The 54,530-nt window shown below is 30.4% G+C and carries 54 protein-coding genes and 1 pseudogene; 42 read left to right on the plus strand and 13 right to left on the minus strand.

Features of this window, described 5'->3' with window-relative positions; genetic code table 11:
• The first annotated feature begins 106 nt into the window (after positions 1 to 106).
• Complete coding sequence (locus CLCHR_RS13920; RefSeq protein WP_079440440.1) at positions 107 to 643, plus strand: glutathione peroxidase; 537 nt, start codon at positions 107 to 109, stop codon at positions 641 to 643.
• A gap of 269 nt (positions 644 to 912) precedes the next feature.
• Here CLCHR_RS13920 and CLCHR_RS13925 read toward each other — a convergent pair whose 3' ends face one another.
• Positions 913 to 1,767: an AraC family transcriptional regulator gene (locus CLCHR_RS13925; protein ID WP_079440441.1), complete on the minus strand. Its 855-nt coding sequence runs from the start codon at positions 1,765 to 1,767 to the stop codon at positions 913 to 915.
• A gap of 352 nt (positions 1,768 to 2,119) precedes the next feature.
• On the opposite strand from CLCHR_RS13925, the gene CLCHR_RS13930 reads away from it, so the two are divergent.
• The 22 genes from CLCHR_RS13930 (at position 2,120) to CLCHR_RS14035 (ending at position 23,052) form a co-directional block, all read left to right on the plus strand.
• Complete coding sequence (locus tag CLCHR_RS13930; RefSeq protein WP_079440442.1) at positions 2,120 to 2,887, plus strand: IclR family transcriptional regulator; 768 nt, start codon at positions 2,120 to 2,122, stop codon at positions 2,885 to 2,887.
• Positions 2,888 to 2,976: 89 nt separating this feature from the next.
• Positions 2,977 to 3,861, plus strand: a complete 885-nt coding sequence (locus CLCHR_RS13935; protein ID WP_079440443.1) for a dihydrodipicolinate synthase family protein — start codon at positions 2,977 to 2,979, stop codon at positions 3,859 to 3,861.
• 60 nt (positions 3,862 to 3,921) lie between these two features.
• A complete protein-coding gene (gene ilvD / locus CLCHR_RS13940) occupies positions 3,922 to 5,658 on the plus strand; it encodes a dihydroxy-acid dehydratase (RefSeq protein WP_079440444.1) in 1,737 nt (578 codons plus the stop codon).
• 209 nt (positions 5,659 to 5,867) lie between these two features.
• Positions 5,868 to 7,520 (plus strand): glycoside hydrolase family 43 protein, encoded by a 1,653-nt coding sequence (locus CLCHR_RS13945; RefSeq protein ID WP_079440445.1) that lies wholly within the window; start codon positions 5,868 to 5,870, stop codon positions 7,518 to 7,520.
• Positions 7,521 to 7,799: 279 nt separating this feature from the next.
• The gene (locus CLCHR_RS13950; protein ID WP_079440446.1) at positions 7,800 to 9,173 is read left to right on the plus strand and encodes a glycoside-pentoside-hexuronide (GPH):cation symporter; all 1,374 of its coding nucleotides are present in this window, start codon (positions 7,800 to 7,802) and stop codon (positions 9,171 to 9,173) included.
• Between the two features lie 348 nt (positions 9,174 to 9,521).
• The gene (locus CLCHR_RS13955) at positions 9,522 to 9,740 is read left to right on the plus strand and encodes a hypothetical protein (protein WP_079440447.1); all 219 of its coding nucleotides are present in this window, start codon (positions 9,522 to 9,524) and stop codon (positions 9,738 to 9,740) included.
• Positions 9,741 to 9,743: 3 nt separating this feature from the next.
• On the plus strand, positions 9,744 to 10,406 hold the full coding sequence (hypB, locus tag CLCHR_RS13960; protein WP_079440448.1) for a hydrogenase nickel incorporation protein HypB: 663 nt from the start codon (positions 9,744 to 9,746) through the stop codon (positions 10,404 to 10,406).
• A 17-nt stretch (positions 10,407 to 10,423) separates the two neighbouring features.
• Entirely contained in the window at positions 10,424 to 10,615 is a 192-nt protein-coding gene (gene tatA, locus CLCHR_RS13965; protein ID WP_079440449.1) for a twin-arginine translocase TatA/TatE family subunit, read from the plus strand.
• A 17-nt stretch (positions 10,616 to 10,632) separates the two neighbouring features.
• Positions 10,633 to 11,373: a twin-arginine translocase subunit TatC gene (gene tatC, locus CLCHR_RS13970; protein ID WP_079440450.1), complete on the plus strand. Its 741-nt coding sequence runs from the start codon at positions 10,633 to 10,635 to the stop codon at positions 11,371 to 11,373.
• 16 nt (positions 11,374 to 11,389) lie between these two features.
• Positions 11,390 to 12,124, plus strand: coding sequence for a twin-arginine translocase subunit TatC (tatC, locus tag CLCHR_RS13975; RefSeq protein ID WP_169896799.1), 735 nt, complete (start codon positions 11,390 to 11,392; stop codon positions 12,122 to 12,124).
• Positions 12,125 to 12,135: 11 nt separating this feature from the next.
• Entirely contained in the window at positions 12,136 to 12,360 is a 225-nt protein-coding gene (locus CLCHR_RS13980) for a HypC/HybG/HupF family hydrogenase formation chaperone (RefSeq protein WP_079440452.1), read from the plus strand.
• A complete protein-coding gene (gene hypD, locus CLCHR_RS13985; RefSeq protein WP_079440453.1) occupies positions 12,347 to 13,432 on the plus strand; it encodes a hydrogenase formation protein HypD in 1,086 nt (361 codons plus the stop codon). Before CLCHR_RS13980 ends, hypD begins: the two co-directional genes overlap by 14 nt.
• A 46-nt stretch (positions 13,433 to 13,478) precedes the next feature.
• Positions 13,479 to 14,489 carry a hydrogenase expression/formation protein HypE gene (hypE, locus tag CLCHR_RS13990; protein ID WP_079440454.1) on the plus strand — a complete coding sequence of 337 codons (1,011 nt, stop codon included), beginning with the start codon at positions 13,479 to 13,481 and terminating at the stop codon, positions 14,487 to 14,489.
• 44 nt (positions 14,490 to 14,533) lie between these two features.
• The gene (locus tag CLCHR_RS13995) at positions 14,534 to 15,589 is read left to right on the plus strand and encodes an energy-coupling factor ABC transporter permease (RefSeq protein WP_079440455.1); all 1,056 of its coding nucleotides are present in this window, start codon (positions 14,534 to 14,536) and stop codon (positions 15,587 to 15,589) included.
• Between the two features lie 45 nt (positions 15,590 to 15,634).
• Positions 15,635 to 16,447 carry a cobalt ECF transporter T component CbiQ gene (cbiQ, locus tag CLCHR_RS14000; protein ID WP_079440456.1) on the plus strand — a complete coding sequence of 271 codons (813 nt, stop codon included), beginning with the start codon at positions 15,635 to 15,637 and terminating at the stop codon, positions 16,445 to 16,447.
• Positions 16,444 to 17,175: an energy-coupling factor ABC transporter ATP-binding protein gene (locus CLCHR_RS14005; RefSeq protein WP_079440457.1), complete on the plus strand. Its 732-nt coding sequence runs from the start codon at positions 16,444 to 16,446 to the stop codon at positions 17,173 to 17,175. Before cbiQ ends, CLCHR_RS14005 begins: the two co-directional genes overlap by 4 nt.
• A gap of 182 nt (positions 17,176 to 17,357) precedes the next feature.
• The gene (locus CLCHR_RS14010) at positions 17,358 to 17,711 is read left to right on the plus strand and encodes a hydrogenase maturation nickel metallochaperone HypA/HybF (RefSeq protein WP_079440458.1); all 354 of its coding nucleotides are present in this window, start codon (positions 17,358 to 17,360) and stop codon (positions 17,709 to 17,711) included.
• Between the two features lie 138 nt (positions 17,712 to 17,849).
• Positions 17,850 to 18,026 (plus strand): twin-arginine translocase TatA/TatE family subunit, encoded by a 177-nt coding sequence (tatA, locus tag CLCHR_RS14015; protein WP_079440459.1) that lies wholly within the window; start codon positions 17,850 to 17,852, stop codon positions 18,024 to 18,026.
• Between the two features lie 202 nt (positions 18,027 to 18,228).
• Positions 18,229 to 19,770 (plus strand): immunoglobulin-like domain-containing protein, encoded by a 1,542-nt coding sequence (locus CLCHR_RS14020; protein ID WP_079440460.1) that lies wholly within the window; start codon positions 18,229 to 18,231, stop codon positions 19,768 to 19,770.
• A gap of 236 nt (positions 19,771 to 20,006) precedes the next feature.
• Entirely contained in the window at positions 20,007 to 20,999 is a 993-nt protein-coding gene (locus CLCHR_RS14025) for an NADH-quinone oxidoreductase subunit B family protein (RefSeq protein WP_079440461.1), read from the plus strand.
• Positions 21,000 to 21,076: 77 nt separating this feature from the next.
• Positions 21,077 to 22,588: a nickel-dependent hydrogenase large subunit gene (locus CLCHR_RS14030; protein ID WP_079440462.1), complete on the plus strand. Its 1,512-nt coding sequence runs from the start codon at positions 21,077 to 21,079 to the stop codon at positions 22,586 to 22,588.
• Positions 22,588 to 23,052, plus strand: coding sequence for a hydrogenase maturation protease (locus CLCHR_RS14035; RefSeq protein WP_079440463.1), 465 nt, complete (start codon positions 22,588 to 22,590; stop codon positions 23,050 to 23,052). The genes CLCHR_RS14030 and CLCHR_RS14035 overlap by 1 nt, the downstream gene beginning before the upstream one ends.
• An 81-nt stretch (positions 23,053 to 23,133) precedes the next feature.
• On the opposite strand, the gene hypF is transcribed toward CLCHR_RS14035, so the two are convergent.
• Entirely contained in the window at positions 23,134 to 25,473 is a 2,340-nt protein-coding gene (hypF, locus tag CLCHR_RS14040; RefSeq protein WP_139376240.1) for a carbamoyltransferase HypF, read from the minus strand.
• A gap of 198 nt (positions 25,474 to 25,671) precedes the next feature.
• A complete protein-coding gene (locus CLCHR_RS14045) occupies positions 25,672 to 26,568 on the minus strand; it encodes an AraC family transcriptional regulator (protein ID WP_079440464.1) in 897 nt (298 codons plus the stop codon).
• Between the two features lie 140 nt (positions 26,569 to 26,708).
• Between CLCHR_RS14045 and CLCHR_RS14050 the strand changes: the two genes are divergently transcribed.
• Complete coding sequence (locus CLCHR_RS14050) at positions 26,709 to 28,985, plus strand: glycoside hydrolase family 127 protein (RefSeq protein ID WP_079440465.1); 2,277 nt, start codon at positions 26,709 to 26,711, stop codon at positions 28,983 to 28,985.
• A 173-nt stretch (positions 28,986 to 29,158) separates the two neighbouring features.
• Here CLCHR_RS14050 and CLCHR_RS14055 read toward each other — a convergent pair whose 3' ends face one another.
• Positions 29,159 to 30,508, minus strand: coding sequence for an aminotransferase-like domain-containing protein (locus tag CLCHR_RS14055; protein WP_079440466.1), 1,350 nt, complete (start codon positions 30,506 to 30,508; stop codon positions 29,159 to 29,161).
• Between the two features lie 111 nt (positions 30,509 to 30,619).
• Here CLCHR_RS14055 and CLCHR_RS14060 point away from each other — a divergent pair, with 111 nt between their 5' ends.
• On the plus strand, positions 30,620 to 30,907 hold the full coding sequence (locus tag CLCHR_RS14060) for a YciI family protein (protein WP_079440467.1): 288 nt from the start codon (positions 30,620 to 30,622) through the stop codon (positions 30,905 to 30,907).
• 33 nt (positions 30,908 to 30,940) lie between these two features.
• Positions 30,941 to 31,873, plus strand: coding sequence for a GNAT family N-acetyltransferase (locus CLCHR_RS14065; protein WP_079440468.1), 933 nt, complete (start codon positions 30,941 to 30,943; stop codon positions 31,871 to 31,873).
• Between the two features lie 114 nt (positions 31,874 to 31,987).
• Here the strand turns inward: CLCHR_RS14065 and CLCHR_RS14070 are convergent, their stop codons facing one another.
• From CLCHR_RS14070 to CLCHR_RS14085, 4 genes are read right to left on the minus strand one after another with little or no spacing between them, the layout of a single operon-like run.
• Positions 31,988 to 32,281, minus strand: coding sequence for a spore coat protein (locus tag CLCHR_RS14070; protein ID WP_079440469.1), 294 nt, complete (start codon positions 32,279 to 32,281; stop codon positions 31,988 to 31,990).
• 18 nt (positions 32,282 to 32,299) lie between these two features.
• Entirely contained in the window at positions 32,300 to 32,524 is a 225-nt protein-coding gene (locus CLCHR_RS14075; protein WP_079440470.1) for a hypothetical protein, read from the minus strand.
• A gap of 51 nt (positions 32,525 to 32,575) precedes the next feature.
• Positions 32,576 to 32,872 (minus strand): spore coat protein, encoded by a 297-nt coding sequence (locus tag CLCHR_RS14080; RefSeq protein ID WP_079440471.1) that lies wholly within the window; start codon positions 32,870 to 32,872, stop codon positions 32,576 to 32,578.
• Between the two features lie 31 nt (positions 32,873 to 32,903).
• Positions 32,904 to 33,092 (minus strand): hypothetical protein, encoded by a 189-nt coding sequence (locus tag CLCHR_RS14085; protein WP_079440472.1) that lies wholly within the window; start codon positions 33,090 to 33,092, stop codon positions 32,904 to 32,906.
• Positions 33,093 to 33,395: 303 nt separating this feature from the next.
• Between CLCHR_RS14085 and tlp the strand changes: the two genes are divergently transcribed.
• From tlp to CLCHR_RS14115, 6 genes are all read left to right on the plus strand, one after another.
• Entirely contained in the window at positions 33,396 to 33,623 is a 228-nt protein-coding gene (gene tlp / locus CLCHR_RS14090; RefSeq protein ID WP_079440473.1) for a small acid-soluble spore protein Tlp, read from the plus strand.
• 454 nt (positions 33,624 to 34,077) lie between these two features.
• A complete protein-coding gene (buk, locus tag CLCHR_RS14095; protein ID WP_079440474.1) occupies positions 34,078 to 35,148 on the plus strand; it encodes a butyrate kinase in 1,071 nt (356 codons plus the stop codon).
• Positions 35,149 to 35,637: 489 nt separating this feature from the next.
• A complete protein-coding gene (locus tag CLCHR_RS14100) occupies positions 35,638 to 37,512 on the plus strand; it encodes a flagellar hook-length control protein FliK (protein WP_079440475.1) in 1,875 nt (624 codons plus the stop codon).
• Positions 37,513 to 37,667: 155 nt separating this feature from the next.
• Positions 37,668 to 37,925 carry an EscU/YscU/HrcU family type III secretion system export apparatus switch protein gene (locus tag CLCHR_RS14105; protein ID WP_079440476.1) on the plus strand — a complete coding sequence of 86 codons (258 nt, stop codon included), beginning with the start codon at positions 37,668 to 37,670 and terminating at the stop codon, positions 37,923 to 37,925.
• Positions 37,926 to 37,958: 33 nt separating this feature from the next.
• Entirely contained in the window at positions 37,959 to 38,648 is a 690-nt protein-coding gene (locus tag CLCHR_RS14110; protein WP_079440477.1) for a metallophosphoesterase, read from the plus strand.
• A gap of 41 nt (positions 38,649 to 38,689) precedes the next feature.
• A complete protein-coding gene (locus CLCHR_RS14115; protein ID WP_079440478.1) occupies positions 38,690 to 39,568 on the plus strand; it encodes an aldose 1-epimerase family protein in 879 nt (292 codons plus the stop codon).
• A 123-nt stretch (positions 39,569 to 39,691) separates the two neighbouring features.
• Here the strand turns inward: CLCHR_RS14115 and CLCHR_RS14120 are convergent, their stop codons facing one another.
• On the minus strand, positions 39,692 to 40,636 hold the full coding sequence (locus CLCHR_RS14120) for a methyl-accepting chemotaxis protein (protein ID WP_079440479.1): 945 nt from the start codon (positions 40,634 to 40,636) through the stop codon (positions 39,692 to 39,694).
• A gap of 35 nt (positions 40,637 to 40,671) precedes the next feature.
• Complete coding sequence (locus CLCHR_RS14125; RefSeq protein ID WP_079440480.1) at positions 40,672 to 41,352, minus strand: DUF2225 domain-containing protein; 681 nt, start codon at positions 41,350 to 41,352, stop codon at positions 40,672 to 40,674.
• 204 nt (positions 41,353 to 41,556) lie between these two features.
• Between CLCHR_RS14125 and yjbM the strand changes: the two genes are divergently transcribed.
• From yjbM to CLCHR_RS14150, 5 genes are all read left to right on the plus strand, one after another.
• Positions 41,557 to 42,348 carry a GTP diphosphokinase gene (gene yjbM / locus CLCHR_RS14130; protein WP_079440481.1) on the plus strand — a complete coding sequence of 264 codons (792 nt, stop codon included), beginning with the start codon at positions 41,557 to 41,559 and terminating at the stop codon, positions 42,346 to 42,348.
• 172 nt (positions 42,349 to 42,520) lie between these two features.
• On the plus strand, positions 42,521 to 43,300 hold the full coding sequence (locus CLCHR_RS14135; RefSeq protein ID WP_079440482.1) for a hypothetical protein: 780 nt from the start codon (positions 42,521 to 42,523) through the stop codon (positions 43,298 to 43,300).
• 17 nt (positions 43,301 to 43,317) lie between these two features.
• On the plus strand, positions 43,318 to 44,406 hold the full coding sequence (locus CLCHR_RS14140) for an AAA family ATPase (RefSeq protein WP_079440483.1): 1,089 nt from the start codon (positions 43,318 to 43,320) through the stop codon (positions 44,404 to 44,406).
• 198 nt (positions 44,407 to 44,604) lie between these two features.
• Complete coding sequence (locus tag CLCHR_RS14145; RefSeq protein WP_079440484.1) at positions 44,605 to 45,933, plus strand: vWA domain-containing protein; 1,329 nt, start codon at positions 44,605 to 44,607, stop codon at positions 45,931 to 45,933.
• Positions 45,934 to 46,106: 173 nt separating this feature from the next.
• A complete protein-coding gene (locus CLCHR_RS14150) occupies positions 46,107 to 46,778 on the plus strand; it encodes a hypothetical protein (protein WP_079440485.1) in 672 nt (223 codons plus the stop codon).
• A 112-nt stretch (positions 46,779 to 46,890) separates the two neighbouring features.
• On the opposite strand, the gene CLCHR_RS14155 is transcribed toward CLCHR_RS14150, so the two are convergent.
• Positions 46,891 to 47,220, minus strand: a complete 330-nt coding sequence (locus CLCHR_RS14155) for a HesB-like protein (protein ID WP_079440486.1) — start codon at positions 47,218 to 47,220, stop codon at positions 46,891 to 46,893.
• Positions 47,221 to 47,480: 260 nt separating this feature from the next.
• On the opposite strand from CLCHR_RS14155, the gene CLCHR_RS14160 reads away from it, so the two are divergent.
• Positions 47,481 to 48,224, plus strand: coding sequence for a polyamine aminopropyltransferase (locus CLCHR_RS14160; RefSeq protein WP_079440487.1), 744 nt, complete (start codon positions 47,481 to 47,483; stop codon positions 48,222 to 48,224).
• A 125-nt stretch (positions 48,225 to 48,349) separates the two neighbouring features.
• Positions 48,350 to 48,871 carry a dCTP deaminase gene (dcd, locus tag CLCHR_RS14165; protein WP_079440488.1) on the plus strand — a complete coding sequence of 174 codons (522 nt, stop codon included), beginning with the start codon at positions 48,350 to 48,352 and terminating at the stop codon, positions 48,869 to 48,871.
• Positions 48,872 to 49,556: 685 nt separating this feature from the next.
• Here the strand turns inward: dcd and CLCHR_RS14170 are convergent.
• Together CLCHR_RS14170 and CLCHR_RS14175 are read right to left on the minus strand one after the other, a co-directional pair.
• Complete coding sequence (locus CLCHR_RS14170; protein WP_079440489.1) at positions 49,557 to 51,035, minus strand: sensor histidine kinase; 1,479 nt, start codon at positions 51,033 to 51,035, stop codon at positions 49,557 to 49,559.
• 65 nt (positions 51,036 to 51,100) lie between these two features.
• On the minus strand, positions 51,101 to 51,793 hold the full coding sequence (locus CLCHR_RS14175; RefSeq protein WP_079440490.1) for a response regulator transcription factor: 693 nt from the start codon (positions 51,791 to 51,793) through the stop codon (positions 51,101 to 51,103).
• 198 nt (positions 51,794 to 51,991) lie between these two features.
• Between CLCHR_RS14175 and CLCHR_RS14180 the strand changes: the two genes are divergently transcribed.
• From CLCHR_RS14180 to CLCHR_RS14190, 3 genes and pseudogenes are all read left to right on the plus strand, one after another.
• Positions 51,992 to 52,921 (plus strand): hypothetical protein, encoded by a 930-nt coding sequence (locus CLCHR_RS14180; RefSeq protein WP_207652320.1) that lies wholly within the window; start codon positions 51,992 to 51,994, stop codon positions 52,919 to 52,921.
• Positions 52,922 to 53,069: 148 nt separating this feature from the next.
• A complete protein-coding gene (locus CLCHR_RS14185) occupies positions 53,070 to 53,495 on the plus strand; it encodes a FlxA-like family protein (RefSeq protein ID WP_079440491.1) in 426 nt (141 codons plus the stop codon).
• A 707-nt stretch (positions 53,496 to 54,202) separates the two neighbouring features.
• A pseudogene (locus CLCHR_RS14190) lies at positions 54,203 to 54,530 on the plus strand (hydroxyacid dehydrogenase); the annotation flags it as partial.

Genomic DNA, 54,530 nt, shown 5'->3' on the forward strand with positions numbered 1-54,530 from the left:
GTATAAATAACTACAAAAAATTAAACTTGTAATCTATAGAATGAATTAAAAAATTAAGTAAATATACAAAGTACAAGAAATTTATAATATAAGAGGAGAAATGAAAATGATGTATGATTTTAAGGCAAAAGAAGTAAACGGTACTGAAGTGTCAATGGAAAATTACAAAGGAAAAGTATTATTAATAGTTAATACTGCAACTGGATGCGGTTATACACCACAATATGAAGGATTGCAAAAAATATATGAAAAATACAAAGATAAAGGATTCGAAATATTAGATTTTCCATGCAATCAGTTTTTTGAACAGGCACCAGGAAGTGATGAAGAAATAGTAAGTTTCTGTCAGTTAAAGTATAATACTACATTTAAGACATTTTCAAAAATTGATGTAAATGGAGAGAGCGCTAGCGAACTATATAAATATTTAAGAAAACAAGCACCAAAGGCTGCAGAAGATGAAGCATCAGAAGGTCTTTATAATCTACTTAAAGGACATGGATTTACTACAGATGGTGATGAAATTAAATGGAACTTTACTAAATTTCTTATAGATAAAGAAGGTAACGTTGTTGAAAGATTTGCCCCAACATATGAACCAGAAAGAATAGGAGAAAAAATTGAAGAACTACTTGAAGAATAGCATTCAAAGAAAAGGATCTAATTAATGCACGAGTAGTATTTTCGATAGGTGAACTTTATATAATTTGAGTCTTATTATTATTTATGAACTAATGATTAAGTTAGAGGCTAAAAGCAGATATATCTAGCTTTTGGCCTTTAACCATTAGAAATATAATATATTGAAAAGTATAACGAACTTTATGATGAATTCCCTTTTTATAGCATAAAGTTATCATGATAAAACTGATACTAATTTAAAGGTAATTTTAATCTATTTGTTGAAATACTTTAGTTTTTTATATTAAATCCCAATAACCGCCTGCGCATTTCACTTGGTGTACATCCATAAGTATCCTTAAATAACTTCATAAACATTTTATAATTAGTAAAGCCATTTTTTTCAATAAGTTCAGTGACACTATAATCAGTGTTCACTAAATCAGTATAAAAGTGCTCCAATCGAATACTATTTAAATACTTTAAAAAGGTTGTGCCCATATATTTTTTGAAAAACCTTGAAAAATATTCTGGGTTTAATCTGACTTGGGCAGATATATCATCTAAGCTTATACACTCAGTATAATGCTTTTTAACATATTTTGTTATTAATTCTAATCTATTTAAATAACGAACTGTTTTTTTTATATGTAATTTTGTTAAAGATGTGCTAAAGTTATTTACTAAAATAAATAATAAATCATAAATTAAACTATTAACTTTAAGTTTATAACCAAGGGATTTAGTTTTATAAATTTCTGCAAAAGATTTTAATAATGTTTTTATATCGTTTTGATAAGAAATCTTTTGTATATCTTTCGTATAAGGGTTGCATTCAAAGTAAATATTTTGAACATCCTCTATATTGTCTTCCAAAAGTTCATAGGGGATCTGTAACAAGATTGATGTATTGAAGTTTTTATTAGCTGTTGAGTGAATATCTCTTGGATTAATGACTATTAACTGGTCTTTTCCTATTAGATACTCAGAATTATTTATAGCTACTTCAAGATAACCATCTAAAATATAAATAATCTCCAGATGACTATGCCAATGCTTGGGAACAATTCTAGTGTCATCAGTTATATTAGCAAACATAACGCTAATGTCTACATTTAGTTTAACTAATTCATGTTTAAATTTCATAAAAGCACCTACAATTTTTTTTATTTGAATGTTTATCTTATAACATACTGATAAATTCCATTAATTTCAGGATGAAAGTCAATTGCTTATTTAATTTATTATAGGTTGTGGGTAAACAAAGTTTTTAAAAAATAAATAAGACATTCTTTTGTGATATAATAATTTCGCTAAAAACATAAACACATCACATAAGGAATGACTCAAATATGATTATATCACCAAAGATTAAAAACGAAAATAATAATTATATATTTATTCAAATTATATAATTGACAAAATAAAAAGTGAGATATATAATAGGTACAAATATTGAAACGGCATTCCATATGTGGAATAATAAGGAGGAGATTGCTTGAATACAGCAATTTTAAGAGGAATAGAAATTCTAAAGTTTGTTGGACAAAGTGAGGAACCTGTAACAATAGCTGAAATAAGCAAATATCTTGATATACCTAAAACAAGTGTATTTAATATAGTTAATGCATTAGTAAGTGAAAAGTTTTTGTCAATAAGTAACATGAAATTAAAGAACTACGAATTAGGAGTAGGAGCTTTTGAGCTCGGAAGTTTATATTTAAATAAAATGGAATTAACTAAGATAGCTAGTACTACATTAGAACAATTATCTGATCAGGTAGGAGAAACAGTGTTTCTAGCAGTTGTAAACGATGATGAACTTGTATATTTGGATAAACGAGAGTCAAAAGGCACTTTAAGAACAACTGGTAATTTAGGATCTAGGACATCAATGTATTCAACAAGTTTAGGCAAGGCTATTTTAGCAACATATAATAATGTGCAGTTAAACAAATATTTTGATCAAGTTACATTTGTTCCTAAAACTAAAAATACAATAATAGATAAAGAATGTTTGATAAAAAATTTAGATTTGATTAGAGAAAGAGGATATTCTATTTCTAATGAGGAAAATGAAGAAGGGTTATTTTGTATAGCTGTACCTATATATAATAGAGTTGGACATGCAATAGCAGCTGTATCTATTTCAACATTAAAGATAAAAATTAATGATGAACGAATTCGTATGTATGAGGAGTATATAACTAAGGCTGCTTTAGATATTTCTAAAAAATTAGGTTACGTAAAAGAGAGTCTGTTTTAATTTTTAAGATGATTTTATAGATCATCTTAAAAAAATGATTCAAATATAGAACGCTGTTTCAAATATGGAATGAATAAAGGAGGATTTTTATGTTTAAAGGAATTTATACACCATTAGTTACCATTTTTGATGAAAATGGAGGTATTGATAAAGAAAATTCAAAGGTATTAATTGAAAAATTAATCAATAATGGAGTTGATGGAATTGTTGTGCTTGGATCTGTTGGAGAATTTTTTAATTTTTCTTTAGAAGAAAAGAAAGATTATATTAAATTTGTGTCTGAAGTTATGAATGGAAGAACAAAATTAATAATCGGTACAGGAAGCAATAATATAGAAGAAGTTATAGAATTAAATAAATGTTCTAAAGAAGTAAATGCTAATGGTGTTTTGATTATAACTCCATACTTCTTTGGTCTAGATGAGAATTATATATATGAATACTATTCAACAGTAGCTAAAAATACGGAATTACCTATTATAATTTATAATTTTCCAGCTAGAACATCTATAAACGTATCGTATGAATTAGTACTTAGGTTAGCTAGTGAATTTAAAAATATTGTTGGTATAAAGGACACAACAGATTCTATAAGCAATGTTAGAAAATTTGTTCAAAAAATAAAGAAAGTTCACAAAGAGTTCTGTGTAATTTCCGGATTTGATGAATACTTAGTACCTAACTTATTATCAGGTGGTGACGGTATTATAGGTGGGTTAACAAATATAGATGCAAAGCTATTTATAGATACATATAAAGCTTTTTTAGATAAAGATTTTGAAAAATTATTAATTCTTCAAGATAAAATAAATAAATTAACTGAATTATATGACTTAACTAATCCATTTATAGTAGGACTTAAAGAAGCCGTTAAGATATCTTTAAAATTAGATATAAACACATCCCTTAGAAATTATGGCATCAAAGTTAATGAAGAGAGTAAAGAAAAAATAAAAGAACTTGTGCAAGGTTAAATAAATAATCACGAATAGATTTTAATTTTGAAATAATAACTATTTGAAAGGAGTTTTATAATGTTAGACGATTTTATGACACCTAAAAGTGCTTCTGAACGTAAGTTGTGGTCACAATTTGATTCCCTTCAAATGGGAATGGATTGGGATGAAGAAGACATAAAAAAACCTCAAATACTTATTGATGATGTATTTGGTGATAGTCACCCAGGAAGTTCTCATCTTATGGGATTAACACATCAAGTAAGTATTGGTGTGTATGAAAAAGGAGGGCGTCCAGGAGAATTTCATGTTACAGATGTTTGTGATGGATGCGCTCAAGGGCATAATGGAATGAATTTTGTATTAGCTTCAAGGGAAGTTATTGCAGATATGGTAGAAATTCATGGATCATTTGTTTCATGGGATGGAATGGTATTGATTTCTTCATGCGATAAATCAATTCCAGCTCATCTTAAAGCAGCCGCACGTATGGATATGCCAGCTATATTTGTTCCAGGTGGGAGTATGAGACCAGCGCCATATATGTCTACATCTATTAAAGCTGGAGATATTTCATTAAGGGAAAAGAAAAAAGATGCCATAACTGCTCAAGAAGTTCGTGATTTTAAGTTGACTGGATGTCCGTCTGTGGGAGCTTGCCAATTTCTTGGTACTGCAAGCACTATGCAGTGTATGGCTGAAGCGTTGGGGTTAGCGTTACCAGGAAGTGCACTTGCTCCTGCAACAATGCGAGATATAACAGCTATGGCTAGAAAAGCCGGAAAGCAAATCATGAATTTAGTTAAAGCTAATATTACTACAAAGGATATACTTACTCCAGAAGCATTTTATAATGCAATTGTTATCCATGCGGCTATAGGTGGATCAACTAATGCAATGTTGCACCTCCCAGCTATAGCTCATGAACTTGACATAGAATTAAAGCCAGAACTATTTGATGAGATTAATCATAAAATCCCACATATAGGAAACATATATCCTAGTGGAGAGTATCCAACTGAAGCCTTTTGGTTTGCTGGAGGTATTCCTATGGTGCAGTGGTTGTTAAAGGATTATTTGAATTTAGATGTGCTAACAGTAACAGGTAAGACCCTAAGAGAAAATCTTGAGGATATAAAAAATGATGGTTTCTTTGACAGAATAGAAGGATATCTTCATAATTATGGATTAAATCGTGAGCAGTTAATAAAACCAGTTGAAACAACAAAGGAAATGGGATCTATTGCAGTTCTGAAAGGAAATTTAGCGCCAGAAGGTGCAGTGATCAAATATGCAGCAGTATCAGAAAATATGATGTATCATGTTGGAGCTGCAAGAGTATTCGATTGTGAAGAAGATTGTCATAATGCTGTAATTGAAGACAAGATTAATCCAGGAGAAGTCTTAATTATACGCTATGAGGGGCCAAGGGGATCTGGAATGCCAGAGATGCTTATGACAACAGAGGCTATAGTATGTGATAGTAGATTAAATGGATCAACAGTTTTATTAACAGATGGGCGGTTTTCAGGAGCCACAAGAGGACCATGTGTTGGACATATATCGCCTGAAGCAGCAACAGGAGGGCCAATTGCGTTAGTAAAAGATGGAGATTTAATTGAGCTTGATATAAAGGAACGAAAGTTAAATATTGTTGGAGTCAAGGAAAAATTATATGAATTGGAAGAGATAGATAAAATATTAGAAGAACGAAAAGCAAATTGGAGTATTCCTAAAGTAGAACCAAGAAAAGGGATATTTGGACGCTATACAAGGGGAGCAGTATCAGCAATGAAGGGTGCTTATTTAGAGTAATTTATACAATAATAAGTACTTTGTAAACGATTATTGATAAACGGCTAATTTAGTAAAAATATCTAAATTTTATAGGGAAAAATTAAAAATCAAAGTTCGCTTAAAGGATATTTATGACAAATGCAATTATATCAGGAGTTTATTAATTTTTATGATTTAGATAAAAATTATAAATAAATATTTAATCAGTTAAAGGAGAGAAGTTTACGATGAAAATTAAAAATCCAATATTAAGAGGATTTAATCCAGACCCGAGTATTTGTAGGGTAGGTGAGGACTATTATATTGCAGTATCCACTTTTGAATGGTTTCCTGGAGTGCAAATTTATCATTCTAAAGATTTAATTAATTGGAATTTAGTTGCTCGCCCTCTAAATAGAATTTCACAACTTGATATGAAAGGAAATGCTGATTCGGGTGGTATATGGGCTCCTTGTTTGAGCTATAGTGACAATAAATTTTGGCTGATATATACAGATGTAAAAGTTACAAAAGGAATTTGGAAAGATTGCTACAATTATTTAGTTACTTGTGAAACTATTGATGGAGATTGGAGTGAGCCAGTTAAGTTAAATGGTTCAGGTTTTGATCCTTCTTTATTCCATGATAACAATGGAAAAAAATATTTATTGAATATGCTGTTTGATAATAGGGTATATAACCATAGATTTGCAGGTATTGTAATGCAAGAATATTCTCCAGAAGAAGAAAAATTAATTGGGGAATCTAAACTGATTTTTAAGGGTACAGATCTTAAATTAACAGAAGGACCTCACTTATATCAGATTGGTGATTATTATTATCTTTTAACAGCTGAAGGTGGAACAAAATATGAGCATGCTGCTACACTAGCACGTTCTAAAAATATAGAAGGACCTTACGAAATACATCCAGATAATCCTATTCTTACTGCGTGGGACAAGCCTAGAAATGAATTACAAAAATGTGGTCATGCATCTATTGTACACACACATACTGATGAATGGTACTTAGTTCATTTAACAGGAAGGCCGCTTCCATCAGATGAAGTTCCTGGCACTGAAGTGAGAGGATATGATAAAGAAACTGGAAAACCACTTCCACATACAGCACCAAGAGGATATTGTCCACTTGGAAGAGAAACAGCTATCCAAAAACTTGAGTGGATTGATGGATGGCCATATGTAGTAGGTGGGAAGGAAGGTTCAATAGAAATTGATGCTCCTAACATGAAAGAAGTAAAATGGGAACCTAGTTTTAAGGAATTAGATCATTTTGACAATGATAAATTGAACATTAATTTTCAATCACTACGTATCCCATTAACTGAGGATATTATGTCTTTAACAGAAAACCCAGGAAACCTGAGATTATACGGAAAAGAATCATTAATATCTAAATTTACACAGGCTTTAGTAGCTAGAAGGTGGCAATCTTTTAATTTTGATGCGGGAACAAGTGTGTCATTCGATCCAGATACTTTTCAGCAATCAGCGGGTCTTGTATGCTACTACAACACAGAGAATTGGACAACAATTGATGTAACTTGGGATGAAGAAAAAGGAAGAGTAATTGATATTATTTCTTGTGATAACTTTGAATTTTCACAACCGCTAGCTCAAAATATGATACCTGTGCCAGAAAATGTTGAATATGTGCACTTAAAAGTAGAAGTAAGAGTTGAGGAGTATAAGTTCTTTTATTCATTTGATGGATCAGAATGGAATGAAATACCTATAAGTTTTGAATCTAAAAAATTATCAGATGATTATGTAGGTGGAGGAGCATGCTTTACAGGAGCATTTGTAGGTATGCACTGTAACGACGCTAGTGGAAACAGCAAACCAGCTGATTTTGATTACTTCATGTATAAAGAATTCTAATAGAAATCAAAAATTATATATTAAATATTAATAAGTAAACGATATTACTTATTAATATTTGCCTTGTGCTTCAAGTTTTTATCAATATTTAAATATATTGGATGAAAATATGAACACTTGACTTGAAAAGATTAGAAGACCAATGCTTGCGAAATTCCGCAAGCAACTATATAAACACTATTTATAATGGGGACAACTATGTCAAGAATATTAACGCTTACGCGGATATATGAAGCAGAGCATCAGTATTGTAAATTAAGAATCGAGGAGGAATTTTAAATGAACATTAGTCAAGCAAAAACTAAGATCTCAGAAAAAATTGGCATTAAAGAAAAGGTGGGATATGCTACAGGTGATTTAGCATGTAACTTTATTTATCAAACAGTAAGCAGTTACTTGCTATTCTTCTATACAGACGTTTTTGGAATTTCAGCTGCAGCAGCTGGATTCATGTTTCTAATTGTGAGAATGTTTGATGCTGTAATGGATCCACTTATTGGAACAGCAATTGATAAAACAAATACAAAATACGGAAGATTTCGTCCATACATTTTATATGGTGCCTTTCCGTTTGCGGGGGTAGCGATTCTTTGTTTCACAACTCCAGCATTCTCAGATCCTATGAAATTAGTATATGCCTATGTTACTTATATCTTATTATCAATAACCTATTCAGTAGTTAACATTCCTTATGCAGCACTTACTTCAGCAATTACTCAAGATAACAAGGAAGTTGTAAGCCTAACTTCAATTAGAATGCTATTTTCAAATACCGGGGGATTAATTGTTTCTTTTGGCGTACCGCTTTTAGCTGGAATATTTACAAATATGACTGGAAAAACAAGCACAGGATGGCAAATTACTATGTCAATAATGGGAGTTTTAGGTGCACTTTTACTAATATTTTGCTTCTTGAATACTCAAGAGCGTGTTGAAATCGATCACTCCGAAGATGCAAAAATCAATGTTAAAGATATTTTTATTCAGTTAAAGTCAAATCGTCCACTAGTTATCATATGTATGTTCTTCATTCTTAATTTTGGCGTTAACTCAATAGTTAATTCTGTTGGAATTTATTATGTTACTTATAATGTTGCAAGACCAGATTTAGTAAAATGGTATGGTTTAATGGGAACCCTACCCGCACTAATACTTATGCCGTTAATGCCATCAATGTATAAATGGATGGGTAAGAAAAAATTATTATTTACTGCTTTATCTTTGAAGGCAATTGGATTAATAGCTTTATTTGTTATTCCTGCAACAATGGTTCCACTTGTATTTACAGGACGATTAATCGCAGCATTGGGTACCATCACTGCGGGTGCATTCACATGGGCGCTAATTCCTGAAACTATCGATTATGGCCAATATAAGACAGGTAAACGTGCAAGTGGTGTTATTTATGCGTTAGTTGGATTCTTCTTCAAATTCGGTATGGCAATTGGAGGAATTGTTCCAGGGTTAATTTTAGCAAAATTCGGTTATGTTGCAAATCATGCTCAAACTGCGACAGCATTACATGGTATTTTAATTACAATGACTGCAATTCCAGTAGTATTTGTAATCATTGAGCTTGTTGCAATATTCTTCTATAACTTGGATGAAAAAGAACATAAAAGAGTACTTAATGAATTAAGTGCAAGAATGTAATTTTATATAATCCATGGTATTATAATGCTCAGTAATTGAGTCAAAACATTTATATAAAAGTCTCGGCGTTAATAGCCGAGGCTTTTTATGATGGTGTGTCGAGCACTTGGAGATAAGTAATGGTGAGCTTTTCAATGTACCTAAGGAGCTTAAGTGTATCAGCAAATAAGCATCTACAGCAGACTAAATAGTTAATCAATTTCCATAATTTCATTAATTACTCATGATAGTTTTGAAACTGTCACTCTAGTTCATATGCTTAAGTGGAACTAGATGGAAAATTAACTATATGAAATCAATCAATAAAAAGATTGACATAAGAGGTAAATCTCAATATAATAATTGATAATGAGTATCAATACTAAGAGAAAAGAAAATTCAATAAGTTGTAATGATTTTAGAGTTAATGCAATATCATTACAAAAATATACTACAACACTTAGAGGGCAAATAATTAAGCAAATAGCCATGTTAAAGCATCGGGTGCCTCAATTCAAATCTAAAAATTTCCTAATAATATTTTTAAAAGAAAATAAATTTTATACTAACAAGATAAAAGGAGAATAAGAAATGAGCGAAATTAAAGTTGTAACAAACATACTTCAAACAAATGAGGAGATAACTGCAAAAAATAAAAAAATGCTAGATGAAAAGGGGATTTTTGTAGTCAATCTTATGAGCTCACCAGGTTCTGGAAAGACTTCAATTTTAGAAAAGATGATCTCAAAATTAAAGGATGAAATTAATATTGCGGTTATAGAAGGTGATATATACACTACAAAAGATGCAGAAAGAATTGAGGCTCAAGGAGTTCCAGTTGTACAAATAAATACTGGCGGGGCTTGTCATCTTGATGGAGAAATGATTAAGGGAGCACTAAATTCATTAGATTTAGAAGCTATAGACTTATTAGTCATCGAAAATGTTGGGAATTTAGTTTGCCCAGCAGAGTTTGAAATTGGAGAAGATATAAAGGTATCTGTATTAAGTACTACAGAAGGTAATGATAAGCCTTTAAAATACCCATTAATGTTTGAAAAAAGTGGAGTAGTAATTTTAAATAAAACTGATCTTATAGAATTTACAAACTTTAATAAAGAAGAGTTTTATGAAGATATAAAATCTTTAAATGCAAATGCTCTAATATTTGAAACTTCTTGTACAAAGGATGAGGGAGTAAATGAAATATGCAACTGGGTTAAAGAAAAAGTAGAAAATAAAAGAAATTCATAAATTAAGGAGTGAATAATATGCCAAGTTTAGGTTTTCCAGAATTAATATTAATTTTAGTTATTGCTTTGATTATATTTGGTCCAGGTAAGTTGCCTTCTGTTGGGGCATCTATTGGGAAAGCATTAAATGAATTTAAAAAAGCTTCAAGAGAACTGACTAAGGATGATGTGGATGAGAAGATAAGCCAAGAAGAAAAAGCAGTTAAATAGTGTTTTGAGGTATTGAAATGATTAATAGTGAACAAATTGTTGGTGCTGTACAAGTACTTAATAAATACAGAACGGAGATAGTAAGACAGGTTATTTTGTTAATACTTATAATGATAGTGGTTTATTTTAGTTCAGGGTATGTAATAAATATTCTGACTAAGCCATTAAATGATCTTCCACTATTTTTTCTAACACCAATGGAAGGTGTTATGGTAAAAATGAAAATAGCCATTGTAGGTGGAATAATATTATTTCTGCCTTTGGTCACATATAGAATTATATTTCTTGCTTCAGCTAAAATATCTGCGAAAAATAGGAGAATGCTTTACTTCTTAATAATCCCTTTTGCAATTATAGCTTTTATTGGGGGAGTAGTATTTACATATACCTTAGTTCTTCCTGCTGCCATTGATTTTTTACTTAGCAGTGGAAATGAATTTATGAGTGCTACAATAAGCGGTGGCAGCTATTTTTCATTTGTCACTATATTTCTTGTGGCCATAGGTGCAGTATTTGAATTACCACTGGTATTTGTAGTACTTGCGAAATTTGGAATAGTTACATATAAATTTCTTTCAGAAAAAAGGAAAATGTCTATTTTACTTATTTCTATAGTAGCTGCAATAATTACCCCAACACCAGATATATTTTCTATGATAATTGTAGCTTTACCTATGATGGTATTGTATGAAATTAGTATATGGTGGATTTTTATTCTTGAAAAAAGTAATAAAAACAAAACTTATTTAGTAAATTAAACTGGAGAGTGTGAGTTTGAACGAAAAGGAAATAGCAGTAACTGAGCATTTAGAAGAATTGAGAAAAAGAATAATAATTTCATTAGTTTCAATAACAGTTGCTTCAGCAATTGCCTATAGCAAAATTATACTTTTAATTGAATTTATGATGAAGCCTTTAAGAGGTTTGAATCTAGAACTAGTATTTTTTTCGCTGACAGAAGGCTTTATAACTCGATTTAAATTAGCCGTACTTGTAGGTATAGTTTGTATGAGCCCTATAATATTTTATGAAATTATAGCGTTCATAATACCAGGTTTGAAGAAGAAGGAAAAAGTGCTTCTATATTGTAGTATATTTTTTTTATGCGTATTTTTCATTTCGGGAATATTATTTGGGTACATTATTCTTTTGCCTTATGTATTAAATTTTTTAATGAATTATAGTCAAAGTTATTTGAATCCAATTTTATCAGGAAGCATGTATTTAGGTTTTATCGGTGCTTTTTGCTTAGTGATAGGTGTTATATTTATAATTCCTTTACTTCTGTTAATCTTAGGTTTGGTTGGAATTATAAATTCTAAGATTTTGAGGAAAAGCAGAAGATATATGATATTAGGACTAGCAGCAATTGAACTTAGCTTTATTCCAGCGACGGATATGCTTACTTTTTTTGTTGTTATTTTACCTGTTTTAGTAATTTATGAAATAGCCATATGGATTATATATTTTATTGAAAAAAGAAAAATGAAAAAGATTGATTTAGAATAGGAGGTAAAGAAATGTGTCTTGCAGTTCCAGGAAAGGTTATAGAAATAAACGATACAAAGGCTTCTATTGAGGTTGGAAATGTTAAAAGAGAAGTTTATGTTCAGCTCGTACCAGAAGTTAAGTTAGGAGATTATGTTCTTGTACATGCTGGCTGTGCTATTGAAATTGTAGATGAAGAAGAGGCTTTGAAGACTCTTGAGATACTAAAGGAGTTTGCAGAAGATGAAATTTGTTGAGGAATTTAGAAATGAGGAATTAGCCAAGAGTCTTGTGAAGAAATTGCAAGAGTTTACTGATGTAAATGTAAATATAATGGAGGTATGTGGAACCCATACAATGTCTATATTCAGATATGGCATTAGAAGTATATTGCCAAAGAATATAAATCTAATATCTGGGCCTGGATGTCCTGTATGTGTTACTCCTCAAAGTTACATGGATGTAGCAATTGAATTAGCTTCTAGGAAAGATGTAATAATAACTACTTTTGGAGATATGATGAGAGTTCCAGGTAAAAAAGGTTCTTTGCTTAAGAAAAAAGCTGAAGGAGCAGATGTAAGAATCGTTTATTCACCAATGGATTCCATAACAATTGCACAAAATAATCCTAGTAAAAAAGTTATTTTCTTATCTGTAGGTTTTGAGACTACAACACCAATGACAGCACTTACTGCTATGGAAGCAAAGAAGAAAAATGTGGGGAATTTATTATTTTTAACGGCTCATAAAATAGTGCCTCCAGCAATGGAAGCTCTTGTTCAAGATAAAGAGTTAAAACTTGATGGATTTTTGTTACCTGGACATGTAAGCGCAATAATAGGCACTAAGCCCTATGAATTTTTAAGTGAAAAGCATGGAATTCCAGCTGTAGTTACAGGGTTTGAACCGACTGATATACTGCAAGGAATAAATACTTTGATTACAATGATTCATAAAAAGGAGCATAAAATAACAAACGAATATAAGAGGATTGTTAGAGCTGATGGAAATGCTGTTGCAATGCAATATTTAGATCAAGTGTTTGATGTGGTTGATTCTAGATGGAGAGGGATTGGCCTAATACCCGGCAGTGGATATATATTTAACAAGAACTTTGAGGAATTTGATGCTTTAAAACATTTTAAAATTGAGTATGAAGAGTATGATGGAAGCCCAGGATGTAGATGTGGAGAAATACTTAAAGGAAAAATAACGCCACTTCAATGTCCTTTATTTAAAAAAGCATGTACACCAGAAAACCCTATTGGTTCTTGTATGGTTTCTTCAGAAGGTACTTGTGCGGCTTTCTATAGATATCACAGTGTATAAGATACAATGAATAAAATATAAATCAAGCGTGGAGGTAAATTTGTAGATGAGTGATAATCAGATATTATTAAGTCATGGAAGTGGTGGCAAACAAACTAATAGCTTAATTAGTGATTTGTTTCTTAAATATTTTAATAATTCTATAATTAGCGAAATGAACGATGCAGCGCAGCTTACCCTAGAAGGTAATAAGATTGCCTTTACTACAGATTCATTCGTTGTAAATCCAATCTTCTTTAATGGAGGAAACATAGGGAAACTTGCAGTTTGTGGAACTGTTAATGATATAGCGGTAAGTGGAGCTAAACCTTTATTTCTAAGCAGTGCTTTTATCATAGAAGAAGGATTTGAAAAGGACAAGCTCGAAGAAATTGTAAAAGCAATGGCAGAAGAGGCGGAAAAGGCAGGAATTAAGATTGTAGCTGGTGATACAAAAGTAGTTGAAAAGGGAAGTGCAGATGGGATATTCATAAATACCACTGGCATTGGAACTATTAGAGATAATGTAAATATTAAGGCATGTAATGCAATGCCTGGAGATGTAGTAATAGTTAATGGAACTCTTGGTGACCATGGAATAACAATTATGTGTGAAAGAAATGGACTCGGTTTTGATGGAGATATTAAGAGTGATTGTGCATCATTAAATGGATTAATAGAATCAATGCTGGAAGTTTGTCCTAGTATACATGTATTAAGAGATGCTACAAGGGGAGGCGTAGCAGCAGTTTTAAATGAAATAGCAGAAGCGAGCAATGTTTCAATTAGACTGAGGGAAAAAAGTATACCTGTAAAAAATGAAATTTTAGGAGTATGCGAATTTTTAGGATTAGATCCTCTGTACATCGCTAATGAAGGAAAGCTTTGTGTATTTGTGCCTGAAGAATATGCAGATGAGGTTCTAGAGATAATGAAAAAGCATCCATTAGGTACTGATTCTTCTATAATAGGCAAAGTGGTTGAAAGCGGCAATAGCAAAGTCTATATTGATACAGTAGTAGGGGGGCAGCGAATTGTTGATATGCCTTCAGGGCAGCAGCTTCCTAGAATCTGTTAATTAGAAAAACATAAGATATTTTTTAGTAGAGGAGAATGAAGAAAATGCATATGGCAGATGCCTTAATTTCCCCAGCAGTTGGAGGAGCAATGTTTGCAGCAACAGCTGGAGTTTATACATATTCTGTAAGGAAAATAAAAACTGAATTAGATAATAAAAAAATACCTTTAATGGGGGTCATGGGGGCCTTCGTATTTGCAGCTCAAATGATTAATTTCTCCATTCCTGGTACTGGTTCAAGTGGTCATATTGGAGGAGGATTATTGCTTTCAATTATACTTGGGCCTTATGCTGCATTTTTGACAATGGCTTCAATACTTTTAATTCAAGCACTTTTCTTTGCAGATGGAGGATTGTTAGCTTACGGGGCTAATGTTTTTAACCTCGGATTCTATACATGTTTTATTGCATACCCTTTAATTTATAAGTTTCTTACTAGGAGTAACGATTCAACTAAAAGAATTTTTATTGCATCTACAGCTGCAGCGTTATTTGGATTGCAGGCGGGAGCTTTTAGCATTGTAATTGAAACTCTTCTTTCTGGAAGAAGTGAGCTACCTTTTACTACATTCCTTCTTTTAATGCAACCAATTCATCTTGTAATTGGAATTGTGGAAGGTCTTTTGACAGGAGCAGTTATTTCCTTTGTACTCAAGGCGAGTCCAGAAGTCATAGAAAAAGCTGAAAAGGGTGAGGCATTAGGAAGTATTTCGGTTAAAAAGGTTTTTGTGAGCACTATAATAGCCATTTTCTTAATAGGAGGAATTTTTTCTTGGTTTGCGTCTAGTAATCCAGATGGGCTAGAGTGGTCAATATCTAAGGTAACTGGCCAAACTGAGTTGAAAACAGAAGATAGTATTTACTCAGAATTGTCGCAATTACAGAGCAAGGTTGCTGTTTTTCCTGATTATAGTTTTAAGGAGTCAAAAGAAACGCAAAAAGAAGATAAAAATTTAACAGAAATAACACCAAGCATAGTTAATGTTGGAACAAGCATCTCAGGAATTCTAGGTGGAATTGTTACGTTGATAATAGCCGGAGGAACGGGAGTTATTATAAGTATATTTAAAAATAAAAAAGAAAAGATGCCTACAAGTTAAAATGGGAAATATATCTAATATTTATTATAAGGATTGATTTAATATATGGAGAGTATAAACAATTCGATTTATAACTTACGTTTTCTTGATGAAACAGCTTACAAAAAGTCATTAGTTCATAGCATAAACCCTGTTGCAAAATTGTTTGTTACTTTATTATATTCAATGATTGTAATATCTTTTGATAAATATGATATTTCAGGAGTAGTACCATTTGTTTTTTATCCTATTATCATTTTTGTATTATCAGGTGTACCTTACTCACCTGTACTCAAGAGAATGTTTGTTGCAATGCCATTTGTTCTTGGAGTAGGTATACTTAATCCGATTTTTGATACAAGAATACACATAGAAATATTAGGTATTGGTATCTTTGGTGGATGGATTTCTTTTGTTTCATTAATAATAAAATCTAGCTTGACTATTTTAGCAGGATTATTATTAATTTCTACTACTAAGGCTCATGAAATAGCATGGGCACTTAGAAAAATCGGAGTACCCAAAATATTTGTTATTCAATTTCTTTTAACATACAGGTATATTTTTATACTTTCAGAAGAGGTATTAAAAATAATAAAAGCTTATAATTTAAGGTCTCCTTTTAAAAATACAGTGACTCTTAAAGTATCAGGATCTCTTTTAGGACAAATGCTTATGAGATCAATTGATAGGGCAAATAGGGTATATAATGCAATGATATTAAGAGGCTTTGATGGTGAATACTTTTATAATCACAAAAATAAATTATTAATTGCTTCTTTGACATATTTTTTTCTATGGACAATATTTATTATAACTTTAAGGTTTGTTAATATTTCTGAATTATTAGGTAATCTTTTAATGGGGGTGCTTAGATGAGTCATCATTTTGTAGAATGTAAAGACATATATTACTCATATCCAGATGGGAAAAAAGCTATTAATGGAATTAATTTTAGGATAAATCATGGTGAATCAGTTGGTATAGTTGGAGCAAATGGAGCAGGTAAATCAACTCTTTTAAATTTGCTATTTGGAATAGTGAGTCCTATGAAAGGTTCAATAAACATCGGAGATATCCCAATGACTAAAAAAACACTGCCAATTATTCGTCAAAGGATGGGGCTTGTATTTCAAGATGTAGATAATCAACTGTTCATGCCATCGGTTTATGATGATGTAGCTTTTGGTGCTAGAAATTACAAATTTGATGAAGATGAAGTAAAAAGAAGAGTTTTAAAAGCTCTTGAGACTGTTGGATGCCTGCATCTTAAAGATAAGCCACCTTATAGACTTTCTGGAGGAGAAAAAAGATCAGTAGCAATAGCGACAGTATTATCCATGGAACCAGATATTCTTGTTATGGATGAGCCTACTGCAGAGCTAGATCCCAAATCAAGAAGAAATTTAATGAAACTTCTAAAGGAGCTTAATCACACAAGGATTATTACTACCCACGATATGGATATGGTTTGGGAAACTTGTGAGAGAACAATCATAATTAAGGATGGCACTATTATTGCTGACGGATTAACAAAGGAAATTTTATGCAACAAAGAATTGCTAGAGAGTAGTTGCTTGGAGATGCCTTTATGTATCCAAGATTAAGAAGATTTAATGAACGATTTCTTGTAATAGTATAGATTAATAAGTCTTTATAAATTATACAATGAGTAGAAGATTATCGGTATTAGTGTAAAATGAAAAAAGTTTTAAGCCATGTAGAAGAATAAGTATTACACAACAATGGATGATTTATAAATAATTTTTAGTAAGTGAGTTGAAGTTAAGTGCATGAAGTTTCAATTATAAATGGGGTTATTGATATAGCATTAGAAAAAGCCCGTGAAAATAAATTAAAAAATATTAATAAAATAACTTTAAAAATAGGGGATTTCTCTGGAGTTATGAAAGATTCTCTTATGTTTGCCTTTCAGAGTGCTTCAAAGGAAACTGCATTAGATAATACAGAATTAATAATTGAAAGAGTTAAAGCTACAGGAGAGTGCAGCAATTGTAATATTATTTTTGAAATTGAACATTTTAATAAGTTATGCCCAAGATGTAATGAATTTTGCTGCAATATATTAACAGGATATGAATTATATATAGATACAATCGATGGAGACGAATACGACTCTTGAATAAAGGTTTAACTATTAAATTCATATAAAACTTAAATAATATGAATAAACATAATGTTATTGAATTTAAAGAGATTTAACTAGAGAGAGTAAATAAAAAATTGTATTAACAGTACATAAATTAGGGGGAAGAAAAGTATGCCAAGTTTAGGATTTCCTGAATTGATTTTAATTTTAGTAATTGCCTTAATTATATTTGGACCTGGTAAATTACCTTCAGTAGGTTCAGCCATAGGAAAGGCATTAAGTGAGTTTAAAAAATCATCTAGAGAATTAGTTAGTGATGAACCAATTAATAAAGATGAAAAAATATAAGAAATATATAGATAAATTAATATGAATAACTTAGTTATAAAATTCTACATACTGCCAAGCAGCTTGATAAATATATTAAAATAAAAGCTGCTGAAAATATGCTAAATCATATATTTGTATTGATTAACAATATGAATATATTTTTTAAATATATTTTACTGATAATGAATATCGGTATTATTTACAAGAAGGAGGGTACAGCGTGTTTTTCAATAAGAAAATGAAAAACTTTTCAACAGCGTTTATAATGTTTATTTACATTATGACATTTTTGCTTCCAAGTAAAATTGTATTGGCAGAAGGAATAACGACGCCAATAATTAATTTGCTTGGAGAGACCACGGAGTATGTAGCACTTGGTTCTAGTTATAAAGAATCAGGAGTAACCATTACAGATGATAAAGATACTGGATTGGTTGCAAAAGTAACATATACTAAGGATGGAACTTCGGTTCCTTACATTAGTACATTTCAAGAAGGAACTTACATAGTTCACTATAATGTTACTGATACAGAAATGAATGCTGCGTCTGAAGTAACTAGAACTGTAATAGTTCAAGTTATTGATGATAGGCATATACCTAGTAGTTACAGTGTTTATGGCTATGAGACTAGTTTAGGATTCAATCTTTTAAGCGATACAGAGATTGAGAATTTATTAGAAGGAGCTATAACAACGGCGGCAGCAGTAAAAGTTACAAGAGAAGATGATACCTTAACAGCTGAATTAATAAAAGAAAATGGAAAGGTATTTACTACAAGTGCTGCAGTAACATATGAATGGTACAGAAATGAAGCATTAGTACAGGAAGGAATTGAGAAGACTTACGCATTATCTAATGATGACAAAGGTAACAACATCATAGTAAAAGTAGGCCAATATAATTTAGTATCAAATCCGTTCTACATTGATGAAGATGAACCTGAAGTAACAACACCAGCAGCGGTGTCGGTAAGGATTAAAGGAACTGAAAAAGTCGGTAATACCTTAACTGGTGAACTTCTATTTGAAGATGGAAGTGAAGTTACTACAAGTTCAGCAGTAACTTATGAATGGTATAGATTATCTAATAAGGATTCTGAAAATGGTGAATTAGTAGGAGATAATAAAACTTATGTATTAGCTAATAGTGATAAAAATAAGTATATTAAATTATTAATTACTTATGGAAATGAAATCTATGAAGCTATTACTTCAAGAATTGCAGGAAGATCCTCAAGCAGTAGCTCTAGTAGTTCATCATCAAGCAACAGTTCAAATACATCGACAAATAATAGCTCAAACACTACGCCAAATAGTAATCAAACTACATCAGCAGGCGAATGGAGCTACGATTCAAATGGATGGAAATTTGTTAAAAATGGACAGGCTGCTAGTGGATGGAATCAAATAAACGGTACTTGGTATTTAATGAATCAAACTGGTGTTATGCTAACAGGATGGCAGCAAATGAATGGTACTTGGTATTTATTAAATAATGGTGGAGCAATGGCAACAGGCTGGCAGCAAGCAAATGGAACTTGGTATCTATTAAAAAATGATGGAGCAATGGCAACAGGCTGGCAGCAAGTAAATGGAACTTGGTATCTATTGAAGAGCGATGGAGCAATGGCAACAGGCTGGCAACAAATAAATGGAGCTTGGTATCTATTAAAAAATGATGGAGCAATGGCGACAGGTTGGCAGCAAGTAAATGGAACTTGGTATCTATTCACAAGTGATGGAGCTATGGTAACAAATTAACAATTAAGGAACAGTATTTGTTAATATAGTTATTTGATTAAGAATCACATTATTATAAATACAGTGACTAAAGCTTTTTAGCTGAAATTTCAAAGAAGTAAAATATTGATTTTTAACAAAATAATAAAAACTCAAACAGCTTGTCTGATATATTATCAGACAAGCTTAAATATAAGAAAGATCTAATGATTATATTAGAAATTTTATAGATTTTTACAAAAGGAGGGCAAAGTCATATGAAAATGACAAGAAGAGATTTTCTAAAGTGGATGATAGCGTCTGGTGTAGCTTTAGGTATGGGCAAAATGGATATTGCTAAGGCAGAAAGTATTTTAGATACTATAAAGTTTGTACCAGTAATTTGGCTGCAGGCAGCAGGATGTTCAGGTTGCACAATTGCTTTCTTAGATATGGTGCAAAATGAGGTAGATACAGTTTACACAGTAGAAGATCTTTTAATGAATAAATTAGATTTAAAATATCACAGTACTTTGATGACAGCATCTGCATCTGAATCTATGAAGATACTTGATGAAGAATATAAGGAAAACGGTTATATACTTGTGGTTGAGGGTGGAATACCAACAGGCCAGGACGGAGCTTATTGTGTAATTGGAGAAAGAGATGGTAAGCCATTAACAGCATTGCAGGCATTAAAAGATTTTGCGGTAAATGCCAGCAGCATAATTGCAATAGGAACTTGCTCAGCTTATAAGGGAGTATCAGGAGCAGGAGATAATATTACGGCAGTTAAAGCAGTAGATGAGATTCTTACTGGATATGGGGATAAAATAATAAACTTACCTGGATGTCCAGTTCAGCCTTATATTATTGGAGGTACTATAGCAAAATTATTAGCAGGTGAAACTTTGGCTAAGGATTCTAAGAAAAGACCAACAGCCTTTTATGCAGCAAGTAATTTACATGCGCGCGCAGATAGTGTTACCGGAAAACCAAATTGTCCACTAAGATCACAACAATCACTTAAAGCAAGTACACTTGGAACTTGCGGAAGATGTTTTGAAAACATGGGATGTAGAGGAAGAGACGCTGAAACAAAAGTTACTTGTTATTCAAAATTATGGACTACAGATTGGACCTGTAAAAAAGGCTGCTTCGGAGCAGGTAGTATGTGCATAGGATGTTCTAGTCCGAATTTCCCATTTACTACAGCTGGTGCATCTAGCAGTATATATAATTTTAAATCACCAACAATTACAACAACATAAAGTAGGAATAGTTAAAATATACGATATATTTATAGATTATTAAGAACTATAACAAATTGAAAAAAGGATGGGATGTTATGGCTACAATTAAACTTGATCCTGTTACTAGACTAGAAGGACACATGAAAGTTGAAGTTGAGATAGATGATAACAATAAAGTTATTGAAGCACGAAGCACAGGAAATATGTTTAGAGGCTTCGAAGCAATGCTTAGGAATAGAGATCCAAGAGATGCGGTACATATAACTCAAAGAATATGTGGATTATGCCCTGTATCTCATGGAATGGCTGCAGTTAAAGCTATAGAAGCATCTAAAGGATTTACTCCTTCAAAGCAAGCTGTATTGATGAGGAATCTAATTCAAGGTGGTAATTTTGTATCAGATCACATACTTCATTTTTATCATTTATCACTTTTAGATTATGTTAAGGGTCCAGATAAATCACCTTGGCAGAGTGGTTTCAATACAGATATGAGATTCTCTAAAGCAGAAAGCAGTAAGATTTTTGATAATTATGTTAAGGCTTTAGATATAAGACGTAAGGCACATCAAATGGTTGCGCTATTTGCAGGAAGAATTCCTCACGTACGATCTATAATGCCAGGTGGAGTAACAAAAGTACCTACTGCAGATGAAATTAGTCAATATAAAGGGTTCCTTTCAGAAGTAAAAGATTTTATTAATAATGAGTATTATAACGATGTACAAAAAGTAGCGTCAGTTTATAAAGATTATTTTGACATTGGGAAAGGTTATGGAAATTTAATTTCCTTTGGAGCATTTGAAGTTGATAGCGATGATAAAACAAAAGATTTATTTAGAAGCGGAAGATATACTGATGGAGACTTACTAAGTGTTGATTTAACTAAAATTAAGGAATCAACAAAATATTCTTGGTATGAGGGTAATGCTTCATTAAGTATAAATTCAGAAGGTACAAATCCTAATATTAATAAAGCTGATGCATATTCATGGGTAAAAGCTACAAGATACATAGATACACCACATGAAGCAGGACCTATTGCTAGAATGTGGATTAATGGGGATTATAAAAATGGTATATCAGTTATGGACAGACATGTAGCTAAGATGCTTGAAGCTAAAAAATTGGTTAATGCATTGTCTATATGGATTAATAACTTAAATTCTTATCCTGCAAATCCTGATGGAGCTACAACGGGATCTAAATACAGAACTGAGTTATATGATCCTAAGCTGCATAGCTTTAGTTATATAACTTCAGGAGAAGGGGTAGGAACTACTGAAGCACCAAGAGGTGCATTACTTCATTATGTTAAATACGATATAGACCCTAGTAAAAATACGCAAAGTATAATTAAGAACTATCAAGTTATAACTCCTACATGCTGGAATGCTTCACCTAGAGATAATAAAGGGCAGAGAGGTCCTTTAGAAGAAGCCTTACTAGGTGTAACTATTAAGGATGTAAATAATCCTATTGAATTAATGAGAATTGTACATTCCTTCGATCCATGTACTGCTTGTGCAGTTCATATAATGACACCAGATAAATCTGTTGATAAGAGCTTCATTGTTTCTACTCCTAATCCTACCGGTATAATCTAATGGAAAAAGTTACTGTTTTAGGGATAGGAAACTTACTACTAAAGGATGATGGAATAGGGATTCACGTAATTGATCATCTTAAAGAGCTTGAATATGATAGCAATTATAATGTAGAGCTTATAGATGGGGGAACCTGCATATTAGATCTTTTAGATGTATTTATGCAAAATGAAAGAATTATAGTTTTAGATAGTATAAAAGGTGGACATGAACCTGGTACAATTTATAAACTTACGCCAGAAGAACTCGGAACTTATATAAAATCAACTACTTCTCTTCATGATGTTCAGGTGCTAGATATTTTAAGAGACGCCAAATATCTAGGGTTTGATCCTGAAGTAGTTATAATAGGTATAGAGCCTGAGGAAATTACTTTTGATTTGGAGTTATCTCCTATGATAAAGGGAACTATTCCTAAGATAATTGATGTTATTAATGAAGAATTAAACATAGAAATAGCGTAAAGAAATGTACGAAAGAATGTAGATAATTAAATCATATTAAAAGTGCACCCAGTGTTAGAAATTTTAGCACTGGGTGCATTTTTAATAGTTTTTATTTGATTTTAATTTTGCATCTGCAATTACAAGCTGACCTAAAGCTATTCCGCCATCATTTGTTGGAATTATGCTATGACTATAAACATTAAAACCTTGTGTTTCTAGAGCATTAACAAGACCTACGAAAATATAGTTGTTCTGAAATACACCACCACTCAATGCTACATCATTTATATTGTGGAGAATTCTCAATCTTTTGCAGATATCAACTGAAAAGGAAATCACAGTATTATGAAAGCGTTGAGCTATCATATTTTTTGAGGTACCTGCTCTTAAATCATTAACTACAGAATTTATTATTGGAATGGTATCTATAATTAGTTCATTGTCCTTATTAAATATGTAATAATCATAGGAGCTATCATTATCATTATTATTGATTAATGCTTCAAGTTCCATAGAAGCCTGTCCTTCATAGGTTACTTTTTGGCAAATATCAAGTATTGAAGATACAGCATCAAAAAACCTTCCCATGCTAGAGGTTTCAACACAATTAATATTTTTGTCTATCATTTTAAGGAGTATATCTGCTTTATTACCATAGAAATCACTAATATAGGTTATTTCCTCAGGTTTACTATGGTAAAGATACGATGCTCCCATCCTCCAAGGTTCTAATATAGCAGCGTCACCTCCTGGCATCATGACATAATCTAAATGCGCTGCACGATGGAAATTTTCATAATCACATATTAAAAATTCGCTTCCCCATATTTTTCCGTCAGTCCCATAGCCGGTTCCATCAAATGATAGACCAATTACTTTGCTAGAAAGTTTATTTCCAATCATACAGCTTACTATATGAGCATGGTGATGCTGAACTTGTATTAATTCAGTATCACAGGACTGGGCATATTGAGTTGAATAGTAACTTGGATGCATATCTGAGACAATATATTCTGGGTTAGAGGAAAAAATATTTTCTAAATGATCAATATTATTTTTATAATGCTCATAAGTTTCTAAGTTTTCAAGGTCTCCATTATGGGGACTGAGAAATAAAAAGTTATCCTTAGAAATACAAATAGTATTTTTCATATTAGAACCACACGCAAGTATAGGGGCCACAGTTTTAAAATTGATTGGTTCAGGAGCATAACCTCGTGCTCTTCTTATTACTCTTTCACGACCTAGAACTACTTTTGAAACAGAATCATCTACAGGAATGAATATATCTCTATCATGCATAAGAAAATAATCTACAACATCGCTTAAATGATCCACAGCATTGTCATTTATATATTCTAGTGGGAGACCACGAACATTTGCGCTAGTCATTACAAGTACATTTAAATCATTTAAAAACAAAAGCTCATGGAGAGGCGTAAATGGTAACATAACTCCAAGAGTATTCTGATTTGGAGCTAAAGTTTCTGGTAAGCTATAATTATTTAGTTTATTTAAAAGCACTATGGGTTTTCTTATTCCAGACAAAAGTTCTTCTTCTTTAGCGTTAACAGTACAATATTTTTTTGCTCTATTAATATCTTTCACCATCACGGCAAAAGGTTTATCTGGACGATGTTTCCTTTTTCTTAAAAGATCTACGGCACTAGAATTTTCACCATCACATACTAAGTGAAAACCCGTTAATCCTTTAACTGCAAATATAAAACCTTCTTTTAACTTTTTTTGAGTCCAAGCTATTATTTTTTCATTAATATAAGCTTCATTATTTGTTGAATGAAGCTTATTAAGTTCTTGATTGTTATCAATTATATCTGTTAAAGGGATGTCAACTCCTTTGCTATCAGTTAAATAAATATGAGGACCACAATTATGACAGGCATTTGGCTGCGCATGAAATCTTCTATTTAATGGATTATTATATTCTTCCGTACATTCTGGACACATTTCAAAAATTTCCATAGTAGTTTTGTTCCTGTCATATGGAATTTGCCTTATAATGGAGTATCTTGGACCACAATTAGTGCAGTTTGTAAAAGGATAAAAATATCTCCTATTATTAGGGTCTAAAATATCTTCACGGCAATCCTTACAGATAGAAATATCAGGGGAGATGAGAGTTATCTTATCTAAATGTTCTAGGCTTTCTTTTATTTCAAAATTATGAAAGTTAAAAGGATTTTTTTCAACTATGTTTATTTTTTCAACCCGAGAAAGAGGAGGCGGATTAAGCCGTAATTCATTTAAAAAATTATCTAAATTGTCATCATAACCTTCTATGTCAATGAACACTCCCTCAGAAGTATTATTAACCCACCCTTTCAAATTATTTAAAACAGCTGTATTATATACAAAAGGCCTAAAGCCAACACCTTGAACTATCCCTTCAACTTTTATAAATAATCTTTTTATCTTCATGTAAAAACTCCTATTACTATGTTATTTAGCTATCTATACATCATGATTTTTATGAACAATTAACTAGAAATTAGGCGATAAAAAAGTAGCTTTCTAATAATTTTTCATATTGTAATATATTTTAGGATTTTATGGTTTATAATATCTTTATTATAAACCATATTTATGTTGAACAGTACACTCAATAAAAGATAATAGTCACACATTATTTAAAAAGGTCATGTTATATGCATTTCTGAATTGTTTTGGAGTTAAATTCTCGTATTTTTTGAATAATTTAAGAAAATATTTTTCGTCGATGAATCCTAATTCATGGGCGATTTCTTTTATGTTTAAATTTGAATTACATAAAAGTTGTTTAGCATTAGACACTCTTAAATAATTTATATATTCCTGCATGCTCATTCCCATTCTTTTCTTAAAATAACGTGCTAAATATTCCTTTGTAAAATTGAACTCATAAGCGACATTTTGTAAGGATATATTTTGGGTTATGTGAATCTTTATCCACTGCAAAATTTGAGAAAGAATATCTTCTTTCTGAATAGTTTCACCAATGGATGTGTTGAACGTTAGTATGACCTGTTCAGTAATTTCTATTAAAAGAGAAGTAAGAATATAGTTTACACTTTGACTAGTGTAGTAGGTTGATTGCGATAAGTGAAGTAATTGACGAAATAATACATTTATCCTGTCTAGATTTAAATTTTTAGATAGAGTAGGTATTAATATGCTTGAACTCAATCCATTGAAGTAAGGATTGTTTTGAGCTATTGATAGTTCGGGCATAGCGTCAGTGTGGTCATACATTGCATTAAGATCATTGCAATAAAAATGAGCCCAGTAAAAAGAAGTCCCTTTATCAGAGTAATCATAGCCTTTATGCTTACGTCCAGGCTCTAGTAAGAGAAGGTCTCCTTCTCCTATCTCATACTTTTCATCATCCTGCTGAATATGCATAGTTCCTTTATTCATTATAATAATTTCAAAATTATCTATAATCCTTTCCATATGTAGCCATTTCCTATCAGCAGTAAAGTTTCCACAAATGGAAAAGGATAAGGGGAAATCAATATTAGCTTTAAGATATCTCATTGGTTAATATTCGCCACCTTTTGTTAATATAGTCTACCGACAAAGAAATTGTTTTGTGACATACTTATATTGTACAAAGTAATAATAAATAAGTAAATGCAATATATTACACTTTTATAATGAAAGGAATGGAGAAGTTTATGGAAAAAGTAAAATTAATAGATGGTTTATTCAATGAATCACAAAAAAAGGGAAAAGAATATCTTGAATACTTGGATGCTGATAGACTTTTAGCACCTTGCTATGAAGCAATAGGTAAAACACCTAAAAAACCACGTTATGGTGGGTGGGAGTCAATGAAGATAAGTGGACATTCTTTAGGCCATTTTTTATCAGCCTTAGCTGCTATGTATGTTGCTGAAAAAGATGAAAGATTAAAGGAAAAGCTTGATTACGCAGTATCAGAGCTTGCATATCTTCAAAGTTCAGACGGCAAAGGGTATGTAAGTGGATTTCCTAGGGAATGTTTTGATAAAGTTTTTAGTGGAGATTTTAATGTTACTAGATTTGAGCTAGGAGACAGCTGGGTTCCATGGTATAGCATTCATAAAATCTTTGCAGGGCTTATTGATGCATATGTTCTTACTGGAAATGAAGAAGCACTTGAAGTTGTTAAAAAACTTTCTGATTGGGCTAAAAAGGGAACAGATAATTTAACAGAAGAACAATTTGATAAAATGCTTTATTGTGAACATGGTGGTATGTGTGAAGCTATGGCAAATCTTTATGAAATCACTAAGAATAATGATTACTTAGAGTTATCAAAAAGATTTTATCATAAAGAAACATTAGCACCATTAACAAAACATGAGGATGAACTTGAAGGTAAACATGCAAATACTCAAATACCAAAGGTGATTGGGGCTGCAAGGCTTTATGAAGTTTTAGGTATCGAAGAATATAAAGAAGCAGCTAAATTTTTCTGGAACATGGTTACTAAGAGACGTTCATATGCTATAGGAGGAAATAGCAGAGATGAACATTTTGGAAAAATAAATACTGAAAAGTTAGGAGTTACTACAGCAGAAACCTGTAATACTTACAATATGTTAAAACTTACAGAACATTTATATAAGTGGGATCATAATTCAGACTATATGGATTACTATGAGAATGCACTATATAACCATATACTTGCGTCACAGGATCCAGAGTCTGGAATGAAAACTTATTTTGTTTCAACACAGCCTGGACATTTCAAGATTTACTGTTCACCTGATAATTCTTTCTGGTGCTGCACAGGTACTGGAATGGAGAATCCAGGAAGGTATATAAGAAACATTTATTACAGGGATGAAGATAACCTATTTGTTAATCTTTTCATAGATTCAGAAATTCAATTAGATGATAAAGGTATAATCTTAAGGCAAGAAACAAAATTCCCAGAAACAGATAAGACAAAACTTATCTTTGAACAAGCAGAAGAAAAATTTATGACCATAAATATAAGAATACCATATTGGGTAAATGGAGAAGTTAAGGTGGTTGTAAATGGAAAAGAAGAATATTCAAAAGCAGACAGAGGATATATGGCCTTAGAAGGCAGTTGGAGAAAAGGCGATGTTATAGATGTAACTCTTCCAATGAATATACATGTTTATAAATCTAAAGAAGATTCACATAAAATTGCATTTATGTATGGACCATTAGTTCTTGCGGGAGCTCTTGGAAGGGAAAACTTCCCACAAACTGATATTCTAGAAGATCAGTTAAAATTAAATCACTATCCAGGAATTGTAGTTCCAACCTTAGTAACAGATAATTCGAAACTTGAAGAGTGCATTAAACCAGTTGAAGATTCTATATTAACTTTCGAAACACAAGCAATAGGGGAGCCAGGGAAGGTAAAATGCACATTAATCCCGTTTTATAAACTACATCATCAAAGATATACAATTTATTGGACAAAGATGACTAGTGAAGAATATAAGCAAAACGAATTAACTAGTATTGATTATCAAGAAAAGTTAGACAAAATAACTATAGATTTAGTTAATCCAAATGAACAGCAGCCAGAAATAGAACATAAGATGAAGTCTGGAAATTCACATTCTGACTACTCAGGTGAAGCTGGAAAGGGTTGGCGTGAAGTTATAGGCGAAGGATATTTTAGTTATGAAATCAATGTAGATCCTGATAATGAAGCGTATCTAGCTGTAACTTATTGGGGAAGTGATAAAGAGTGTTTTATTGAAGGTCAAAGATGTGTAAGAGAATTTAATATTTATGTTGATGATAATTTAATTTCAGAAGAATTATTAAACGAGAATAAACCTTATGCATTATTTGATAAGTTCTATAAAATACCTAAGGAATTAACTAGTGGTAAATCAAAAGTTGTGGTGAAATTTACTTCAATTAAAGACAAAATTGCAGGAAGGGTATTTGGAGTAAGAATTACAACAGAATGCTTGTAATTATAATAACTAACCGAAAATAGAAACGTGAAGTGTATATTTTCGGTTAAGGAATATATTTCATGCAACTTTTCTAATAGTTTATGAGACTTTATTACTCTTGTAATTAAAACGTATCCCATAAAGATACAAACATCTATGTAATCTGGTTAATTATCATTTAAGTAGAATAATTACAATGTTTGTCGGTGATAATATTTTTTCACTATTTTAAGAAGTTCGTTAATCCCGTTTTCTATTTCTGATATTCTAGAGCTTCCAACACTTATCTTCAAAAAGTCATTATTAAAGTAGTCTTTTAAATAATTCTCATGCATCTCTTTGATAATAATATCTTTTTTACCACATTCTTTAACTAACCAATCAAGATTAAGTTTATCTAAAAATTCAATACATCCATAAAATCCAGTGTCAGGAATGTGCCATTTTATATTTGGAATATCAAATTTATGCGATGCACTTTTCAAAGAAGACATTCTTTTACTATATATTGTTTTTATGCGATTTCTATTTGCCTTAAACATTCCACTCTTGATATAGATATCTAAAGCACCTTGTGATAATACAGATGTATTTAAATCCATCCATTTCTTATATTCTTCAAAGGTATTCCTTAATACTTTAGGAAGAACTACAGCAGCAACTCTGAGACCGGGAAGCAAAACCTTTGAGAAACTTTTTATATAAGCAACTTTAGAGGAGATATAATAATAATACATTGGAAATTCATTGTTTTTGATTTCTAACTCACCAAGATAATCATCTTCTATTATATAAACATCGTATTTTTCAGCTAATTTTACGATTTGCTTTTTTTCCTCAACTGCATAACTTATTCCAAGAGGATTACTAAAACGCGGGATTGTATAAAAACATTTTATATTGCCATAAGCAAACTTTTTTTCAAGCTCCTCCAAATTCAATCCATTAAAGTTCCTTTCAATTCCAATAACAGAAGTTTTTGTAGTTTCTAGAGCTTTCAATGTACCATGATAAGTTGGCTGTTCTACAAGAACAGTGCTCTTTCCATTTGGAAATGGCATACTGCAAAGTATATTAATTGCTTGCTGAGAACCAGAAGTTATAAATATATCATTTGTTGAACAGAATATTTGATAATCCTCAAAATAGTTTTTTAAAGTACTAATTAACTCGGAAAGCCCTTTTGGATCAGAATAATTAAAAAGAGTGGCTTTATGTATATCTATGGCTTGATTTAAGCAATGTTGAAATTCCTCATAGGCTAATATACTTTCATCAGGAGAGCCAGTTGAAAAATCTATAATTTTTTTTATCTTATCTATATGAAGATCTTTTTTATCAACTAAATAATATCCACTTTGCGGTATTGAATAGACAATATGATCTTTTTGAAGTTTATCATAAGCATGCACAACAGTTTGTTTGCTACAGCTAAATTTATGGGATAACTCTCTAATGGTAGGCATTTTCTCACCATGTTTTATACTACCGTTATCAATTTCGGTACTAATGAAATCAACTATATCACTATATTTACTCATATATCTCCCTTTGTACTAGTACAATATGATTTTTTACAAATTGAACAAGTAGGTTTTATAATTTACAATTTAATTGTACCACAACCATATTATACAAGGGAGAGAAATGTTATGTTTATAATTGTTTTAGAATATGAGAAACCAATGGAGGATGTCATAAATCATTTGGATGGCCACAATATTTTTCTAAAGAAATATTATGATTTAAATAAATTCATATGTTCAGGAAGACAAGAACCAAGAGTAGGTGGAGTAATACTATGTAATGGTAGCGACAAGGTGGAAATAAACTCAATAATTAAAGAAGATCCTTTCTACAAAAATGGGGTTGCTAAATACAAAATTATAGAGTTTATACCAACTAAATACACAGATAGTTTTAGAGAATTTATTATATAAAGTAAAAAATGCTAATGTATTAGGAGGTTCAAAATGATAAGAAAGATGGAACTTAGAGATATTGAAGAAATAAAAGAAATAGATAGGCTATGTTTTAAAATTGATACTAAAAGAACAACAGAGGGAATACGTGGATATATGGAAGCAAGTAATAATTCAAGCATTGTGTATGAAATAAATGATAAAGTCGTAGGATTTAATTTTATACATATTTGGGGAGAATTTGGTTGGTTTGGTCCTTTTGGGGTTCATCCCGAATATCAGGGAAGAGGTATCGGAAGAGCGTTAATAAATGAAACAATAATAATTTTAAAAGAAGAGTATAAGGTATCTACAATAGGCCTAAATACTATGCCTGAATCTCAATATAACGTAGGGTTCTATATGGGATTAGATTTTGCACCACTTAAACTCTCATTAGGACTAAAAAAGGAAATTACTTCTTTAGAAGTGAAGCGATATGTTTCTTCGAATAATGTTAATGAGATAGATATAAGTAATGAAAAAAGCTATTTAATTATAGAAGAATATTTAAAATCTCTATCAGATTATATATGTAGAAACTTTGATCTGACTTCTGAACTGCACTTAATAAGGGAAGAAGCCTTTGGAACTATTTTCACATTAGAAAGTGATGAGAAAATCTGTGGAATTATAATATGTTATACGAAAGCAGTAAGAGAAATTCTATCTGAAAATTTACAGATAAAACTAGCAGTTATAGATGGGAAGGTAAATTATAAAGAGGCATTAGATATCACTATAGATTTCTGTACCAAGTATGCTCAAAAGAATAATTATAAAAGCATATCGATAGATTGTAATACTTATAACTCGGTAATTTGCAATTATCTAATGGCAGAACATAAATTCAAAATAGAAAAAACTCAGGTTATGATGCTCATGGGAGAAATTAATCCATTTGAAAGTGAAAAAGTATTATTATTGACACGTTTAGCCGGATAGAGGTTTGAAGAGTATTTCTTACTGAAGAAAATTATATAATCAAATGGCTTCAGATACTTTTGCATTGTAATAAAAAGCTAGAGTATACTCTATACTCTAACTTTTGCATGCATTTTAGGAATTTAAACTTTGAGAATTCTCGTACTCATTTCGTAATTGTTCCATTGGATCATCTTGTGCTGGATACCAGCCTTTATTTACCGCTATATCTGATAATTCAAAGTGCTCAGTTACAGCTTTATCTAATTGTCCTCTTAACATTTCTCTTAACTCTAGGTTAACAGCTTCTGCTGCTGAAGCGGATAAAGAAGTTACAGCAAATTTAGAATCTTTAAGCATATCTATAACTATATCCTTATCAGCTAGGGCTGTATCATCATTTCCTAATAACTTATCTAAAAAAGACATAAGAAATACCTCCTATTTTTATTGCATATTTATTTTATTTTCTATAAAAGTTTGCATTGAATTTATGTTATCCTTTTTACTATCTAAGCATCTTTCCATAAAAGATTTTAATTCATCATCTTCTACCATAGGCATGCTAGCTTGTATTTTTTTAACACCTATAACATTAGTATCTAGTAATTCTCTTAGTTCAAGCATTTCGTGTGGAGCTAAGCCAACATTATTAGAATTATTATTGTTCATAATTTCACCTCCGAATTTAAAGTACAAATTTATTTAATGCAAAATAATGTCTTAAGAACTAGATTGATTCATAGAGGTCATGGAGTTAATAGAGTTTATACTTGATAATTCTTGTTGAAGCTGCTGTTGAGGATCTTGTTGTGCGTTGTACCAGCCCTTATTCATTGCTATATCAGATAATCTATAGTGGGAGTTAACGCAAGCGCTTAATTGACCTTTTAGCGTATCTCTTATTTGAACATTTGTTGTTTCAGTTAATACTTTTGCTAGAGTTGTTATTGTTGCTTTTGAACTTGTAATTAAATCTAGAGCAATATCTTTTTCAGATAATTGTTTATTTTGTTCCATAAAAACTCTCTCCTTTCTATAAAGTAATTTTTTATGATAATGCAGATTGTATGTTTTGTAGAGAAGCTTTTTTAGCATTTAGAGAATCTTGCATAAAGCTTTTTAATTCATTATCTTGAACCAAGCTCATACTTGCATTGATTTTTTTAATTCCTAACATTTCTTGGCTTATGAGTGCTCTAATTTCAATTGCTTCATGTGGCGCTAATTGAGTATTCATAATAATCACCTCCTGACTATTATAGTATTGCTCTCATAATTACATTAATGTGTGGAAAATAAAGCTATTAATGAAAATTAACTAGCATAATATTTAAAAAGAAAATTAAAAATTATTATATGTATTGTATAGTATTTTTTACATCTTTTATTCCTTCTATTTCCCATTAAAGTATATAGTCTCTTATTTTCAATTTTATATATAAGATGTTTGTACATAATAATTATAGTTTTGCAAATAATAAATAGGAAAAGTGCTTATGGTAAGTACACTTAAGATATAAAACAAAGGAGAGATGCAATTATGAAAAACAAACCAGATGATAGAACAGATAATATAGATAGAATTCAATATAACATTGATAGAACTATTTTAAACTGTGAACTTGCAGATGAAATGATAGCAAAAACAGATGATTCTAAGATGAAACAAGCGCTAGAAGATAAGAATGAAAGAAGATTAGAATCACTTCAAGCTATGAGATGTGAGATAAGGGACGAAGCATTAGACAAGGAAAAAGGATATAAATAAAAATAGTTCAACTAAGATTTAGGTGGAGCTTACGCACTCAGCCTAAGTCAAGTTTCACTTGATATAGCATTTAACATATTAAATAAATTTGTGACATTGCACATTGAATTATGATATGAAAAATTAAAATATAAAATCACTTGTGAAATATAAGTAATATCACAAGTGATTTTATATTTTAATAATTAAATGAATATGACATCTTAAAAATAATCATACTAGATAATGGGAAAAAGCATAATATTCTATAAGTAAAAAATAATTTGACTTATTTGAGAAATTATTTCTTGTAACTATTCCGTAAGTATCATATAATATTATCGCCAGTATATCCCTAAATTCTACAAAATTTTTGAATTTTGTAGTAAAAAAAGTATTGATTTTTTAATTGTTTTATGGTTTAATTTTACAATCATAGGGAATAGTGAAAATAAAAATTTAAGGAGGAAAAAGTGTGAGTTATAAATTATTAATAATAAATCCAGGCTCTACATCAACAAAAATTTCTGTATTCGAGGATGAAAAAGAGATATTCGGAGAAACTTTAAGACATTCTTCAGAAGAAATAGGAAAGTTTAAGCATATTTCTGATCAACAGAACTTTAGAACAGAAGTCATATTGAAAATACTTAAAGATAATAACATAGATATAAAAGAGTTAGATGCAGTAGTTGGAAGAGGTGGGCTTTTAAAACCAATCCTTAGTGGAACTTACAAAGTAAACGATACAATGCTAAAAGATTTAAAGGAAAGTGTTCAGGGAGAACATGCATCTAATCTTGGAGCTATAATAGCAAATGAAATTGCAAATTCTATTGGTAAATCAGCATTCATAGTAGATCCAGTAGTAGTCGATGAATTGGAGGAAATAGCAAGATTATCAGGTGTTCCAGAACTTCCTAGAAAAAGTATTTTTCATGCATTAAATCAAAAAGCAGTGGCAAAGAGATATGCAAAAGAAAATTCAAAAAATTATGAAGATATAAATGTTATCGTAGCACATATGGGTGGCGGAGTTTCTGTAGGTGCACATAGGAATGGAAAGATAGTTGATGTAAATAATGCACTTGATGGTGAAGGAGCTTTTTCACCGGAAAGAAGTGGAGGAGTTCCATCAGGTGATTTAGCTAGAATGTGTTTTAGTGGAAAGTATACTCTTGAAGAAATTTTAAAGAAGATAACTGGAAAAGGTGGTTTTGTAGCTTACCTTGATACAAATGATGCAAGAGTAGTAGAAAATGCAGCACTTGAAGGAGATCCAAAAGCTAAATTAATACACGATGCAATGGGATATCAAGTGTCAAAAGATATTGGTGCGGCAGCAGCAGTACTTAATGGTCAAGTAGATGCAATAATATTAACTGGTGGTATGGCTTACGGAAAACCAATGGTTAATCTAATAAGTGAAAAAGTGTCATTTATAGCACCTATAGTGGTTTATCCAGGCGAAGATGAAATGCTTGCCTTAGCTCAAGGGGTTATTAGGGTATTAAAAGGAGAAGAAGAATCTAAGGAATATAAATAATTTTCTTCAGTATATTGTCACCTATATAGGTGACAATATACTATATAAATTAATATGAATAATTCAAAAGAATTTTACTTATCAAATCTTTATATAGAAATCGTCCAACACATCTAGAAATCTATTCTGTGAAGAAAATACATATACTATTTATATTAATATTTTTAGTTTAAATTAACAGAGTTAGTATTTGTACGTACCCTTATCATACTACAAATCATTGGAAGCAATGAATCTCCTATTTATGATAAAAATCCATTTATTACAATAATTGTTAATATATTGTTGTTATTCGTGTGCTTGTTGAGGTACTTTGAGACATAAGTATTTATTTCATTTAATTTAGTTGTTATTTATAGTACACTAAGAATATATAAAGCAGAGAATTACATGAAATTAGATATTAATAATAGTTAACTTAAACTCTTCTTATACGATAAATATATTAAGAGTATGCTTAAGTAATAGTTTAGTAGGGGAGAAGATGATATGCCAGGAATTTGGAATGTAAACAATGGATATAATGTAAATACGAAGAAAATTTCTAGCAAGTTAACTTTTGAGGTAGGGGAACGCTTTACAGGAAGAGTGGTTGCAAAAGGGGACGGAAAAGATGTTTCAATAAGGCTAGCGGATGGATGGCAATTTATTGCTGAAATTGAGGAGAAGGTTAATTTAGATGATATTAAATTGCTTAAGTTTCAAGTAGATGGATTCGAAAATGGAAAATTGAAACTTAAGCTAGTTAAAGGAGCTGGAAGTGAAGAAACCACTGAAGATGATAATTTTAGAGAAATTATTGAAAAAGAAGGTCTCTCTAAAGAAGATATTGATCTTTTGAAGAAAATGGTAAGGCGTAATATTCCTCTTACTAGAGAAAATATAAATCAAATAAGAGGATTGCTTCAATTTAATGGAAAGATGAGTGATAATCCTAAGGAAATGGAGTCTTTTATTCAAACGTATCTTCAAAGTAAGAATATATCATCTGGTAGCGCTGAAGGCCAAGCTATAAAGGAAATGTTAACAAAATTTTTAAATGAATTTAAGAATATGGGATCTGATGATATACTCACATTTATAGAGAATAACTTAGATTTTTCTGAAGAAAATATAAATAGTTTCAATAAACTATTTAAAGGAGATTCTTCAATAGAGGAAATTCTTAAAAAAATAAGTAATTCTTTAAGCTCTCTAGAGAATTTCACAAATTCATTAGAGAATGATATTGAAACTATATTTAGAAATAAAATAGTAAACAAGGAAGCGGAATTAACTAAAAATCCTATAGATTCAACTACAGCTTTAGCATCCAAAAGATATAATGAAAATGATCCAACGACTAAGAAGATAAATGTATTAGACGTACTAAAAACATTAGCAGGAAGTGAAGATAGTGAATTAGATATTGTCCAAAAAAATGCTGTAAGGGAAAGTATAAGTACTAATAATGAAAAGGTAGAACTTCGTGAATCTTTAGTTAAAAAGTTAGAGGATAAAGAAATAGTAAAATTAATAAAAGATACTATAGGAGAGAGTATTGCAACAAATGATGGACCTAAAACTCAAGCTGAACGACTTGTTGAGTCAACAGCTAAGCATAAATTAGAGTTATTGCTTAGCAATATAGATGGTGAGAAAGTTGAAATTACAGATAATGAATTTAGAGATTTCACTAAATTATTAAATGATAAAAGTACTATCCATCCTAAAGAAGCATCTATAGGTACAATTAAGGATGAAGTTGTAACTAAAGATAATTTTAATTTAGGAAAACTAAATTCTGGTGATTTATTCGAAAGAAGTAATATAGATAATAAAGAAGCCATAAAAACGGAAATGAAGGAAAGAATTGATAATGTAAGAGATATAGTTAAAAATATATTAGCACAAACAGATTTAAAAGATTCTGGATATGAGAAGATTATGAATCTAGTTAAAGCTAATATTAATGATATAAAGATGTTTAATTCTATTAGCAATGAATATTATTATTTAAATGTTCCTATAACTGCAAACAACCAAGAATATCCTTGCAAGCTTATAATTAAGGATAATAGAAAAGATGGAAAAAAAATCGATACAACCAATGCTAAAATGGTTGTTAGTGTTAGAACAGTAAACTTAGGCGAGATAGACGGATATTTAACTTTAAGGGAAAATAGAATTGATGTAAATTTGAAATGTGATAATAAATTTACATCTACCCTAAATAATAATAAGTCAAAGCTAGCGGATGGATTATCAACTCTTGGATTATTTGTTAATATAAGTGTAGCGACTAAAGATAAACCTGTAGATCTGGCTAGTTGTAGAAATTTCTTTAACGATTTAACTATTTCTACTATCGATATTAAGGTATAATTAGTATTGATATCTTAATATATTTAATTTGACGAATTAGCTATTATGTGCAATGAAAGATTTTGAAATTATAATATTTTTTTAAGTCGTAAGAGATTTCATCTTAAATTGTACATTTTAATATATGTGAAATATTGATTAGGAGTGTACAAAATATGAATCACAGGAAAAGAGCAGCAGCATTAAAATACGAATTTAATAGCGACGCTCCAATTGTTACAGCAGCTGGAATGGGGCATATTGCAGATAAAATAATAGAAAAAGCAGCAGAAAATGAAGTACCAATAGTCTATAATAAGGAATTAACTGATTTATTATGCAATGTAGATGTTGGAGATGAAATTCCTGCGGAATTATATGAATCGGTAGCACATGTAATAGCTTTTCTTACGGATTTAGATAAGAAGAGATGACTTACATACGGATAATAGAAAGGTGATAAACAAATGGCACTTTATACAATTTCAGATTTGCACTTAGGTTTTAATGTTGAGAAACCAATGGATATTTTTGGAGATAAATGGAAAGATCATTGTGATAAAATAAAAGTAAATTGGGTTAGCAAAATAACTGAAGAAGATATGGTGCTTATAGCTGGAGATATATCTTGGTCTTTAAAAGAACAAGATAGTAAGTACGACTTAGATTGGATTAATGAATTGCCAGGGAAAAAGATTATAAGTAAGGGTAATCATGATTACTGGTGGGTAAGTATTTCAAAGCTAAATAGAAAATACGAAAATACTAAATTTCTTCAAAATAATTTTTATAGTTATGAAGACTATGCTATATGTGGAACACGAGGATGGATGTGTCCAAGTGGAGAAAAGTATAGCGATAAGGATAAAAAAATATATGATAGAGAGCAGATACGATTAAGACTTTCTCTAGATGCAGCGAAGAAAAACGGTTTTGAGAAGATAATTGTCATGCTTCATTATCCTCCAACAAATGAGAAATTTGAGGAGTCTGAATTTACTAAAATAATAAAAGAATATAATGTAGAAAAGGTTGTATATGGGCATTTACACGGACCAGTATTATTGGGGAAGGTGTTAGATGGGTATCTTGACGGCATTGAATACATATTAACCTCAGCAGATTATCTTGATTTTAATCCTAAAAGAATTCTTTAAGCTGATATAATTATATAATTAATCTTTGGAGGGAAAGTTTTATGATTTATTCTTTAGAAAATGAAAAAATAAAAATTGCTGCCGGTACTCATGGGGGAGAATTGCATTCTATAACTGGTAAAAAAGAAGGAACAGAATATCTTTGGAGTGGAGATCCAGAGTACTGGAGATATCATTCACCACACTTATTTCCAATAGTGGGGAACCTTAAGGATTCTAAGTACAGGATTGATGGCAAAGAATACGAACTTCAATCTCATGGGTTTGCTAGGATATCAGAGTTTACATTGTTATCTCAAAGTAAAGATAGTATTACTTTTGAATTAAGATATTCCGATAAAACTCTAGAGATCTATCCTTATAAATTTTCTTTACAAGTTACATACACGCTTGACGAAAGTTGTGTAGTAGTAAGCTATAAAGTAATTAATTTAGATAATAAAGTAATCTATTTTTCGTTGGGTGCTCATCCTGCATTTATGTGCCCAATTGAAAAAGACGAAGTTTTAGAGGACTATTATCTCAAATTTAACCAAATTGAAAATAGCTCAATTATGTGTTTTGATGAGAATGTACGTTTTACTCATGATAAGAAGGCATATTTAATCAATAGTAATATAATTGAACTTAATAAAGAAGTTTTTAAAAATGATGCATTAGTGTTTAATGATTTAAAATCAGATAAGATTACAATTAAATCAAGAAATCACAATAAATCTATAAGTGTGGAATTTAAAGGCTTTCCATACATGGGTATATGGGCGCCATCAAAAGGTGCACCGTTCGTATGTATCGAACCTTGGTTTGGTCATGCAGATTATGGAGATTTCACCGGAGAATTCAAAGAAAAGGAAGGCGTACTTCCATTAGAAATAGGGAAAGAATTTAACTGTAGCTATAAGATATTTATTGAGCAATAGTGATTTTATTTTGAACGCTAAATAATGAATGTTAGTTAATATAAAGCTTACTTATAAAAAAAGAGGATATCTAATTATAGAAGTTAGATATCCTTTATTTTTATGTAACAAACAATAAAATTTTTAGAGTAGATTATCTATTGATTTGTTAATTTTTCCTATAGCATTTTCTTGAGTATTGAGATCCACGGCAATTTCCTTAGATAAAGCTTCGTGTTCTTCAAATGCAACACTGATGTTGTCAATTGTTGAAATAACATTATCTTTTGTTTCAGAAGCAGTAGTCAAATTTTCTATACAAGTATTGATTTCATCAGTAGCTTCCTCAATAGAAGATTTTATATTAGAGAAACTATCTTTAGCTTCTTCCAATGAATTGTGTTGAGTAACTAAAGCTGAATTACCAGAATTCATTGCATTGGATGCTTTTAAAATATCAACTTTGATTTCTTCCAATATGCTTGTTATACTTTGAACAGCAAGCTTTGAATTTTCAGCAAGTTTTCTAACTTCACCAGCAACAACTGAAAATCCTTTACCAGCTTCACCGGCTCTAGCAGCCTCTATAGCTGCATTTAGAGATAGTAGGTTAGTTTGACTTGCTATTTGACTTATAGAATCAGTTATACTATTTACAGATTCAAGCTTTGATACTAGGGCATTAACAGTCGAAGTTGAAACAGTAAATGCATCTTCAAGGTCAGTTAACGATGTATCTAAATGGTCAATTGTATTTAAACCATTATCGGCTAATTTATCTGTATCTAATACTTTAATATGGACATTAGTTATATTAATTGCTAAATCTTCCATATTCGATCTAAAATTAGATAACATATTTTTAGCATTTCGTATTTCTTTTGTTTGAGTTTCAGCAGAAGATACTAATGACGAAACAGATGATGTAATATCCTTAATAGAATTATCCATAGTCTCAACATTACCTTTTATGTCATTAATTTTACTTAAATCCTTTTCAATTATATTACTGCTATTTTCTGCAACTTGAGTAACTTGTGAAGTTTTGTTATCAGAAGCAGCTTTATTATTATTTTTGAAAAATCCCATGTTATATCCCCCTTAGTAATAAATTAAAAATATTTCTAATTGTTTGTATTTTTAATTAAATCTTTACCAATTCTAGCCATTTCTTTAACCTTAGCAGAAGAGTTCGTACTAACAATCGTTCTAGAGAACCATAATAATGCATCTTGAGAATTATCTAACTTTCTGTTTAATTCACCAAGTAAATACATTAAAGAATCTCTTTGTAATCCGTAAATAGGAAAAATTTCATTGGTATATGCAGAGTTAAAACCATCAAGAGCTTGCTTCAAGAAAAGGTTCTCTTGCTCATTATTATTAAGTAATCTATACATCCAAGCAATTTTTAGCGAAATCATACCTTTTGTACTTTCTGGAAGGCCAATAAGTACAGCATTTAATAAAGATAATTTATAGCGCTCAATTGCTGATTTTTCGTCCAAAATAATAGGGTATTCCCTTGGTTTCCATTTTGGAGTTACATTACTTAAAACAAGTTCTTTTTTATGAGATTTAATCTTTTCAAAGTCTGATTTCATTGCAGCATAACCACAAGAATTACATATTATAACATCATAAAAATATGGATTTATTACTGAGTACCTAATAAAAAAATCTGAATCCTTGGAAGTAACTCTCGGTGACTTAGATTTTACAGTTTTGACCTTGAAATGCGAATCACAAACAGGACAAACTGTTTGTTTATCAAATAAATGGTTTAGAATATTAGTATCGTTCATTTTAGTCACCCCATTAAAAGTACATAACTTAAAAAATATTTTTTTGTATCCTCAATATAAATTATATCATATTAAATAAATTCATAAATAGATTATGAAAATTTTTTAGGTACTTTATATATTATTATTTACACTAATTTTAAAGTTTTTGATATAATAGATAAGGACGATATTGAGGAATGAAGTTATTAAAGGGTGGTAGCAATGGCAATAAGTGATTGGAAGGTTTTTTTAATGCCTTACGAGCAAGCGGTAGATGAGCTTAAAGTTAAATTAAAATCAATTAGAAAAGAATATAGAAGAAAAAATGAATACTCACCTATAGAATTTGTAACTGGAAGAGTGAAGGAAGTTTCGAGCATGTTAGAAAAAGCTAACAAGTTTGAAATTCCAATAGATAGAATTAGGTATGAACTTGAAGATATTGCAGGCATAAGAATCATGTGTCAGTTTGTTGATGATATAGATACTGTGGTGGAAATATTAAGAGGCCGTAAGGATATGCAGATTCTTTATGAGAAGGATTATGTAAGAAATGTTAAGGAAAGCGGCTATAGAAGTTACCACATGATAATAAAGTATCCAGTTAATATGGCAGAAGGTTTAGTAGAAATTTTAGCAGAATTTCAAATAAGAACACTTGCAATGAATTTTTGGGCAACAATCGAACATTCCTTAAATTATAAATATAAACAGCACATACCAGAACAATTAAAAGCAAAACTCAAGAGATCTGCGGATGCAGCATTTAGATTAGATGAAGAAATGCTTGAGATTAAAGATGAAATAAAGGATGCTCAAAAGCTATTTGAAGTTAAATCTCACTTAATCTCGAATATAATGAATTCACTGTTGACCCTTATTTCATTAGGTAAAGAGGTAGAAGCATCTAGATATCAAAAAACTTTAAACAAGTTAATTGAAGACGGTGAAGTGTGGGAATTAAATAGTTTATTATTTTCTGTTAAGAAGGAAATTGAAAGATATAAAGATTAATTAAAGCTATGTTTGATGGTTACAATCAAACATAGCTTTATGGTGTTTATCAATCATAATTAAACTTAAACAATCAATCTCTATATATTATCTGTTTTATATAAGCCTTTTATAGTATATAATAATTAATATTAGGTAAATAAAATTACAAATAGAAAGTAAAGGAGAAATTATGAATAAGGAAGAATTATTATTTAAATTAAAAAATCATCCTGAGTATATTCGTGAGTTAGATGAAGTAAGTGAAGAATTACAATTATTTGTTGTGAAAAATAATGGCAACAACATAAAATATATAGAGAATCCTAGTAAAGAAGTTCAAAAACAGGCTATTAAGAGTACTCCTTTGAACGTTAAATATATTAAAGATCTTGATGAGGAAATTGGTATAATATGTGTTAAAAGCTTGTGGAATTCATTAGAACTAATGGATGATCCTGGTGAGAAAATTATTGAGGAAGCTATTAAAGTTAAGGGATGGGCTATACAATTTGTAAAAAATCCCAGTGAAGAATTACAGCTTTTAGCAGTAAGCAAAGATTATGATGCAATCAAGTATATAGAAAGTCCTTCAGAAGAAGTTCAGCTTGCAGCTATAGAAAATTATTATGGAGCTATTAGATTTATAAAAAATCCTAGTTTAAGGGCTAAGGTCAGAGCGGTGAAACTAAACGGTGAAGCCATTAATTATATTTCTAATTATGATTTAGATGATATAAAAGTATTCATTCATGAAAATATAAACGTAGTTAAATATATTTATGATAGTGTTGATGTGGAGTTAGTAGTTGAGATTCTTCAAGAGAAAATTAAGGATGAAAATATCGAGAAAAAATACATCGAAGATTTCATAGAATTAGAGATCTTAGAAATGGATAAAATTAATTTCGTTAGAGAATTTGGAAGTAACAATGCAAAAAAATTACTTGTAGATTATAAATTATCAATATAAGACAGGCGGTGAAAATTTTGAATTATTCAGAATGTTTAAAAACGGTAGATTTAATAGTCGCAGCAAATGATGTACCTTTGATTATAGGTGAAAGTGGAATTGGAAAGACTTCTTTAGTTAAGCGTATAGCAAGAGATAATGGACATTATTTAGTTACAATTGATGCTAATTTATTAAAAGAAGGGGAAATAGGAGGCTTACCAGTAGTTGAAAATAGAGTTACAATGTACGCTACCCATAGCAAATTAATTGAAATTGAAAAAGCCATAAAAGAAGATCAAAATAGAGATGTTATTCTATTTATAGATGAGTTAAATAGGTGTGATCATGCAGTTGCTCAAGAGCTTATGAATTTAATTTTGAATAGAGAAATTAATGGATATATATTGAGTGAAAGAGTAAAGGTAATAGCAGCAATGAATCCTTCCAATAGAAATGATGGATTTCATAATAGTAAATATGATGTTGTAGATATGGATCCAGCTCAGGAAGATAGGTTTGTTTGGGTAAAGCTCGATTCAGATATCAAGGAATGGATTAAATGGGGAATGAGCGAAAACGGAAATATAGACGAGCATGTTATAGAATTTTTATCTACGTTTCCGGAATATCTACATATGTCAGAATCAGATGAAACTATAAAGGCTACGCCAAGAAGCTGGGAAAGGATATCAAAAGCATATAAAATATATTTAAATAACAAAGATAAATATCCATTAGATATATTTTTGAATGCTGTAAGAGGAAACGTTGGAGTTAATATAGCTAATGACTTTGCTAATTTTCTCGTCAATCTAAAAAAGCCTTTAATAAGAACAGAAGATGTATTTAATAATGATATCTTAAGCTTTGATTTAAAAGAAAAGGTACAAGATGAAAATCACTCAAGGTTATATATATTAGCAAAAAATTCATTAAGATATTTGGAAAGTGTTCCTATTGAAAAGAATTTTAGATTATTCTCAGAACTCTTAAATTTATATCCAAGAGATTTAAGACTCGGAATAATGAAAGAAATTAAGAGAGATTATAAAGGTGGAATATATGAAAGACTGCTTGAAAATGATGAATTCATTGAAGCATTTTTCAATATTTTTAGCCGATAAGAAGATACAAAATCTTATAGATATATAGATATTCAATTTAAGTATATTATCTATAGATAAAGACATTTCCATTATTACTAAACCTTAAGTGTACAACTTTACTAGAAACCGAAACACAATATGTTACTTATTTCGGTAAGTTAACACATAAGTTTAAGTCACATGATGTTTATTTATAGTAAAAGAGGTGAATAGTTTTTGGATTTTGAAGATAGAAGACAGCAGCTTCTAAAAGAGGCATATTTACTAGAGGAAAAAGTTAAATTTAATGATGATTATAGAAGAAATTTTTTTGAATTAGTTGAAAGTGTTATTTTATATTTATTGCAAACTCAGGATGTTTTTTTTGGACAATTTATGCTCAGAGTGAGAAGAGATATAAGTGTTAATTTAACAGTTCCAATTGCTACTATTCCTAGACGTGACGGCTTTAATATGTACTTTAATCCATTTTTATTTTTGGAATGTAATAGGAAAGAAATGGCAGCGTTATTTAAACATGAAATATATCACATAATGAACTCCCATTTTGAAAGGGAAAAAAGATTAAAGAATAGATTTAGCAAAGAGGCAATAAATGTTGCGTTAGATATTTCAATTAATCAGTATATAAAAGATTTGCCAGGTTCAAGTAAAAGGCTTAGCGCTGTAAATATGGAGTATAATTTATTACTTGGAGAAAATAGAAGTATTGAGGAATACGCCGAAGAAATATATAAGTCCATTAAATCTAGAATAAAAAAGGATAAAATAAGTAAGGATTTAGGACGTGAGATCGATATAACTAAAGCTCACGATTTATGGGAAGAAATTGAAATAAGTGAAGAAGATATAAAAAGCTTAACAAAGAAAACAGCTATAAGTGCTTATACAAAGAATACACCTAAAGGATTAGAGAATATAATTTTAGCATATAGTGAAACTGCTGAAATACCTTGGCAGGTGGTTTTGAAGAATATATTACCAACAGTAAAATCAGGATATAAGAAAACTATAACAAGAAGAGATAGAAGACAATCAGAAAGGCTGGATCTACGGGGAAGATTACCTAAAAATGAATCCGAATTAATTGTTGCAATTGATATAAGTGCTAGTATAAAAGATGATGATATGCATAAAATTTTAGTCGAAATACTGTCAATAACTGCTAATGCAAAAAATAGCATTACAATTATTGAATGTGATAATGAAATTAGAAGTGTATATAAGCTTACCAGTGAAAAAGATATTCGCAAAAGAGCTAGGAATAACGGCTCAACAAAATTTACTCCAGTATTTCAATATATTTTAGATAATAATTTGAGAAATTCAGTACTAATATATTTTACTGATGGAGTGGGGGAAAATGAACTAGGCGTGAAACCAATTAATAAAAAAATAATATGGGTTGTGTCTGGAAATGAAGAGCTATCTCTAAAAACTCCATATGGAGAGGTAAAAAGAATAAATACAGAAGTAAAAGAAATTATCGAAGGTAATATAGGCTTGAAAATGGTTAATGAAGCTATACATGATTGGGCTAGATGATAAATTTTAGAAGAACAATATAGATATCTAACATGTACCTTAGAACTAAAAATATAAAAAAATGGAATAAGTAGTATACTTTCAGAGTTGGTCTATTATTTTCGTGAAATAACTTTAAATATGCAAATATAAGCTTCTATGTTAGAATAGATTATAACAAAGGAGGTGTATTCTTGGTTAAAGGAATAAAAAATATAGATTATTTAATGTTATTATCTGTACTTCTTGTAATAAGCATAATATTTAATTTATATACATTTTTTAAATTAAATAATTATAAATATAAAATTGAACAGCAATCATATACTAAGATAGAAGATTTTAAACAAAGAAATGAAAGTAATATGGATATTTTATCTAAGAGTGTAGAAGAAAAAAGTATAAAAAATGAAGATTTGTTAAAACTATATAAAAACTACGATGTTATGTCTAGTGACACAATGGAGCTTTGGCAACAATATGGCTCTTATATGCAAAATGCAATACCTCTGTTTTCTAAGAATATAAAAACTAAAAAAATAATGGAAAATGATATACACGGAAGAATAAAGGAATACATGTTATCTGTATTAAATAAAGAAATGAAAAATGAAAGAGACAAATTTATATTAGAAAGCGAAGATTTGGAATCCTTTAAATCTATGCATGAAATTTCTTCTAAATTATATGAGTATTTTAATGATTTTAATGAAAAAACATTAAATGGAGTAACAGGAGAAGCTAAAGAAAAGAAAGTTATAAAGGAACATTATTGGATAGATATGCTTGAAGGTATCTATGATATAAGCGATAGTTATGTAAATTTACAGTGGAAGATAGAAGAAACAAAAAATACGAATTCATAAGGGGCATATTTAAATGCTATAAGGGCAAAAATTAAATTAAGTCTTATAAGAGATGTTTATAAATAAAAAATGTAGAATAAATATGTATATATTTATTCTACATCTTATTATTTTAGTGGCATCCAGCACAAGAGCCGCCACATCCACCTTCAGGTGCGATAACAGGCTTAAGACTTAATCCATTGCCTTCATTTTCTTCAGAAGAAAGAATTATGAATCCACCGAATTGTTCTGCTAAAGTTTTTTCGAACATAAATGTAATATCATTTATTTTTTCCACTTCATCATCATCAGTAGCTTCTGAAAGAGATATATTGAAAACTGGGCCACTACATGAATTACCAGCGAAATTTATTCTAATATTGAAGTCGGTTATTTTATTTTCTTCTAAAAAGCCTTTAAATTCATTATATGCTTCTTCACTTATAGTAACATTTTTCATATAAACACCTACCTTAATAAAATATTGCTTTAATGATATTCAATCATTAAAGATAGTATAGCACATATATATTCAAATAAAAAGTTTATAATAACAGTTATATTATGTCTAATAATGTGATATTATATTATGGTTTATTAAATATATTAATTTAATAAAAAGTATGGTAAAATTATACATGTAATTTAAAAGTGCTAATGGAATATATGAAATCTTAGCTATAGATTTCAAGCCAAATATTAGAAGAAAGGGAATTAACTATGAAACCATATAATAAAAAGTTTGTGTTCCAAGAGATAAAAAAATATGCTGAAATAATTAATCAAGGAACTTGTGGTGACTATAGAATAGTTAAAAATACCATGCTAGAACAAGGTCTAGAAGGATATATGTATGAGAATAAAGAAAAAGTTGATATAGATATAGTTCAATTATATAAGAATGATACTAATTTGATGAAACTTACTCCTAAAGAGGTAGAAAGTTCATATGGGCCTATTTCTTTTGCATATGGAAGAGTTGGGATAGTTGGGCTTGGAATTGGATATATAGTTCAAGAGATAGCAAAGAAATCAAAAGTAAAAGAAGTTATCGTATATGAGATAAGTGAAGAAGTCATAAGTTTATATAAGCAAAATTTTAAAGAAAATAAAAAGATTAAAATAATAAATGGTGATGCTTTTAAGGCTGAAAAAGAGGTATTTGATTTTTTTTATGTAGATATATATAGATACCAATTAACCTCTCAAGTTGTAACAGATTATAAGCGCTTTAATGAATTACACGAGATTGAAGAATATGCATTTTGGGGGTTAGAGCATTTTCTATTAAGTTGCAAATATGAAGATATAGTATGGGTATATATACCAGAAAATTGGATTTCGATGAGTAAGAAAGCTTATGAAGCGCTTGACGCGTCTGGATATATAAAAAGTTATAAACCTTTAGATGAAGAAAAAGTTAGGACTATATTGTTAGAATTTAAAGAGATTTTAAATGAATAAGAATATATGAATAAATATTAAATAAAATGATATTTGGTAAGTATCTTTTATATATTGATGTAGTGATTGATTATTTACAACAGAGATTATTTGTTATGAATTGAAAGAACGAGGGGGATAAATTAATGATATTATCAGGAAAAGAGATATTAAAAGATATCGGTAAAGATATAATAATTGAACCATTCGATGAAAAAAGAATAAATCCTAATAGTTATAATTTATCTTTACATAATGAATTATTGATATATGAAAATGATGTCTTGGATATGAAAGTTCCAAATAAAACAAAGAAAATAATTATTCCAGAGGAAGGTTTGCTATTAGAACCAGGAAAATTATACTTAGGCAGGACAAATGAGTTTACTAGTACAAGTAAATATGTTCCAATGCTTGAAGGACGATCTTCTACAGGGAGACTTGGGCTATTTATTCATGTAACAGCAGGCTTTGGTGATATTGGATTTTCAGGATATTGGACATTAGAAATTTTCTGCGTTCAGCCTATACGAATTTATCCTAATGTAGAAATATGCCAAATCTATTATCACGACATACACGGAGAATATGATTTATACGATAGCGGAAAATATCAAAATAATACGGGAATTCAGCCAAGTTTGATGTATAAGGATTTTGAAAAATAATTACGAGTAAAGGTAATGAACAACCGAAAGAGAATACATATATGTTCCGCAGGACTATGAAAATTTTCGCTGAGCATATCTAAAGGTCAAGTTGTACCCACATCTGCATGCTCTTGCGGTCAAGCGGACATGGAACAATTTCTCAGTAAGATATGCAGCAGCTTATTTTTCAATGCCTGCTCCACATATATGTATTCTTTTTATTTGTTTTGTTATCACTTTAAGAGTTTCACGGATACCCTTTCCAATTTCATATGTTTCGTGTATTAAAAGTATGTAAATTTCTTTTAAAGACTATAAATACCCTTCATTAAAGATACTACTAACCCAAAATACTTGCATTAATATAGAACTTATTTTAAGCTTACTGCTAGACTAGAAAGGGAATATATGTTTTTGCGCAGTGTTCATAAGAAGATTTTGCTGGTTATGATTCTAGATTATAAGTTGTTCCGAATGTGCTTGTTCAATGCGCAGCCATTGAAGCAAGCACTTTGGGTACAACTTGTAATCTTAGAATAATCCAGTAAAATCTTCAAGGAACCGAAGCAAACACATATATTCCCTTTCGGTTGTTTAGCAGTAAACTTAAAATAACCTCTTAAAGCAAGTGTTTTTATATTTTGAGTTCTTAGCAATACATTTATATTCTGTAATTTATAGCAATGCATATGTTAGTTTATAGTTAAGAAATTTTATATATAGGCAACTCAATTATAAATAATGCACCCAGATTTGAATTCTCCGCAATGATTTTTCCATTTAATTTTTCAATTATGTTTTTACTTATAGATAGTCCAAGTCCGAAATTGCCTTTGGTTCCTTTATAGAATCTTTCAAATATATTAGGAAGTTCATTATTTTTGAAACCTGGTCCATCGTCTGAAATTATTAGTTTTACTATTGAGCCATCTACAATTTGTAATTTTACTGAAACAATATTGTCTGCATATCTTATACAATTACTAATAATATTTGTAATTGCTCGGGAAAGTTTTTCTTCATCTCCATATATTTTCGATATTTCTTTTGGAAGATCGATCTTTAGTGCTATATTATTTTTTTCGGCCAATAGATCCAATCGTTGAACACACTCATATATTAATTCATTTAAATTTAAATCTTCATAATTATAATTCTCTTCAATTGAGTCAAGTCGAGACAGGTATAACAAATCCGCCACTAAATTCGTCATTCGGTTTATTTCCGAAAGTATAATTGGGACAGCACTATCTATGTCGACAACACCGTATTTTATACCTTCAGCATAGCTTTGAATCGACATGAGCGGAGTTCTAAACTCGTGCGATGCATTTTGTAAAAAGGTTTTTTGAGCCTTATCATGTATTTCAAGTTTCTCAGACATAGTATTAATATTGTGTACGAAATCACGCAACTCATCATATACAGGTACTTCAATCTTTCTACCAAAGTTTCTCTCTGAAATATAACTTATATATTCATTAAGATGAGAAAAAGGTTCGGTTATTTTTTTCGATACACGTGAGGAAAAGACAACTGTTATTAATGCAGAAAAAATAAGTATGAAAAAAAGAATGCAGTTTATCACTAATTGAAGTTGATTTATTTTTTCAACATTTGAATATATAATTATCCACCCTAAACCAAAAGAATTTTTATCAGATACTGGTTTTATAATAGCGATGTATTCAGTATCGTGTACATTAAGATTTACTTCTAATTGTGTATCAATATCTTTAGCACCGTTAATTTTATCTATAATCAGTTTTGTAAGATCAATGTGGGTAGAAGTAGATCTGTCTGGAAAAGGATTAATCCTACTTTTATCTTTATCTAGCAAGATAAAATCTGAATTTAATAAAGAAAAGGGCTCTTTAAGTGAATGATCTAACAAAAAATAATATCTGTAGGGATCAGTAACATCTTTTGCATCGATATGTGGCCCATTATCATATAAATCTTCAGGAAGATGAGGTTGTGGTTTCTTTGGGAAAAAATCGGGACCATGCTGAAGTGCAGTTTGTTCAGCGTTTGATGCAATTCTCTCTAATTGTTCTATGGTATCATTTTCCATGTACATTCGGACAGTAACATTAAATATTACTGTAGTTAATATTGCCAGCATAAAAATTACAATAATATTATATTTAAATATTCTCCATTTTATTGTCTCTCTTTTCATAATATCATCCAGTCTATAGGTATTTAGAATAAAGTTATAAATTTATGTATTGGTTATTTAAGAATTTATTTATCGTATACTGTAAAGCCAAATCCCCATACTGTATGAATTTTCAACTCTGAATTTAAATCGGAAAGCTTTTTACGTATTCTTTTTATCATATCATCAGTAGCTCTAGTTTCTACTCTATTTTCAAATCCCCAAACTTTATCTAAGAGTTCACTTCGGCTGACAGCTCTGTTTTTATTTTCTATGAGGTAGTTAAGGAGTGATAATTCCATTACAGTAAGACCTAGGGGGGATCCATTCACCTGGGCTTGTTTGGTATCAAGGTTTATTAATACATCTGATATTTTAATAATTTTAGTATCAGCCGCTGGGGTTTTGTCTAAATCTATTCTTCTAAAAATACTATGAATTCTTGCAATGAGTTCTAAAGGACTAAAAGGCTTTGTAAGATAATCGTCACTACCTAACTTAAGACCTGTTATTTTATCAAATTCTGTATCCTTTGCTGAAACAATTATAATAGGGACACAACTTTTATGTCTTATTAAAGAGCAAAGCGCATATCCATCTATTTCAGGCATCATAATATCTAATATAAGCATATCAGCCTGCCTTTCCTTAAAAGCTTTAAGAATGGCATGTCCATCGACAAAAGTTTCTACATCAAAACCCTCTCTTACGAGAAAAGATTTTATGATGCTGCTTATATTTACTTCATCGTCAGCAATATATATAAGTTTCCTATTCATGAAATTAGTTCACCTCAAGATATATTCTACCATATAGTTATCTTAAATATTATTGTAAATTTGTAGATGTATTTATTTGCCACAAATTTGCCACAAAGCTGCCACAGCATTACGTTAGATTTTTAATGATTTATTTCGATGAAATATGTATAGGAGAAAATAATTGCAGGGAAGCAGGTCGAAGGAGAGAATTATAGCATGAATACGATAAGTAGTAATCAAAACAATATGGAGGTGTATCTTCAAAAAAGGTTACAGGAAGCAAGGGTTTTACAGCAGACTAAATTAGAACAGAAAAAAAATCAAGAAGATAATAATTTTGTTTCAATAAGTCAGCAAGGTCTTCAAGCATTAGAAAATTCTGCTCAAAATATATCTAGTAATAATCCTTTATCTAGTTTAGTGGAAGCTGGAACCATCACTCAAGACCAAGCAGATGCTGTTCAAAGCGTATTTCAATCTAGAGGAAAAGAAATTCATTCTTCTGGAATATATAGTAATAACGCTAAACCTCAAAACCCTTTACAAAGCTTAATAACTGCAGGAACTATTACTCAGGATCAAGCAGATGCTGTTAAAAGTACATTAGAAGAAACTATGAAAGCAAATAGAACAAGTGCATCAGCGACAAGTAATAATGTAAGATCAAATCCACTAGATAGTTTGGTATCAGCAGGAACAATAACTCAAGAGCAGGAAGATTCAATTAAGAGCGCATTTGAAGCAAATAGACCAAGCAGAGGTGCATCATCAACTAATACCCAAACAGACCCGTTAGACAGCTTGGTGTCAGCAGGCACAATAACTCAGGAGCAAGAAGATGCAATTAAGGGCGCACTTGAAGCGAATAGACCCAATAGAGGTGTATCATCAACTAGTACACCAGAAGATCCATTAGATAGCTTAGTATCATCTGGGACAATAACAGAGGATCAAGAGAATGCTATTAAAACTGCATTTGAAGAGGCAATGAAAGCAAATGGACCAAGCAGAAATGCTTCATCAACTAGTACACAAGTAGATCCATTAGACAGCCTAGTATCAGCAGGGACTATAACTCAAGAGCAAGAAGATGTTATTGAAAGTGCGTTCGAAGAAGCCATGAACTTAAATAAATTAAGTATGTAATAAATAAATATGACTCAAATAAATCCATTAGATGGCTTGGTATCGGCTGGAACAATAACATAAAATCAGGAAGATAAGATTCAAGATAGTCTCCAAGTTAAACTATAGGAGACTATTTTAAATAAGAAATATTTTGGAGGTATATATAATGACAATTAATACTAATTCCACAATGGCTAGTGCACTTAAGCAGTCAGGCACTTCGAGTAAGACTTCAAGTACATCCAGTAGTTCGAGTAGCTCAAGTAGTTCGGGGGGGACAGATGTTAGTTCACTTGAAGCACAATTATCAAGTATTCAATCAGAATTGGCGAAAGTTAATTCTGATTCTAGCTTAGACACAAAAACAAAACAAGCTAAAGCGGCAGAGATACAATCTCAGATTCAAGCAGTTCAAGCAGAAATACAAACAGCAAGAGCTCAAGAAAACCAGAAGGCTCAGGAAGTTCAAAACGCTAAGAGTGCCGATAAGGCATCTAGTTCAACAAAAGATTCCGATAATAGCAGCACTAGTGCTACAAATTACAATTCTAATGCAGTAGTCTCAAGCACAAAAATTGATGTTTATGCATAAATTAAAAGTTAGACTTATGTGTAACTTACGGAAATAAGTAACATATTGTGTTTCGGTTTCTAGGAATTTTGACGGATGATTCTACGACTAGAAGTTGTACCCACTCTACTTGCTTCAACGGTAAGCGTTGAACAAGCAGAGTAGAACAACTTCTAGTCAAGAATCGTTATCGTTAAAATTCCAATTAAACACTACAAACAATATGTTACTGATTTCTAGTATAGTGATACTCTCAAATTTAACAAGTATAGACAGTTATTCTAACTAGAAGTCTAATTTTTAAATTGGGTATCTATAGAATGAATCAAAGACAGTGGAAAGTTTTGAATTAAAAACTCTACTGTCTTTTATTAATTTATAAAACTAAGATATGCTAGTATGCATTCGATTTCATATGTATGAATAGTAAATTTGAGTTTTACTTAGCTACTAAATTAAAATATAATCTCTATAATCACAATTACTTTTACTATAATCTTATCTGTAAGGTTTTTGTGGTTTTATTTTTTAGATAATAACAGGTATAATAAAAAGTGCCAGATATATTAATTGTAAAGTAAATATATTTAATAAAATAGGCATAAAATTGCAATCATAGAAGTGAAAAATTGTTAGAGCGCTTCTATTTGTAATAATGTTAGTGAATTATAAGTTGGCAAAATGAGATAAAGTATTATAAATATAAAAGATAAAGGAGAACAAAGAAAATGAAATTAGTAATTTTAGAACCATTAGGTATCGATAAAGATAAATTATTAGGTATGGCAAAAGACACTTTAGGAAATGAAATAGAAATAATATATTATGACACCAGAGTAGAAGAGACTGAAACTTTAATAGAAAGAAGTAAAGATGCTGATGTTGTAGTACTTTCTAATTTACCATACAAGAAAGAAGTAATAGAAAACTGTCCTAATTTAAAAATGATATGTGTTGCATTTACTGGAGTAGATCATGTTGCTATGGATTACTGCAAAGAAAAAGATATTATGGTATGTAATTGTGCTGGGTATTCAACTGTTGCAGTTGCAGACT

Origin of the sequence: Clostridium chromiireducens, from assembly GCF_002029255.1 — a bacterium.
GTDB classification, from domain to species: Bacteria; Bacillota; Clostridia; order Clostridiales; family Clostridiaceae; genus Clostridium; species Clostridium chromiireducens.

Excerpts from the sequence above, each read along its gene's own strand:
- CLCHR_RS13995 (WP_079440455.1), top strand. The coding sequence starts at position 14,534 with ATGCATATGGCAGATGCCTTAATTTCCCCAGCAGTTGGAGGAGCAATG.
- CLCHR_RS14175 (WP_079440490.1), bottom strand. The coding sequence starts at position 51,793 with ATGAATAGGAAACTTATATATATTGCTGACGATGAAGTAAATATAAGC.
- CLCHR_RS13945 (WP_079440445.1), top strand. The coding sequence starts at position 5,868 with ATGAAAATTAAAAATCCAATATTAAGAGGATTTAATCCAGACCCGAGT.
- tlp (WP_079440473.1), top strand. The coding sequence starts at position 33,396 with ATGAAAAACAAACCAGATGATAGAACAGATAATATAGATAGAATTCAA.
- CLCHR_RS14120 (WP_079440479.1), bottom strand. The coding sequence starts at position 40,636 with ATGGGATTTTTCAAAAATAATAATAAAGCTGCTTCTGATAACAAAACT.
- CLCHR_RS14115 (WP_079440478.1), top strand. The coding sequence starts at position 38,690 with ATGATTTATTCTTTAGAAAATGAAAAAATAAAAATTGCTGCCGGTACT.
- CLCHR_RS14060 (WP_079440467.1), top strand. The coding sequence starts at position 30,620 with ATGTTTATAATTGTTTTAGAATATGAGAAACCAATGGAGGATGTCATA.
- CLCHR_RS13935 (WP_079440443.1), top strand. The coding sequence starts at position 2,977 with ATGTTTAAAGGAATTTATACACCATTAGTTACCATTTTTGATGAAAAT.
- CLCHR_RS14110 (WP_079440477.1), top strand. The coding sequence starts at position 37,959 with ATGGCACTTTATACAATTTCAGATTTGCACTTAGGTTTTAATGTTGAG.
- hypB (WP_079440448.1), top strand. The coding sequence starts at position 9,744 with ATGAGCGAAATTAAAGTTGTAACAAACATACTTCAAACAAATGAGGAG.
- CLCHR_RS14050 (WP_079440465.1), top strand. The coding sequence starts at position 26,709 with ATGGAAAAAGTAAAATTAATAGATGGTTTATTCAATGAATCACAAAAA.
- CLCHR_RS14085 (WP_079440472.1), bottom strand. The coding sequence starts at position 33,092 with ATGAATACTCAATTAGCGCCACATGAAGCAATTGAAATTAGAGCACTC.
- CLCHR_RS14125 (WP_079440480.1), bottom strand. The coding sequence starts at position 41,352 with ATGAACGATACTAATATTCTAAACCATTTATTTGATAAACAAACAGTT.
- cbiQ (WP_079440456.1), top strand. The coding sequence starts at position 15,635 with ATGGAGAGTATAAACAATTCGATTTATAACTTACGTTTTCTTGATGAA.
- CLCHR_RS13980 (WP_079440452.1), top strand. The coding sequence starts at position 12,136 with ATGTGTCTTGCAGTTCCAGGAAAGGTTATAGAAATAAACGATACAAAG.
- CLCHR_RS14005 (WP_079440457.1), top strand. The coding sequence starts at position 16,444 with ATGAGTCATCATTTTGTAGAATGTAAAGACATATATTACTCATATCCA.
- hypE (WP_079440454.1), top strand. The coding sequence starts at position 13,479 with ATGAGTGATAATCAGATATTATTAAGTCATGGAAGTGGTGGCAAACAA.
- CLCHR_RS14135 (WP_079440482.1), top strand. The coding sequence starts at position 42,521 with ATGAATAAGGAAGAATTATTATTTAAATTAAAAAATCATCCTGAGTAT.
- hypF (WP_139376240.1), bottom strand. The coding sequence starts at position 25,473 with ATGAAGATAAAAAGATTATTTATAAAAGTTGAAGGGATAGTTCAAGGT.
- yjbM (WP_079440481.1), top strand. The coding sequence starts at position 41,557 with ATGGCAATAAGTGATTGGAAGGTTTTTTTAATGCCTTACGAGCAAGCG.
- CLCHR_RS14155 (WP_079440486.1), bottom strand. The coding sequence starts at position 47,220 with ATGAAAAATGTTACTATAAGTGAAGAAGCATATAATGAATTTAAAGGC.
- CLCHR_RS14080 (WP_079440471.1), bottom strand. The coding sequence starts at position 32,872 with ATGGAACAAAATAAACAATTATCTGAAAAAGATATTGCTCTAGATTTA.
- CLCHR_RS14185 (WP_079440491.1), top strand. The coding sequence starts at position 53,070 with ATGACAATTAATACTAATTCCACAATGGCTAGTGCACTTAAGCAGTCA.
- CLCHR_RS14070 (WP_079440469.1), bottom strand. The coding sequence starts at position 32,281 with ATGTCTTTTTTAGATAAGTTATTAGGAAATGATGATACAGCCCTAGCT.
- CLCHR_RS14045 (WP_079440464.1), bottom strand. The coding sequence starts at position 26,568 with ATGAGATATCTTAAAGCTAATATTGATTTCCCCTTATCCTTTTCCATT.
- CLCHR_RS14025 (WP_079440461.1), top strand. The coding sequence starts at position 20,007 with ATGAAAATGACAAGAAGAGATTTTCTAAAGTGGATGATAGCGTCTGGT.
- tatA (WP_079440459.1), top strand. The coding sequence starts at position 17,850 with ATGCCAAGTTTAGGATTTCCTGAATTGATTTTAATTTTAGTAATTGCC.
- CLCHR_RS13920 (WP_079440440.1), top strand. The coding sequence starts at position 107 with ATGATGTATGATTTTAAGGCAAAAGAAGTAAACGGTACTGAAGTGTCA.
- CLCHR_RS14035 (WP_079440463.1), top strand. The coding sequence starts at position 22,588 with ATGGAAAAAGTTACTGTTTTAGGGATAGGAAACTTACTACTAAAGGAT.
- hypD (WP_079440453.1), top strand. The coding sequence starts at position 12,347 with ATGAAATTTGTTGAGGAATTTAGAAATGAGGAATTAGCCAAGAGTCTT.
- tatA (WP_079440449.1), top strand. The coding sequence starts at position 10,424 with ATGCCAAGTTTAGGTTTTCCAGAATTAATATTAATTTTAGTTATTGCT.
- CLCHR_RS13925 (WP_079440441.1), bottom strand. The coding sequence starts at position 1,767 with ATGAAATTTAAACATGAATTAGTTAAACTAAATGTAGACATTAGCGTT.
- CLCHR_RS14075 (WP_079440470.1), bottom strand. The coding sequence starts at position 32,524 with ATGAACAATAATAATTCTAATAATGTTGGCTTAGCTCCACACGAAATG.
- CLCHR_RS14180 (WP_207652320.1), top strand. The coding sequence starts at position 51,992 with ATGAATACGATAAGTAGTAATCAAAACAATATGGAGGTGTATCTTCAA.
- CLCHR_RS14105 (WP_079440476.1), top strand. The coding sequence starts at position 37,668 with ATGAATCACAGGAAAAGAGCAGCAGCATTAAAATACGAATTTAATAGC.
- CLCHR_RS14030 (WP_079440462.1), top strand. The coding sequence starts at position 21,077 with ATGGCTACAATTAAACTTGATCCTGTTACTAGACTAGAAGGACACATG.
- CLCHR_RS14065 (WP_079440468.1), top strand. The coding sequence starts at position 30,941 with ATGATAAGAAAGATGGAACTTAGAGATATTGAAGAAATAAAAGAAATA.
- CLCHR_RS14170 (WP_079440489.1), bottom strand. The coding sequence starts at position 51,035 with ATGAAAAGAGAGACAATAAAATGGAGAATATTTAAATATAATATTATT.
- CLCHR_RS13950 (WP_079440446.1), top strand. The coding sequence starts at position 7,800 with ATGAACATTAGTCAAGCAAAAACTAAGATCTCAGAAAAAATTGGCATT.
- dcd (WP_079440488.1), top strand. The coding sequence starts at position 48,350 with ATGATATTATCAGGAAAAGAGATATTAAAAGATATCGGTAAAGATATA.
- ilvD (WP_079440444.1), top strand. The coding sequence starts at position 3,922 with ATGTTAGACGATTTTATGACACCTAAAAGTGCTTCTGAACGTAAGTTG.
- CLCHR_RS14160 (WP_079440487.1), top strand. The coding sequence starts at position 47,481 with ATGAAACCATATAATAAAAAGTTTGTGTTCCAAGAGATAAAAAAATAT.
- CLCHR_RS14055 (WP_079440466.1), bottom strand. The coding sequence starts at position 30,508 with ATGAGTAAATATAGTGATATAGTTGATTTCATTAGTACCGAAATTGAT.
- CLCHR_RS13955 (WP_079440447.1), top strand. The coding sequence starts at position 9,522 with ATGAGTATCAATACTAAGAGAAAAGAAAATTCAATAAGTTGTAATGAT.
- CLCHR_RS14100 (WP_079440475.1), top strand. The coding sequence starts at position 35,638 with ATGCCAGGAATTTGGAATGTAAACAATGGATATAATGTAAATACGAAG.
- tatC (WP_079440450.1), top strand. The coding sequence starts at position 10,633 with ATGATTAATAGTGAACAAATTGTTGGTGCTGTACAAGTACTTAATAAA.